The 55360-nt window shown below is 59.1% G+C and carries 64 protein-coding genes (1 of these 64 cut by a window edge); 52 read left to right on the top strand and 12 right to left on the bottom strand.

All coding sequences use genetic code 11. The annotated features are described in order from the left end of the window. From HZA03_10205 to HZA03_10215, 3 genes are all read left to right on the top strand, one after another. A partial coding sequence (locus tag HZA03_10205; protein MBI5638328.1) for a PDZ domain-containing protein occupies positions 1-768 on the top strand: 768 nt, incomplete at its 5' end. Next, complete coding sequence (locus tag HZA03_10210) at positions 765-1766, top strand: 2-hydroxyacyl-CoA dehydratase (protein MBI5638329.1); 1002 nt, start codon at positions 765-767, stop codon at positions 1764-1766. The genes HZA03_10205 and HZA03_10210, both read left to right, overlap by 4 nt. After that, entirely contained in the window at positions 1763-2533 is a 771-nt protein-coding gene (locus tag HZA03_10215) for a 2-hydroxyglutaryl-CoA dehydratase (protein MBI5638330.1), read from the top strand. Before HZA03_10210 ends, HZA03_10215 begins: the two co-directional genes overlap by 4 nt. Here HZA03_10215 and tpx read toward each other — a convergent pair whose 3' ends face one another. Next, positions 2534-3028, bottom strand: a complete 495-nt coding sequence (tpx, locus tag HZA03_10220; GenBank protein ID MBI5638331.1) for a thiol peroxidase — start codon at positions 3026-3028, stop codon at positions 2534-2536. Between the two features lie 183 nt (positions 3029-3211). Between tpx and HZA03_10225 the strand changes: the two genes are divergently transcribed. The 6 genes from HZA03_10225 (at position 3212) to HZA03_10250 (ending at position 7585) form a co-directional block, all read left to right on the top strand. Further along, positions 3212-3628, top strand: a complete 417-nt coding sequence (locus tag HZA03_10225) for an Hsp20/alpha crystallin family protein (GenBank protein ID MBI5638332.1) — start codon at positions 3212-3214, stop codon at positions 3626-3628. Between the two features lie 32 nt (positions 3629-3660). Beyond that, positions 3661-4620 (top strand): biotin synthase BioB, encoded by a 960-nt coding sequence (gene bioB / locus HZA03_10230; GenBank protein MBI5638333.1) that lies wholly within the window; start codon positions 3661-3663, stop codon positions 4618-4620. Further along, positions 4613-5791, top strand: coding sequence for an 8-amino-7-oxononanoate synthase (gene bioF / locus HZA03_10235; protein ID MBI5638334.1), 1179 nt, complete (start codon positions 4613-4615; stop codon positions 5789-5791). Before bioB ends, bioF begins: the two co-directional genes overlap by 8 nt. A 59-nt stretch (positions 5792-5850) precedes the next feature. Further along, positions 5851-6783: a hypothetical protein gene (locus HZA03_10240; protein ID MBI5638335.1), complete on the top strand. Its 933-nt coding sequence runs from the start codon at positions 5851-5853 to the stop codon at positions 6781-6783. A 92-nt stretch (positions 6784-6875) separates the two neighbouring features. Then, on the top strand, positions 6876-7268 hold the full coding sequence (locus HZA03_10245; GenBank protein MBI5638336.1) for a HEPN domain-containing protein: 393 nt from the start codon (positions 6876-6878) through the stop codon (positions 7266-7268). Then, the gene (locus HZA03_10250) at positions 7247-7585 is read left to right on the top strand and encodes a nucleotidyltransferase domain-containing protein (protein MBI5638337.1); all 339 of its coding nucleotides are present in this window, start codon (positions 7247-7249) and stop codon (positions 7583-7585) included. The genes HZA03_10245 and HZA03_10250 overlap by 22 nt, the downstream gene beginning before the upstream one ends. A gap of 18 nt (positions 7586-7603) precedes the next feature. Here HZA03_10250 and HZA03_10255 read toward each other — a convergent pair whose 3' ends face one another. After that, entirely contained in the window at positions 7604-8881 is a 1278-nt protein-coding gene (locus HZA03_10255) for a hypothetical protein (protein MBI5638338.1), read from the bottom strand. 11 nt (positions 8882-8892) lie between these two features. After that, positions 8893-11760, bottom strand: coding sequence for a hypothetical protein (locus HZA03_10260; protein MBI5638339.1), 2868 nt, complete (start codon positions 11758-11760; stop codon positions 8893-8895). Positions 11761-12014: 254 nt separating this feature from the next. Here HZA03_10260 and HZA03_10265 point away from each other — a divergent pair, with 254 nt between their 5' ends. Next, positions 12015-12314, top strand: coding sequence for a hypothetical protein (locus tag HZA03_10265; protein MBI5638340.1), 300 nt, complete (start codon positions 12015-12017; stop codon positions 12312-12314). Continuing rightward, positions 12307-12801, top strand: a complete 495-nt coding sequence (locus tag HZA03_10270) for a MogA/MoaB family molybdenum cofactor biosynthesis protein (GenBank protein ID MBI5638341.1) — start codon at positions 12307-12309, stop codon at positions 12799-12801. Before HZA03_10265 ends, HZA03_10270 begins: the two co-directional genes overlap by 8 nt. Before the next feature lie 24 nt (positions 12802-12825). Here HZA03_10270 and HZA03_10275 read toward each other — a convergent pair whose 3' ends face one another. After that, positions 12826-13389, bottom strand: coding sequence for a hypothetical protein (locus HZA03_10275; protein MBI5638342.1), 564 nt, complete (start codon positions 13387-13389; stop codon positions 12826-12828). 179 nt (positions 13390-13568) lie between these two features. Here HZA03_10275 and aroF point away from each other — a divergent pair, with 179 nt between their 5' ends. The 7 genes from aroF to HZA03_10310 all read left to right on the top strand — a co-directional run bounded on the left by aroF (position 13569) and on the right by HZA03_10310 (position 22242). Further along, positions 13569-14585, top strand: a complete 1017-nt coding sequence (aroF, locus tag HZA03_10280) for a 3-deoxy-7-phosphoheptulonate synthase (GenBank protein MBI5638343.1) — start codon at positions 13569-13571, stop codon at positions 14583-14585. Between the two features lie 20 nt (positions 14586-14605). Next, positions 14606-16504: an ATP-dependent DNA helicase gene (locus tag HZA03_10285; GenBank protein ID MBI5638344.1), complete on the top strand. Its 1899-nt coding sequence runs from the start codon at positions 14606-14608 to the stop codon at positions 16502-16504. A 68-nt stretch (positions 16505-16572) separates the two neighbouring features. Beyond that, positions 16573-17421 (top strand): HDOD domain-containing protein, encoded by an 849-nt coding sequence (locus tag HZA03_10290; protein MBI5638345.1) that lies wholly within the window; start codon positions 16573-16575, stop codon positions 17419-17421. A 6-nt stretch (positions 17422-17427) separates the two neighbouring features. After that, on the top strand, positions 17428-18309 hold the full coding sequence (locus tag HZA03_10295) for an MBL fold metallo-hydrolase (protein MBI5638346.1): 882 nt from the start codon (positions 17428-17430) through the stop codon (positions 18307-18309). Positions 18310-18388: 79 nt separating this feature from the next. Then, positions 18389-19048 carry a DUF502 domain-containing protein gene (locus HZA03_10300; GenBank protein MBI5638347.1) on the top strand — a complete coding sequence of 220 codons (660 nt, stop codon included), beginning with the start codon at positions 18389-18391 and terminating at the stop codon, positions 19046-19048. Further along, positions 19048-19413: a hypothetical protein gene (locus tag HZA03_10305; protein MBI5638348.1), complete on the top strand. Its 366-nt coding sequence runs from the start codon at positions 19048-19050 to the stop codon at positions 19411-19413. Before HZA03_10300 ends, HZA03_10305 begins: the two co-directional genes overlap by 1 nt. A 105-nt stretch (positions 19414-19518) precedes the next feature. Then, positions 19519-22242, top strand: coding sequence for a HAMP domain-containing protein (locus HZA03_10310; protein ID MBI5638349.1), 2724 nt, complete (start codon positions 19519-19521; stop codon positions 22240-22242). A gap of 19 nt (positions 22243-22261) precedes the next feature. On the opposite strand, the gene HZA03_10315 is transcribed toward HZA03_10310, so the two are convergent. From HZA03_10315 to HZA03_10345, 7 genes are read right to left on the bottom strand one after another with little or no spacing between them, the layout of a single operon-like run. Continuing rightward, the gene (locus HZA03_10315; protein ID MBI5638350.1) at positions 22262-22990 is read right to left on the bottom strand and encodes a redoxin family protein; all 729 of its coding nucleotides are present in this window, start codon (positions 22988-22990) and stop codon (positions 22262-22264) included. 28 nt (positions 22991-23018) lie between these two features. Beyond that, complete coding sequence (bcp, locus tag HZA03_10320) at positions 23019-23489, bottom strand: thioredoxin-dependent thiol peroxidase (protein ID MBI5638351.1); 471 nt, start codon at positions 23487-23489, stop codon at positions 23019-23021. 16 nt (positions 23490-23505) lie between these two features. Beyond that, on the bottom strand, positions 23506-23961 hold the full coding sequence (locus HZA03_10325; GenBank protein MBI5638352.1) for a peroxiredoxin: 456 nt from the start codon (positions 23959-23961) through the stop codon (positions 23506-23508). A 2-nt stretch (positions 23962-23963) separates the two neighbouring features. Then, the gene (locus HZA03_10330; protein MBI5638353.1) at positions 23964-25829 is read right to left on the bottom strand and encodes a GNAT family N-acetyltransferase; all 1866 of its coding nucleotides are present in this window, start codon (positions 25827-25829) and stop codon (positions 23964-23966) included. 9 nt (positions 25830-25838) lie between these two features. After that, positions 25839-27944: an acetate--CoA ligase family protein gene (locus HZA03_10335; protein ID MBI5638354.1), complete on the bottom strand. Its 2106-nt coding sequence runs from the start codon at positions 27942-27944 to the stop codon at positions 25839-25841. A gap of 5 nt (positions 27945-27949) precedes the next feature. Then, positions 27950-28243 carry a hypothetical protein gene (locus HZA03_10340; protein ID MBI5638355.1) on the bottom strand — a complete coding sequence of 98 codons (294 nt, stop codon included), beginning with the start codon at positions 28241-28243 and terminating at the stop codon, positions 27950-27952. 4 nt (positions 28244-28247) lie between these two features. After that, on the bottom strand, positions 28248-29891 hold the full coding sequence (locus HZA03_10345) for an AMP-binding protein (GenBank protein ID MBI5638356.1): 1644 nt from the start codon (positions 29889-29891) through the stop codon (positions 28248-28250). 271 nt (positions 29892-30162) lie between these two features. Between HZA03_10345 and HZA03_10350 the strand changes: the two genes are divergently transcribed. The 10 genes from HZA03_10350 to HZA03_10395 all read left to right on the top strand — a co-directional run bounded on the left by HZA03_10350 (position 30163) and on the right by HZA03_10395 (position 40690). Continuing rightward, a complete protein-coding gene (locus tag HZA03_10350) occupies positions 30163-31353 on the top strand; it encodes a cation:proton antiporter (GenBank protein MBI5638357.1) in 1191 nt (396 codons plus the stop codon). Positions 31354-31419: 66 nt separating this feature from the next. Next, positions 31420-33105, top strand: a complete 1686-nt coding sequence (locus HZA03_10355; GenBank protein MBI5638358.1) for an ArsB/NhaD family transporter — start codon at positions 31420-31422, stop codon at positions 33103-33105. Positions 33106-33329: 224 nt separating this feature from the next. Then, positions 33330-33758: an ATP synthase F0 subunit B gene (locus tag HZA03_10360; protein MBI5638359.1), complete on the top strand. Its 429-nt coding sequence runs from the start codon at positions 33330-33332 to the stop codon at positions 33756-33758. Continuing rightward, positions 33758-34321, top strand: coding sequence for a F0F1 ATP synthase subunit B (gene atpF / locus HZA03_10365; protein ID MBI5638360.1), 564 nt, complete (start codon positions 33758-33760; stop codon positions 34319-34321). The genes HZA03_10360 and atpF overlap by 1 nt, the downstream gene beginning before the upstream one ends. After that, positions 34318-34863 (top strand): ATP synthase F1 subunit delta, encoded by a 546-nt coding sequence (gene atpH, locus HZA03_10370; GenBank protein MBI5638361.1) that lies wholly within the window; start codon positions 34318-34320, stop codon positions 34861-34863. Before atpF ends, atpH begins: the two co-directional genes overlap by 4 nt. 5 nt (positions 34864-34868) lie before the next feature. Beyond that, entirely contained in the window at positions 34869-36371 is a 1503-nt protein-coding gene (locus tag HZA03_10375) for a F0F1 ATP synthase subunit alpha (protein ID MBI5638362.1), read from the top strand. Between the two features lie 2 nt (positions 36372-36373). Continuing rightward, positions 36374-37237 (top strand): ATP synthase F1 subunit gamma, encoded by an 864-nt coding sequence (gene atpG / locus HZA03_10380; protein ID MBI5638363.1) that lies wholly within the window; start codon positions 36374-36376, stop codon positions 37235-37237. An 18-nt stretch (positions 37238-37255) separates the two neighbouring features. Continuing rightward, complete coding sequence (gene atpD, locus HZA03_10385; GenBank protein MBI5638364.1) at positions 37256-38659, top strand: F0F1 ATP synthase subunit beta; 1404 nt, start codon at positions 37256-37258, stop codon at positions 38657-38659. Continuing rightward, a complete protein-coding gene (locus HZA03_10390) occupies positions 38659-39078 on the top strand; it encodes a F0F1 ATP synthase subunit epsilon (protein MBI5638365.1) in 420 nt (139 codons plus the stop codon). The genes atpD and HZA03_10390 overlap by 1 nt, the downstream gene beginning before the upstream one ends. Before the next feature lie 85 nt (positions 39079-39163). Next, positions 39164-40690, top strand: coding sequence for a BamA/TamA family outer membrane protein (locus tag HZA03_10395; protein ID MBI5638366.1), 1527 nt, complete (start codon positions 39164-39166; stop codon positions 40688-40690). Positions 40691-40703: 13 nt separating this feature from the next. Here the strand turns inward: HZA03_10395 and HZA03_10400 are convergent, their stop codons facing one another. After that, entirely contained in the window at positions 40704-43349 is a 2646-nt protein-coding gene (locus HZA03_10400; GenBank protein ID MBI5638367.1) for a CBS domain-containing protein, read from the bottom strand. 254 nt (positions 43350-43603) lie between these two features. Here HZA03_10400 and rplV point away from each other — a divergent pair, with 254 nt between their 5' ends. The 24 genes in view from rplV to rplQ are tightly spaced (at most 26 nt apart) and all read left to right on the top strand, a layout consistent with a single transcriptional unit that may run on beyond the window. Beyond that, a complete protein-coding gene (rplV, locus tag HZA03_10405) occupies positions 43604-44104 on the top strand; it encodes a 50S ribosomal protein L22 (GenBank protein ID MBI5638368.1) in 501 nt (166 codons plus the stop codon). Between the two features lie 2 nt (positions 44105-44106). Then, entirely contained in the window at positions 44107-44802 is a 696-nt protein-coding gene (gene rpsC, locus HZA03_10410; GenBank protein ID MBI5638369.1) for a 30S ribosomal protein S3, read from the top strand. Between the two features lie 12 nt (positions 44803-44814). Beyond that, a complete protein-coding gene (rplP, locus tag HZA03_10415; GenBank protein ID MBI5638370.1) occupies positions 44815-45240 on the top strand; it encodes a 50S ribosomal protein L16 in 426 nt (141 codons plus the stop codon). Further along, positions 45237-45428: a 50S ribosomal protein L29 gene (rpmC, locus tag HZA03_10420; protein MBI5638371.1), complete on the top strand. Its 192-nt coding sequence runs from the start codon at positions 45237-45239 to the stop codon at positions 45426-45428. Before rplP ends, rpmC begins: the two co-directional genes overlap by 4 nt. Before the next feature lie 3 nt (positions 45429-45431). Further along, positions 45432-45698, top strand: coding sequence for a 30S ribosomal protein S17 (rpsQ, locus tag HZA03_10425; GenBank protein ID MBI5638372.1), 267 nt, complete (start codon positions 45432-45434; stop codon positions 45696-45698). Continuing rightward, positions 45695-46063, top strand: coding sequence for a 50S ribosomal protein L14 (gene rplN, locus HZA03_10430; protein ID MBI5638373.1), 369 nt, complete (start codon positions 45695-45697; stop codon positions 46061-46063). Before rpsQ ends, rplN begins: the two co-directional genes overlap by 4 nt. Continuing rightward, complete coding sequence (locus tag HZA03_10435; protein MBI5638374.1) at positions 46060-46410, top strand: 50S ribosomal protein L24; 351 nt, start codon at positions 46060-46062, stop codon at positions 46408-46410. The genes rplN and HZA03_10435 overlap by 4 nt, the downstream gene beginning before the upstream one ends. A 21-nt stretch (positions 46411-46431) precedes the next feature. Beyond that, positions 46432-46974: a 50S ribosomal protein L5 gene (gene rplE / locus HZA03_10440; GenBank protein ID MBI5638375.1), complete on the top strand. Its 543-nt coding sequence runs from the start codon at positions 46432-46434 to the stop codon at positions 46972-46974. 12 nt (positions 46975-46986) lie between these two features. Beyond that, complete coding sequence (locus tag HZA03_10445; GenBank protein MBI5638376.1) at positions 46987-47172, top strand: type Z 30S ribosomal protein S14; 186 nt, start codon at positions 46987-46989, stop codon at positions 47170-47172. 6 nt (positions 47173-47178) lie between these two features. Next, entirely contained in the window at positions 47179-47577 is a 399-nt protein-coding gene (rpsH, locus tag HZA03_10450) for a 30S ribosomal protein S8 (protein ID MBI5638377.1), read from the top strand. Between the two features lie 4 nt (positions 47578-47581). Continuing rightward, on the top strand, positions 47582-48130 hold the full coding sequence (gene rplF, locus HZA03_10455) for a 50S ribosomal protein L6 (protein MBI5638378.1): 549 nt from the start codon (positions 47582-47584) through the stop codon (positions 48128-48130). Between the two features lie 8 nt (positions 48131-48138). Beyond that, positions 48139-48501 (top strand): 50S ribosomal protein L18, encoded by a 363-nt coding sequence (gene rplR / locus HZA03_10460; protein ID MBI5638379.1) that lies wholly within the window; start codon positions 48139-48141, stop codon positions 48499-48501. Beyond that, complete coding sequence (rpsE, locus tag HZA03_10465; protein MBI5638380.1) at positions 48485-49024, top strand: 30S ribosomal protein S5; 540 nt, start codon at positions 48485-48487, stop codon at positions 49022-49024. Before rplR ends, rpsE begins: the two co-directional genes overlap by 17 nt. Further along, positions 49024-49464: a 50S ribosomal protein L15 gene (gene rplO / locus HZA03_10470; GenBank protein ID MBI5638381.1), complete on the top strand. Its 441-nt coding sequence runs from the start codon at positions 49024-49026 to the stop codon at positions 49462-49464. Before rpsE ends, rplO begins: the two co-directional genes overlap by 1 nt. Before the next feature lie 4 nt (positions 49465-49468). Then, positions 49469-50782: a preprotein translocase subunit SecY gene (secY, locus tag HZA03_10475; GenBank protein MBI5638382.1), complete on the top strand. Its 1314-nt coding sequence runs from the start codon at positions 49469-49471 to the stop codon at positions 50780-50782. 19 nt (positions 50783-50801) lie between these two features. Then, on the top strand, positions 50802-51446 hold the full coding sequence (locus tag HZA03_10480) for an adenylate kinase (protein MBI5638383.1): 645 nt from the start codon (positions 50802-50804) through the stop codon (positions 51444-51446). Then, a complete protein-coding gene (map, locus tag HZA03_10485) occupies positions 51443-52198 on the top strand; it encodes a type I methionyl aminopeptidase (protein ID MBI5638384.1) in 756 nt (251 codons plus the stop codon). Before HZA03_10480 ends, map begins: the two co-directional genes overlap by 4 nt. Position 52199: 1 nt before the next feature. After that, positions 52200-52418 (top strand): translation initiation factor IF-1, encoded by a 219-nt coding sequence (infA, locus tag HZA03_10490; GenBank protein ID MBI5638385.1) that lies wholly within the window; start codon positions 52200-52202, stop codon positions 52416-52418. A 16-nt stretch (positions 52419-52434) separates the two neighbouring features. After that, positions 52435-52548, top strand: coding sequence for a 50S ribosomal protein L36 (gene rpmJ, locus HZA03_10495; GenBank protein ID MBI5638386.1), 114 nt, complete (start codon positions 52435-52437; stop codon positions 52546-52548). A gap of 22 nt (positions 52549-52570) precedes the next feature. After that, the gene (gene rpsM, locus HZA03_10500; GenBank protein MBI5638387.1) at positions 52571-52954 is read left to right on the top strand and encodes a 30S ribosomal protein S13; all 384 of its coding nucleotides are present in this window, start codon (positions 52571-52573) and stop codon (positions 52952-52954) included. Between the two features lie 26 nt (positions 52955-52980). Further along, positions 52981-53379: a 30S ribosomal protein S11 gene (rpsK, locus tag HZA03_10505; GenBank protein MBI5638388.1), complete on the top strand. Its 399-nt coding sequence runs from the start codon at positions 52981-52983 to the stop codon at positions 53377-53379. A 14-nt stretch (positions 53380-53393) separates the two neighbouring features. Next, positions 53394-54020 (top strand): 30S ribosomal protein S4, encoded by a 627-nt coding sequence (rpsD, locus tag HZA03_10510; protein MBI5638389.1) that lies wholly within the window; start codon positions 53394-53396, stop codon positions 54018-54020. A gap of 11 nt (positions 54021-54031) precedes the next feature. Then, the gene (locus HZA03_10515; GenBank protein MBI5638390.1) at positions 54032-55024 is read left to right on the top strand and encodes a DNA-directed RNA polymerase subunit alpha; all 993 of its coding nucleotides are present in this window, start codon (positions 54032-54034) and stop codon (positions 55022-55024) included. 9 nt (positions 55025-55033) lie between these two features. Then, positions 55034-55360, top strand: the 5' portion of a protein-coding gene (gene rplQ, locus HZA03_10520; GenBank protein ID MBI5638391.1) for a 50S ribosomal protein L17. 93 nt of this gene lie beyond the right edge of the window; 327 of the gene's 420 nt are visible here — the first part of the coding sequence; the start codon lies at positions 55034-55036; its stop codon lies off the right edge, out of view.

The raw sequence follows: 55360 nt of genomic DNA on the forward strand, positions 1-55360 counted from the left end.
ATCGGCATTAACGGCGCGATACTCCCCGGCAACCAAGGGGGCAACATCGGTATCGGCTTCGCCATACCCATCAACATGGCAAAACAGATACTGGCGGACCTCAAGGGAAAGAAGGGCGTCAGCCGCGGCTGGCTGGGCGTCATCATCCAGAGCATCACCCCCGAACTGCAAAAGGCGCTTAAGCTGAAGGGCGCCGTCGGCGCGCTGGTGGGGGGCGTGGCGCCGGGCGGGCCGGCCGAAACGGCGGGCATCAAGCGCGGCGACGTTATCACGAAATTCAGCGGTAAAGAGGTGAAAGATTCGCGCGACCTTCCCCGCTATGTCGCCGAGCAAAAGCCCGGCACCGCGGTGGAACTGGAACTGGAGCGCAACGGCAAAAAAATGACCTTGAAAATGGCCTTGGGCGATCTGCGGGAAGGGGAAAAAGCCTATCAGGCGGCCGCCAAAGGCGAAGAGACCTACGACGACCTGGGCATCGTGGTGAGCGACATCACCCCCGAGATTGAAAAAGGCTTGAACCTCCCCAAGGGGCTTAAAGGGGTGGCCGTCAGCGGCATCGACCCGCGCGGCGTGGCGGCTCAGGCCGGCATCCAGCGCGGCGACGTGATCGAAGAGGTGAACCGCCAGCCGGCGGCGAACGTGGGGCAATTCAGCGACCTGCTGGCGAAAATACCGGCGGATGAAGCGGTGCTCTTTACCGTGCGGCGCGGCAGCAGTTCCACCTTCATCGTGATAGAGCCGATACCGGAACCGCAAAGCAAGCAATGAGACGGGTCGGCATCACCACCACCATCCCCGCCGAGTTCATCTTCGCGGCGGGGGGGGTGCCGGTCGACCTGAATAACATTTTCATCGCCGATGCCGCCCCGATGGGAATGCTGGAGCGGGCCGAGCGCGGCGGCCTGCCGCGCGCGGTTTGCGGCTGGATCAAGGGAATGTACGGCGCGGCGCTTGCCGCCAACGTCGAGAGCGTCATCGCCGTGAGCGACGGCGACTGCTCGCACACCCGCTCGCTGGCCGAGATACTCGGGACGGAAGGGGTGAAATCGATTCCCTTCGCCTATCCGTACGACCGCGATTACGGCCTGCTGAAACGGCAGATGGATAAGCTGGCCGCCTTTTTCGGGATCACGTTCGCCGATGCCGAAGCGATGATGCGCCGGATGGACCGCATCCGCAAAAAACTGCACCGCATAGACGAAATGACGTGGCGCGAAAACACCGTAACCGGATTTGAAAACCACCTCTTCCTCGTCAGCGCCAGCGACATGGACGGCGACATGGAGCGCTTCGAGCAAAAGGTGGATGCCTTCATGGCGGAGGCCGCCGCGCGTGAACCGCTTCCGCAAACGATCCGCCTCGCCTACATCGGCGTGCCGCCGATCTTCACCGACATCTACCAGTTCCTCGAAACACGCGGGGCGCGCGTGATCTTCAATGAGGTGCAGCGGCAGTTCACCTTCCCGTTCGAAACCGGCGACCTGGTGGAGCGCTACCGGCGTTACACCTACCCCTACGATGTTTTCAGCCGCGTACGCGACATCGAGGCGGAAATTTCCCGGCGTGGCGTCCACGGGGTGGTTCACTATGTGCAGTCGTTCTGCCATCACCAGATGGAAGATGTGGTTTTCCGCAAGCACCTCGCCGGGCTGCCGCTGCTGACGGTGGAAGGGGACGCCCCCGGCCCGCTGGACGCGCGCACCCGCCTCCGCATCGAGGGCTTTTGCGAGATGCTGGGGAGCAAGCGGCGGAAGGCGGCGTCGTGAAAACGCTCGGCGTCGATGTCGGCAGCCGCTACGTCAAGCTGGCCGCGTTCGATGGCGAAGAGCTGCTCTTCGCCGAGAAACTGGATACGATCAAGTTCTACACCCTGTGCCGCCACGCGGGAAAAGTGGATATCTCCCGCCTGCCGGTTTTTTTGGAAAAGGGTTTTGCCTATGAGCGGGTGGTGAGCACCGGTTATGGCCGCTACAACGTCCGGATAGAAGGCTCCGCCGTCATCAGCGAGATCAAGGCGCACACCCTCGGCGCGGCGTACCAGAGCGGACTTTCCGATTTCACCCTCCTCGACCTCGGCGGGCAGGACACCAAGGTGGTCCGGGTGCGCGGCGGCGAGGTGGATGATTTCGTGATGAACGATAAATGCGCCGCCGGTAGCGGCCGGTATCTGGAAAACATCGCCACGATTTTGGGCATCACGCCGGAGGAATTGGCCGGACACACGGACAAGCCGGTACCGCTCTCCGCCACCTGCGCCATCTTCGGCGAATCCGAAGTGGTCGGCGCGCTGGCGGAAGGGGCCGATATCGGGCATATCTGCGCCGGGGCCAACCTCTCGGTGGCGCAACGGCTGGCGCCGCTGGCGCGGCGGTACGGATCGGATAAATATGTCATTACCGGCGGCGTCGCCTGCAACGGCGGCGTGCTGGAATTTTTGGGCGAAAAACTTGGCGCGGAACTCATTGTCCCGCGCCACCCCCTCTTCAATGGCGCCATCGGCTGCGCCCTCGAAGCCGCGGCCGTCAACGCCTGATCAGAGCGCTTTCAGGGCCGCTTCGTAGTTCGGCTCCTGGGTGATTTCCGGCACCTGCTCGACGTATTTCACCTTGTCATGTTCGTCCAGCACTATCACCGCGCGGGAGCAAACCCCCGCCAGCGGGCCGTCCACGATTTTCACTTTGTAGTCATCCGCGAAGCCGCTCCGGAAGGTGGAGAGGTTCTCCACATTGTTGATTCCCTCGGCGGCGCAAAAGCGTTTGTGGGCAAACGGCAGGTCGGCGGAAATATTCAGCACCACCGTATTCGGCATCTTGGCGGCATCCTGATTGAAGCGGCGCACCGACGTGGCGCAGACCGGCGTATCAAGGCTTGGGAAAATGTTGAGCACCTTCTTTTTCCCCGCGTAGCTGGCAAGCGTGACTTCGGAGAGGTCAGTTTTCACCAGCTTGAAGCCGGGCGCGGCGGCCCCGATGGACGGCAGGTTCCCGGCGGTGTTTATCGGATTTCCCTTGAGAGTGATTTTAGCCATCGCTGTCTCCTTGTAACGTGGTTGCGTGTGATTACTTAGCCAAACCCAATGTGAACTTCTCCCGGTCATTATACGCGACAACAACGGATGTCGAAGGGGAGATACGGGGCGATTGCCGGAGTTCCCTTTTTCACGGCCTCCATCTTTGGTATACTTTCATCCTTAACATAAGGAGTACCCCCAATGGCCCACCGCCGTCATGAACCGGCCGCCCCGAAGGATACGATGGAGCGCTTTTTTGAAAATGGCGGGCGTTCCGTTTCCGCCAGCGCGCAGGCGTGGGTGCCGCCGGTGGATATGTATGAGACCGCCGACGATGTGGTGATCCGCGCCGAGCTTCCCGGCGTTGAGGAAAAAGACGTCCGCATCGAGATGAGCGAGAACTACATCACCATCCAGGGGAAACGCCCCTTGAAGACCGGCCACGGACGGTACGTCTGCCTGGAGCGGAACTACGGCTCGTTCCAGCGCACCTTCCGCCTGCCGGTCATCGTGGAAAAAGACGAGGTTCACGCCGAATACCGTTTCGGCGTGCTGATGATTGTGGTAAAAAAACAGAAGGGGCAAAGCCCCGAATACGTCCGCGTGGAAATAGAATAATGAACCAGCCATACGCCCTGATAAACAACTGCATGGAAAAGGCGCTCCGCAACGAGCCGCTGGCGCGCGGCGAAGCGCTGGAGATCGTCAATCTCCACGCCGATTATGTGATGCCGCTTATGGCCGCGGCCGACCGTGTGCGGCGCTTTTACAAGGGAAACCGGGTCTCGCTCTGCTCCGTCATCAATGCCCGGTCGGGGCGCTGTCCCGAAGATTGCGCCTTCTGTCCGCAATCAGTTCACGCGTCCAGCGAAGTTCCGGCCTATGAGCTGGTGGATGGCGGAACCATAACGCGGGCCGCCGCGACGGCGCTTGCAAGCGGCGCGCACAAGTTCGGCATCGTCACCAGCGGCAAGGGAGCCGTCACCCGCGCGGGGGAGTTCGACGAACTGCTGGGCCGGATCAGGGAGATGAAGGAGACCGTCGGCATCCACCGCTGCGCGTCGCTTGGCGTTATCGACGAGGATGAGGCCCGCGCGCTGAAGGAGGCCGGCTTGCAGGAATTCCACCACAACCTGGAGACGGCCCGCGGCTTCTACCCCAATATCTGCTCCACCCGCTCGTACGATGAGAACGTGGATTCCATCCGCGCAGCGAAGGCGGCGGGATTGCGCGTCTGCTGCGGCGGCATTCTCGGCATGGGAGAGACCCCCGAACAGCGCGTGGAATTCGCCGAAGAACTGCGCCAGCTCGGCGTCGACTCCATACCGCTCAATTTCCTCAATCCGATAAAGGGAACCGCGCTGGAAAACCAGCCGCCGCTCAGGCCGCTGGAGATACTCAAGATCATCGCCTTTTTCCGGCTCTACCTGCCGGACAGGGACATCAAGGTGGCCGGCGGCCGCGAGGTGAATCTGCGCGGCCTGCAATCGTTCATGTTTTTTGCCGGCGCCAACAGCGCGATGGTGGGTAATTACCTCACCACCAAAGGCCGCGCCGCCGCGGACGACCTGGAAATGATCGCCGACCTGGAGCTGGAGGTCGTTGACTGACGATATTTTCTCCGCCGGGCTGGAAGACCTGGCCGCCCGCGGGCTGCTGCGCGCCGCCACGGCGTTCGATGGCGGCTCCGCGCGCACCGTCACGATAGACGGGCGCACACTTCTTCTCTTTTGCTCCAACGACTACTTCGGCCTTTCGCACGACCCGCGCATTGTGGCGGCGGTGAAGGACGGGCTGGACCGGTACGGCTTCGGCTCCGGCGGTTCGCGCCTCATCTCCGGTACGCGGACTCCCCACGCGGAGCTTGAAAAAAACATCGCCTCGTTTCTTGGCATGGAGGCGGCGTTGCTCTTCGGCAGCGGCTTTTCGGCCAACAGCGGCGTGATCCCGGCCATCGCGGGCAAAGGGGATTTCATCATCGCCGACAAGCTCAACCACGCCTCGCTGGTGGATGGCTGCCGCCTCTCCCGCGCCGATTTCGCGCGCTACCCGCATCGCGACATGGCGGCCCTCGAAAAGCTTTTAAAGAAAGGACAATCCGCCCGCGCCCGCTGGATCATTACCGACGGCCTTTTCAGCATGGACGGCGACATGGCCCCGCTCGATGCCATCTGCGCGTTGGCGAAAAAATACGGGGCATACGTTTATGTGGACGATGCCCACGCATTCGGCGTGTTGGGAAAAAACGGGCGCGGCACACCGGAACTGTTTGGCGTGGAGCATGACATCGACATTCTCATGGGAACGCTGGGCAAGGCGGCCGGCGGCATGGGGGCGTTCGCGGCGGGAAAAAAAAGCACCGTTGATTGGCTGCTGAACAGGGCACGCAGCTTCATATTTTCCACCGCCATGCCGGCCGCGGTGGCGGCGGGAAGCCTGAAAGCGGTGGAGATACTGGGAAATTTTGAAACGGAACGTAACGCATTTTTTCGCGCCACCGAAGGCTGCCACCAGCGGCTAAAAACCGCTGGTTTTGCTATTCCGTCTAAAAGCTATATAATACCGCTCGTTATCGGGGAAGCGGGCGATGCCTTGGCAGCCGCGAAACGGCTGTGGGACGATGGGATATTTCTTCAGGCTGTACGGCCTCCCGCCGTCCAAGAAGGGACTTCCCGGCTCCGTTTAACGCTTTCCCTGGCGCATACGGAGCAAGACAGGGACGCAATGATCCGGGGATTGATAACGCACATTGGCGGCGGACATAAGGGGACAGCGCAATAGAAACGAAAAAGATCATCCTGTTTGAAAAAGACGTCAAAGCGCGTCACATCATCGACATCATGATCCGCAAGATCGGATGCCCGAATGTGCTTGATGTGGAATCGCAGGAGGACTTCGACCAGGCAATCGCCTCGTCGATTGATCCCTATTCCGGCATGGCGGGTCTTCTGGGAAAGGCGGCCCTGCCAAAAATCCTTATCGACCTCATCATCGTCGATTGGGATACCCCCGCGGGCGGCGCCATAAAACTTATTAAGACGATGAAGGCCAAATTTTCGGGACACTATCGCTTCCTGCTGGTGGCCGACAAGCGTCACTTTAACGAAATGAGCACGGCGCTCAAGGCGGGCGCCACCGATTTCATTCTGAAACCGTTCACCATGTCCGACTTCAACGAGAAAATGGAGAACGTCCTTTCCGACAAACCGCTCACCGTGCAATCGTTCAGCATGGGGGCGGCATCCGAAAAATCAAAAAAAGTGGGGTACGGCGTGAACCCTTTCGCGGTGGATAAAAGCGCTCCCGCCGCGCCCAAGGTGGAAACGCCGCCCGTGGCGGCAAAGCCGGAAGCGCCCCCCGCGGCGCCACGCATCGCCCCCCGGGTAAAACCGAAATTCGCGCCTCCCGCCGCCGGCACGGGCGGAGGCGGCACCTCCTTCTACACCTCCTCGACGGGGAAAAAGCGCCCCGAAAACGCCGAGCCGACCGCCACCCTCATCGACGGCAAAATCGACGGTCATTACCACGAGAAGGTGGACGTTATCGGCGGCGGCGAGAATTGCTACTGGGCCCAAGAGACGGAGACCGGCAAAGTGCGCCTGGAATATCTGAGCGCCAAAGGAACACCCACCGGCATGCAAGCGAAAATAATCGACCGCGACGACTTCATGTTCAGTTTCTACCTCTGCGAAGAATACGGCTGCAACCTGTTGCGCCGCCTTGGTCAGTGGCCCCCGCCCGGTTACGAAGAAAAAGCGGACAACATCACCTGATTTCCCCGCCGCGCCGCCCGCCGCGCGCGTTCCCCCCATAACCGCCGCGTGAATTGCGCCCCAAGTCGCGGAAACGGGGTAGAATACCGTACATGGGGGAACGGATGAAGAAGAAGCCGCTGGAATGGCTGCGGCAGGCGGATTTCGATATGGATACCGCCGACCTCGTTCTGGGGGTGGGACGCTTCTTCTACGCCGTTTTCATGTGCCACCTCGCGTTGGAGAAGGCGTTGAAGGGCGTTTACACGGCCAAGCTGCGGCGCGTTCCCCCAAAAACCCACAGTCTGGTCTATTTGGTGGAACGGATGAAGCTGCATGTGCCGGATCCGATATTCGACTACCTCTACACGCTCAACCGCGTGAGCGCGCAGATACGCTATCCGGATGACCTGCACAAGATGCTCGATACGTTCAGCGAGGGAATGACCCGTGATCTCCTCATGGAGGGGAGGAAAGCGTTGGAATGGATAAAGGGAAGGTTATAACCGCTATCGGCCGCCTGAAGGACATCCTTCTCGCGGAAGGGCTGCATCTCGACCGGATCATCCTCTTCGGCAGCCGCATACGCGGCGACGAACAGGAGGAGAGCGACATCGACCTGCTGGTTATCTCGGAGGATTTTGCGGGGAAGAGCATCTTCGAGCGCGCGGCGCTGACGAAGAACGCCGAGATCACCGCCATGAAGCAGTTTCAGGTGCCGTTCGATATTATCACCCTCACCGAAGAGGAGTTTGAAAGCGGCGGTTCGCTCTTTGCGCAGTTCGCCGAAGACGGGGAAACGGTTTACCGCAAGCCGGAATGATACCTTCCGGGCGGATGCCTAGAACCGGTAGTCGAGGTTCAGGAATACCGAGGTGGTTTTGTAGCTGGAGGGGTACTTCACGGCGTTGAGCGTGGGGATATTCTGGTCGCTGTACTCCAGCATGCCGTAAAAGAAGAGCTGCCTGGTGACGCTGTAGTTCACCGATGCGCCGTAAATCATCTGGGTCAGATCGCCGTCGGCGTTGTCCTGTTTGCTGGACATGTAGGTGGCGCTCACTTCGCCGCCGATATCTTCGCGCGGGTTCGCCCCCACCGCGAAAAAGCCCTGCCATCCCTTGTTGGTGTAATAGTTCACCGCCCGGTAGGCGAGGTTGCAATACATCGTGCCCGGCATCTCGTTTTGCCGGTAACCGACGCCCATGATGTTGCCGTCTTTGCCGTCATTGCCGCGGGTGGCATAGGACAGGTCGGTGTATATCTTGCCGCCGCTGGTGATGCTGTAATCGGCATAAACGCCGTAGTTCCGGTTGATATTGTGGTCGATGCCGTATTTCATGGTGTCTTGCAGCCAGATGGCGCGGTATTGGTTATAGGTTAAATTCAGCCGTGCCGTCCAGCCCCACCGGTAGTTCATGTTCACGAACAGGGTGGTGATGTCGGGGCCGTCTTTGTTGCCGCTGGCGTCGCCGGAAACCTTGTTGTCCACCCGCAACGAGCTGTATAGGCTCATGGCGTCGTCCGGCGACCAGGCGAGCGAACCGTAGAGGTACATTTCGTCCTCATTGCCCTTGTGCTGGCTGGCGGCCAAACCGATCGAAGTGGAAAATCCCTTTGTGCGCAGGTAGGTGTAGAGTCCGTAGGTGGTGTAGTCGCTGGTGAAGTAGTCTTGCAACGGGTCGGCCTTGGTTCCCCCAAAAAGCCCCGCCCCGGCCGTCTCGCCCAAGGCGAAATCCGCGTTGAGGCCGTCCACCTTCGCGCCGGGCATCGGGTCGATGTACTGCCGGCCGAGGGTCAGCCTGGTTCCGGTGCCGGCCACATGTTGCATATCGACATTCACCTGGTCGATGCGGGTGTTGTCGATATGGCTGTTGTAGTCCTTGCCGCCCACGGTGCGGTATTGCCCGTCGAAGTGGAAGTCGGTTTTATCGGCCAGACCGAGCGCATTGAGGTAGAGGCGGGTGCGGGTGAAATTGTAGGTCTGGTTGGCCGCGTCGTCGTTTTGCATAAAGAGCGATTCTGAAACGCGTCCCTTGATTTCCACGGCGGAAGCCGGGGAGGGGAGCGCGGCCGCCATCAGCCCCGCCAGCAACCCGGCGGTAAATATTCCCTTCTTCATGTCCGTCACCATCAATTGCAGGCCGGTCCGTTATAGGCCGGGTTCTTAAAGGTCGATGTCGTGTGGCAGAGGGCGCAGTCCGTCGGGCACGGATTCGCGCCGGTATGCTTGCCCTGATAGGTCAGGCTTGGCGCCATGGCGGGCGTCGCGCCGGAGGTGTGGCACTTGAAGCAGCCTGATTCCACCGATGTGGCGGGGATCGAGAGTGTGCCGCCGCTGGCGGCGTGGCACTTGGCGCAGTCGTTCTTCACCGCGATGTGCGCCCCGGTAAAGGTCATGCTCTTGTGGCTGAATGTGGCTCCCGTCCAGGTGAATGCGCCGCTCTTGTGGCATACCACGCAGTTGGTGTTGCCGCTGGAGTGGAAAGCCGCGGCGGCCGGCTTGGTGAAGTCGGCCACATGGCAGAGGTAGCAGGTTTGCGGGGTGTTGCGGTAGTTGCGCGCCTGATGGCACTGCTCGCACGTGGCGGCGCGGTGTCCCCCTTCAAGCCGGAAGCCGGTCTCGGTATGCCGGAATTTTTCCGGGAACCAGTTTTTGGCGGTGTGGCACTGGCCGCAGGCCGCGGGGCCGAACTGGTTGTAGTGCGGATCGGTGTGGCACTTCACGCAGTCGGATCCAAGTCCGGTGAAGATGCCCTTGGTTTTGTGGCACTCGTTGCAGGCGATCTGCGTGTGGGCGCCTTGCAGGGTGAAGCCGGTCACTTCGTGGAAGAAGCTCTTAGGCTCCCAGTTCACGGCGGTGTGGCACTGTTCGCACTTCGGTCCCATCTTGCCCTGGTGCGCTTTGTCGTCCTGTTTCCGGTGGCAGTCGAGGCACTCGGATTTGAGCGGCTTCCAGACCTTGCCTTCGTGGCACTTTTCGCAGGTGACGCCGGTGTGTTTGCCTTCCAGCGGGAAGCGCGCCTGGGTGCCGTGGTTGAAGGTCAGCTGTTTCCAGTCTTTCGGGGTGTGGCACTGCTCGCATGCCTTGTCGCGGAACTGGCCGGCATGCGGGTCTTTGTGGCAATACGCGCCGGCGCAGCTCTTCGCGTCGATGCCGCGGAATGTCGGGATGCCGCCGCCGTTTGTTTTGTGGCACTTGTCGCATTTCGTTTCGGCGTGCTTGCCTTCCAGTTTATAGCCTTTGTATGCGGCGGCGTTGTGGTCGAACAGGCTCGGCTTCCACTCTTTCGGGGTGTGGCACTGCTCGCATTTTGCATCCTTGAATTGCGGGCCGTGGATGTTGCCCCGCTCCTTGATGTCGTGGCACCCGGCGTTATCGCAGCGGTCGGCGGCTATCGGCTTGAAGAGCGCCACCTGGGTGAGCGGGTCGGGCCGGTGGCATTTGTCGCACTTCATGGCGGCGTGTTTGCCTTCCAGCTTATAGCCTTTGTATGCGGCGGCGTTGTGGTCGAACAGGCTCGGCTTCCAGTTTTCCTCGTTATGGCAGCCGGCGCACAGCTGGCCCTTGAACTGCGGGCCGTGGATGTTGCCGCGGCTCTTGATGTCGTGGCATCCGGCGCCGTCGCAGCGGTCGCTGGCTATCGGCTTGAAGAGCGCCACTTTGGTGACCACGTCGGGGGCGTGGCACTTGTCGCATTTCAGGGCGGTATGCCTGCCCTTCAGCTTGTAGCCTTTGTACGCGGCGGCCGCGTGGTCGAACAGGCTCGGCTTCCAGTTCTCCTCGTTGTGGCATCCGGCGCACATCTGGCCCTTGAACTGCGGGCCGTGGATGTTGCCCCGCTCCTTGATGTCGTGGCATCCCGCGTTGTCGCAGCGGTCGCTGGGTATCGGCTTGAAGAGCGCCACTTTGGTGACCGCGTCGGGGCGGTGGCACTTTTCGCATTCCAGCTTGGCGTGTTTGCCTTTCAGCTTGTAGCCCGGATAGGCCGGGTCTTCATGTTTGAAGGTGGCCGGCTTGAAGCCCTGCACGGCATGGCACTCTTCGCATTTTTTCCCGGCGAACTGCTTGTCATGCACGTTGCCGAACTTTCCTTTGTCGTGGCAGCCGGGGGCGTCGCAGGCGTCGTACTTCGCAATCTTGAAGACCCCCTTGGCCCTTTCCACATGGCATTTCTCGCACGGCGTTTGCGCGTGCTTTCCCAGCAGCGGGTATTTGGTTGTCTTGTGGTCGAACTGTATCTGTTTCCAGTTGGCCGGCACGTGGCAGCTTTCGCATTTCGGCCCCAGGCCCCCTTTGTGCTTGTCGTCTTTCTTGTGGCAGGTGATGCACTGTTCCTTGTTCTCCACCTGGAACAATCCCTTCACGGTGTGGCACTTGGCGCATTCCACTTTGGCGTGTTTGCCTTCCAGCTTGTAGGGCTTGTCGTGGTCGAAGGTGACGTTTTTGCCTTTCCAGCCGTTTGTGTTGTGGCAGTTTTCGCACTTCTCCTTGAGCGTGCCTTTGTGGATATCGTCTTTTTTGTGGCAACTGAAACAGGCGGTTTCAAGGCCGGCGTAGCTGACGATCCCTTTTTTGGTTTTGGCGGTGTGGCACTTGATGCATTCGACGGGTGAATGCTTGCCCACCAGCTTGTAGCCGGTGGTGGCGTGGTCGAATTTCTTGATGTCCCCTTCGGTGCCGCGGTAACCGCGTCCTTTATGGTCCTTGTGGCACTTCACGCATTGCTGGTCCGCCACGCCGCCGTGCAACCCCTTTTTAATGGCTTGGGCCGCCGCCACGCCGGCGTGACAGCCCACCGACGTGCAGTTGGCGTTCGGAAGCCCTTCGCCCTTGGTGTGGCACTTGGTGCAGTTTGAAAGCCCTTCGAGATCGGCGTGGAACGATCCGAGTTCGCCGGGGCTGATCAGGCTGCCAAAATCGGCCGCATAAGAAGAGTGGGGGTGGCCGAATAGAATCAGGGCGAATAGAGAGAGTGCTAGCAAAAGACGTTTGTTCAAAGGCACCCTGGTTTTCCCCTAAAAATGCAAATTATGTATGCTTCTTGAAAGGTATCAGTCCGGCATTATCCCGTCAAGGGACAAAGTTCCTCGGGACTTCATAGAGCAATCCACATGCCATCGTTATACGGCTGTTTTTCCGGCCTTTTATACAGGAGCCGTCCGCTATACGGACAGCCGTGGAGGGCAAAACCGGACAAACTGTCCCGCTTTCCGAGGTTGTCCGCTCCCGCGGCGCGGAGTACAATCGGCGCATGGGATTGCTACGCTTCGCGCTCTGGGTGCTCGTGTTCCTCTTGGTGATACGGCTCATCGGCCGGATATTCCGCGCAAGCTTCCATATTGAGGTCATCACGCCGCACGGCCGCGGCAATCAGCGGCAGCCGCCGGGTGGCGGGGCGCCGGGAACCGGTGCCGCCGATATGGCGCAGGATCCGTCGTGCGGCGCGTGGATAGCCACCGATCAGGCGGTCAAGGTAAACACCGGGGCCACCACGCAGTATTTCTGCTCGCAGCAGTGTCTGGATGACTATCGGAAAAAACTCAATGGTTAGGGTGGGGATAGTGGTTGCGTCCGATTCGCGTTCCGCGGGGGGCGGCAAAGAGGATAAATGCATCCCGGCGTTGCGTGGATTTTTGGAGAAGAACGGCTATACGGTGGTGCATGCCGCCATCGTGCCGGACGAGGTGGAGCCATTGCGGGCGGAGATCATGCGGATGGCCAAGAGCGGCGCGGTTGATCTGGTGTTGACCAGCGGCGGCACCGGCGTCTCCCCGCGCGACGTTACGCCCGAAGCCACAAAGCCGCTGCTGGAACGGGAGCTTCCCGGCATCCCGGAGGCGATGCGCGCCACTTCGCTGGAAAAAACGGTAAACGCCGTCGTTTCGCGGGGACTGGCGGGGATGATCGGGGCTGTGTTGGTGATCAACCTTCCAGGCGCCCCCAAAGCGGCGGTGGAAAACCTTGAGGCGGTTCACCGCGCCATCCCGCATATTGTGAAGAAGGCCAAGGGGGATACCGCCGAGTGCGCCCAACCATAGAACGTTGCCAAGGAAGCAACGGGATCAGCCGGCGAGTTTTTCCTTGATCTTGTCCACCACTTCGGGGTTCACGATGCTGTGGAACTTCAAATAGTCGTCGAATGTATTGATGCTCTGCGCCTTCACCGCGTGGTCGAGCTGTTTTTGGGTTATTTTCTTTTTTTCCAGAACCAGCCACTCCCCCAGCCGGAGGGTGGAGGCCCGGTTGTTAAAAATGCGGATGTAATTTTCGCGCGTCATGATGTTCAGGTCGTTGATGACCGTAATCACGTCGCTTCCGGTTTCCTTCACTTTTTGCAGCACGAGAGCCCCTTGTTCGGGGGTCAGGTACCCTTCATCCGCCATTTTGCTGAGGAACGTGGTATGCGCCTCCTGGTTTTCCTTTACATACGCGTCGATGTCGGCCTGCGTGATGTAGCCGAGGTCGATCAGCACTCCGCCGATGAATTTTTTTCCGGCGGCGTGGCGGTTGACGCGGTAAGCGAGGAAGCGGTTCATATCCTCTTCCTTCAGCAGGTTGTGCTTGAGCAGCACCTGTGCCAGCGCGGCTTCTTCCTGCTCCAGAACGCTTAAATCACCCAATGCCATAATATCCGGATCATAGCAGAGAACGCGCCGCCGGGCCAATCACGTTTGGCGGGGAAGGCGCAAAAAGGGGCAGTGGATCAGTTTAAATTCCCCAATAAAGGCCGCGCCGCGGTTTGGGATTTGACCGCAAGGACGGTATCATATATTGTTTACCGGATTAACAAAGGGAGCAGACACAGATGATTATCGTGATGAAAGCGGGCGCTCCGCAAGAGGCCATAGAAGAAGTTGAGCGGCTGATCCGCGAGACCGGATACACCCCCCACAAGCTGGCGGGGGAAATGAAAACCGTCATCGCCGCCGTCGGCGACGGCCGCGACAAATCGCGCCTCGAATCGATGGAATCGCTGGCCTACGTCGAAAGCGTGGTGCCGATCCTGAAGCCGTTCAAGCTCTGTTCGCGCGAAGTGAAGAAAGAAGACACCATCATCGACGTGGATGGGGTGAAGATCGGCGGCAAACACATTGTGGTGATGGCCGGCCCCTGCTCGGTGGAAGGGGAAGACCAGATCATCGGCATAGCCAAAGATGTGAAGGCCGCCGGCGCGCAGATACTCCGCGGCGGGGCGTTCAAGCCGCGTACCTCCCCCTACTCGTTCCAGGGGATGGAGGAAGAGGGGCTGAAGCTGCTGCAGAAAGCGAAAAATGAAACCGGTCTCCCCATCGTCACCGAGGTGATGAACCCGCGCGACCTCGACCTGATCTATAAGTACACCGACATCCTCCAGATCGGCGCGCGCAACATGCAGAATTTCTCGCTGCTCAAGCTGATCGGGCAGACCCGCAAGCCGGTGCTGCTCAAACGCGGCCTCGCCAACACCATCCAGGAATGGCTGATGAGCGCCGAATACATCCTCGCCGAAGGGAACCGCGACGTGATCATGTGCGAACGCGGCATCCGCACCTTCGAAACGGCCACCCGCAACACGCTCGACCTCTCGGCGGTGCCGGTGCTGAAAGAGCTTACCCATCTGCCGGTCATCGTCGATCCGTCGCACGGCACCGGCTACTGGCAGTATGTCGCCTCCATGTCGAAGGCGTCGGTTGCCTGCGGCACCGACGGCCTGATGATCGAGGTGCATAACCGTCCCGAAGCCGCCTACTCGGACGGCGCGCAGTCGCTCAAGCCGAAAAAGTTCAGCCGGTTGATGGAAGAGCTCCGCCCGGTCGCTTTGGCGGTCGGCCGCACCATCTAAGGGGGGGGGGCGGGAAGCCGGTGCCCGCCATCGACGAAGTCTTTTCCCCAAATGGGGGATTGCTGGCGCGGCACTTGGCCGATTACGAACACCGCCCCGAACAGCTCGCCATGGCGCACGCCGTGGCGAAAACCCTCGCCCACGGCGGCCAACTGGTGGTGGAGGCCGGCACCGGCACCGGCAAAACGCTGGCCTACCTCGTCCCCGCCATCCTCTCCGGCCTGCAGGTGGTGGTCAGCACCGGCGTCAAAAACCTGCAAGAGCAGATATTTTTTAAGGACATCCCCTTCCTGCGCCAATACATAGGGCGCGAGTTCACCGCCGTGATGATGAAAGGCCGCGGCAACTACCTCTGTCCGCTCCGGCTCAAGCGGTTTTCCCAGATGCCGTTGCTGGAGCGCAAGGGGGAGGCCAAGCTGTTTGATGCCATTCTCGGATGGGCTCAAACCACCAAGACCGGCGATAAGGCGGAACTGTCCGCCGTGCCCGAAGAGCACCCGCTTTGGGCGCAGGTTTGCGGCAACACCGATTTCTGCATCGCCCAAAAATGCCCACGCGGCACCGACTGCTTCGTCGGGGCGTTGCGCAAGGAGGCGGAAGCCGCGCAGGTGGTGGTGGTGAACCACCATCTTTTTTTCGCCGACTTGGCGTTGCGCGGCAAAGGGGCGGGGAATGTGCTGCCCGATTATCAGGCGGTGGTTTTCGACGAGGCGCATGAAGTGGAGGAGATCGCGGCGCAGTATTTCGGCTTTGCCGTCAGCAACCACCGGCTGGAAGAACTGGTGCGCGATACCCTGCGCGAACTGGACGAGGCCAAGCCCCCCAACCGGCCGGAGTTGATACGCGACCTCGACAACCTCGACACCCGTGCCAAAAATTTCTTTTCCCGTTTTCAGCGCCACGGGAAGGAAGAGAGACGCTTCAGCCTGAAAGAGACGCCCCCGGATGCGGAGGCGGCGGAGGCGCTGTTGACGTCGTTGGCGTATTTGGAGGAAAAGATAGGGAAAATAGACCCGCTTCCCGATTCCACCCGCGCCATGGCGCACCGCCATTTCGCCATCGCCGCGGATCTGCGGGCGATACTCAAGGCCGAGAGCGACGAGTACATTTTCTGGGGCGAGACGCGCGGCGGCGGGGTCTACCTTAACGCCTCCAGCATCGACGTGGCGCCATTGCTGCGCGCCAACCTCTACGCCGGCCACACCACCATCTTTACCTCCGCCACGCTCGCCGCCGCGGGGGATTTCTCCTACTTCCGCAAAAGCCTCGGGCTGGACGCCGCCGAAACGATGGCGCTGCCCAGCCCGTTCGATTTCGCCACACAGGCGCAGATATACCTCCCCCGCCTGCCGGATCCCGCGTCGCCGCAATTCACCGACGCGCTGGCCGAAGAGGCGGTCAAGCTCATTACGCTGGTGAAGGGGCGGACGCTCTTTCTTTTCACCTCGTTCCGGGGCATGTATGAAATCCGCAAGCGGCTGACCGGCCGCCTGCCGTACACCCTGCTGATGCAGGGAGAAGCGTCCCGCACCGCGCTGCTTGAGCGGTTCCGTTCGGAGGTGGAGAGCGTGCTGCTGGCCACCAGCAGTTTTTGGCAGGGAGTCGACGTGAAAGGGGAATCGCTCTCCTGCGTCATCATAGACAAGCTGCCGTTCTCTTCCCCCGGCGACCCCGTGCTGGCGGCCCGTATCGACCGGATAAAAAAGAACGGCGGCCAACCGTTCACCGAGTACCAGCTTCCCGAAGCGGTGCTGGCCCTGCGGCAGGGAATCGGGCGCCTTATCCGCCACCGCACCGACCGCGGCATCATGATGATCGCCGACAGCCGCATCCGGAGCAAAGGGTACGGCAAGACGTTTTTGAAATCGCTTCCCCCCGCGCCGGTGGCGGATCGATTCGACGCGCTCCGCTGGGAGTAAGATAAAAACTGTTTTGACGCAAGGTGTGAAACCGTTATGATAATGGGTGAAACAGATAAATTATCAATATGGTAAAAGAGGAAATAACAAAACACATCGACCGTCTTCCCGGTTTTTCCATGACTGTGGCGAAGGTGATGCACCTGTCAAATGACCTGCGTGCTTCGCCCAAAGATCTCATTCACGCAATCAGCCTCGACCCGGTGCTTACCGCGGAAGTGTTACGCCTTATCAACAGCGCCTACTTCGGCATGAAACAGGAGGTGGTTTCGCTCAACCGCGCGGTGATCCTGCTGGGGGTGAACACGATCAAAAACGTGGCCCTCGGCAGCGCGGTGATCGGCAGCATGAAAATGCGCAACAACTTCAGGTTTTTTACGAGCGATCAATTCTGGGAACATTCGCTGGGCGTGGCGGTGGGGAGCAAAACCGTGGCGGCGCGCCTCGGTGTGCCGGCGCAGGAGCGCGACGAATATTTCATCGCCGGGCTGCTGCACGATATCGGCAAGGTTATTTTTGTGCAGCATCTGCCGGACGAATATGCCCGTCTCTCCGATCCCGCATACCGGCCCGGCGTGGCGAAATCCGAGGTGGAGGAGAAATTCATGGGGGTGAGCCATACGGAATTGGGCATGCTTATCGCGAAAAAGTGGGAACTGCCGGAGCAACTGCGCGAAACCATCGCCGAGCATCACTCCCCGAAGTTCGGCCGCCCAAACGACCAAGTGAAGGCGGCCGTTCACCTGACCGACTGGTATTGCAACCGGGCTGAAATCGGGATCAAGGGGCGCGCCGGAATGGAAATGCTTTCACCCGAAGTTTGGGATATACTTAAAATCTCTGAAAATGGGGTAGACGATGTTTTTAAAGACTTGGGGAAATCAGTTGAAGACGCGAAAGTTTTTCTTAAGAATTAGCAAAATATGAATTTGAGCTTTTGGGGGGTGCGGGGTTCAATACCGGCGCCGGGGCCGGATACCGCCCATTTCGGCGGCAATACCTCCTGCCTGCAACTGATGGATAGCGGCAGCCCGGTGATTGTGCTCGACGCCGGCACCGGCATCCGCAAGCTCGGCATCGATTTGGCCCGCAACCACAAAGACAAAAAAGAGATACACCTCTTCTTCTCCCACACGCATTGGGATCACATACAGGGACTGCCGTTCTTCGCCCCGTTGCTGATTCCCGGTTACACCGTGCATATCTACGGCCCGGTGCATTACGAAAAATCGCTGGAGGAAATTCTCGACCGGCAGATGGAATACACCTACTTCCCGGTGCGCGTGGCCGAGCTTCAGGCGAAAATCCACTACCATGAACTGAAAGAGGAAAATATCAACATCGGCGGCTACAACATCCGCACGAAGTACCTCAATCACCCGGTACTTTGCCTCGGCTACCGGTTTGAAAAAGAAGGTAAGGCGGTGGTTTACTGCACCGACCATGAGCCATACTACAATTTCCTCGGGGAAGAGGAGAGCGAAGAAGAGATGAACCAGATCATTGCCGAGCAAAACGGGCGGCTGGTGGACTTCATACGCGGGGCCGATCTGCTGGTGATGGATACCCAATACACCGAGGCGGAATATCCCTCGCATGTGGGATGGGGACACAGTTCCACCGCCCACAATTTCGGATTGGTCGCCAAGTCGGGCATAAAACGCTATGCCCTGTTTCACCACGACCCCGACCGTAAAGACGACGACGAGAAAAAGATCGTGGAGGATATGCGAAACCGTATCGCCGCCGCGGGTCTCACCATCGACGTTTTCGGCGCGCGGGAAGGCATGACGGTGGACTTCTGACGCGCCGGCAACCAGCGCTGGCCGGCGTTTTTTTGAAGATAATGGAAAAAATAGGGCCGGTTACCGCGCGGGACTGCCAATGCTGAAAAAAGCCAAGCACGCGCTGCGCAACACGTTCCTCACCGGCCTCTTTATCACGTTGCCGCTCGCCGTCACCATAGTCGTCATCCGGTTCGTCTTCACCGGCGTGGATGGGATATTCAGTCCGCTCATCACCCAGCTTCTCATCCTTTTCGGGGCGCATCTTGATCCCGAATACCGCATCCCCGGCATCGGGGTGGTTGTCACCATTTCGCTGATTTTCGCGGTCGGCCTCATCACGAAACACTACGTGGGACGCAAGTTCATCGCGATGGGCGAATCGTTAATCGTGAAGATACCCGGCCTCAAAGGGATATACTCCGCCTCCAAACAGATGATCGAAACCTTTTCCAGCGGCGGCATGGCGTTCAAGAAGGTGGCCATGATCGAATACCCGCGCAAGGGGATATACACCATCGTCTTCATCACCAATACCGGCCAGAGCGAAATAAGCGCCCGCGCCGGAAGGGATGTGGTAAACGTCTTTATCCCCACCACTCCGAACCCCACCTCCGGTTTCTTTCTCGCGCTGCCGAAGGAAGATGTGACCGAACTCGATATGTCGGTGGAGGATGGTTTCAAGCTCATCATTTCCGGCGGGATGTTCGTGCCGCCCCACGGCGCGGGCGGGCAGCCGGACCAAGCAGAGGGCATTTGATGGGCGGCGGCCCATTCAAGAACATCGTTCTCGATGGGCCGGTTTCGCCCGCGCTGTTGGGTGAACTGGCCGCCGGTCATCGCGGCACCGTAAAGGTTGTGGCGGATATCAAAAATGGGGCGATGGCCGCCGGCGGCGAATGGCATTCCGACTGTTTGACGTTGCTCAAGGCGCGGGGATCAAATCCCGCCGACTGCTGGGGGGCCAAGCTGAATGTTGAAACCGGCGCTATCGTTTATAAATCGCAGATCAACCAGAACCGCCCGGATAACCGGTTGGACGAAATCGCCGATGAAAATACCCGTGTGGCGGTGAAAGGGCTGATAGACCGGTATTTCATGGACGCGTTGAACGGCTTGCCCTGAGCGCGCCTAATGCCGTGGCGCACCGGTCCGGCCGCCGCAAAAGGGTTATAGGGTTCATCGGGGGGCATGGTACAATTTTTCCTTGATGGAACGAGCGGGGGAATCATGCGGGGAAAAATAAGGGAACAGTTCGCCGGGCTGCGGCTGCGCGTTAAAATAGTTCTCGTGCTGCTGATGTTCGGCTTGGGAGGGATACTCTTTTCCGGTATCGTCACCTACCGCGCCGGCGCGGAGGCGGTAAAGTTGACCGCCGAGCGGCTGCTGGTTGCCGTGCGCGACAACAAGCGGGCGGAGGTTGAGGCTTGGTACGCCGGCATTTTGTCGAGCGTGCGGAGTTTTGCCGCCGGCCACCGGGTGGCTGAGGGGTTTGCCGATGTTGCCGCGGCGCCGCGCGGCGGCTCCGCGCGCGCCATGGGCGAAATGCAGCAGCAGTACGCGGAGTTCCTCCGCGAGTACGGATTCGGCGATCTTTATTTCATCAGCGTTGCCGGCGAGGTGATTTATTCCGCTCAGCGGAAGGAAGAGCTTGGCGCGAATCTGCTTGCCGCCGGCCCGGGCCGCGGGGGTTTGCAGGATGTTTGCCGCAAGGCGTCCGGGGCCGAGCGCGGCGCGGTATTCATTTCCGAGTTTGCCCCCTACACGCCGGATATGGGGATGCCCGCCGCTTTCGCCGCCGCCCCCATTTTTGCCAAAAACGGCTCACGGCTTGGCGTAATGGCGGTGAAGATTCCCAAAGACCGCCTCAATGCCATCATGCGTGCCGAAGCGGGGTTGGGCAGAACCGGCGAATCGTATCTGGTGGGGGAGAACGGGGCAATTTTGACCGAGAGCCGTTTCGCCGCCACGTCCGCCGTCCTGGAAAAAAATGTTGATAGTTCCGCCATGCGTGACGCATTGCAGGGGAAAAGCGGCGTAAAGGAGACGCGCGGCCTACGGGGGCGCACGGCGCTCAGCGCCTACGGCCCGCTTACGGCGGGGGATGCGGCCAACGCCATCATAGTGGATATCGACTTGGCGGAAGCGATGGAACCGCTGGCCGCCGTTACATGGAGCATCACCGGCTTTATGCTGCTGGCGGTGGTGGTCATCGTGGTGGCATCCTATTGGTTTGCCGCGATGCTGGCGCGTCCCATCATGCTGTTGGTGGCGGCCAATCGCAAGATGGCGGAAGGCGACCTTACCCCGCGGATCGAGATAATGTCCGATAAGGACGAGGTGGGGCTGCTGATGCGCACCACCAACTCGATGGCGGAGCGGCTTGAAGACGTAATGATCAACATCCGCGTCCACGCGCTGAAGGTGGCGGGCGACAGCGGCTCAATCGCCGCGAAGATGCGCCAGCTAAAAGCGAATTCCGAGGCACAGGGCCGGGCGGTGGACGAGACGTCTTCCTCCATCGAGGAGATAGGGGTTTCCATCCGCGAAGTGACCCGGAACAGCGAGAACCTTTCCCGCTCGGCGGTCGGTATTTCCGCCGCAACCGAACAGGTGAGCCGTTCCATCAAGGAAGTCGAAACCCGGTCGGCGGGCGTGGCGCAATCGGTCGACGCCGCTTCGTCGGCCGTCGAGCAGATTGTGGTTTCCATCCGCGAGGTAACCAAAAATATCAATTCAATCCTTGGGGCGGTTTCGGCGTCGCACGGTTCGGTGGGACATGTGAACAGCATGATCGGATCGGTGGCGGGGAACGCCGACACCATCGGCCGCGCCGTGGAGGAGATGGGCGGCGCCATCGAGGAACTGGCGGCCAACATGAAGGAAGTGGGCGCCAGGGCCGAAAACGCGGCCGCCATCGCCGATGATAACGGGCGGAACGCCGCCAAGGGGCGCAAAGCGCTGGACGAGGCGATAAGCGCCATGCGGAACATCCAGGATATCGTGACGGAGAGCGCCGGCGTGGTGGAGGGGCTTTCGCGCGGCGCGGAAGACATCGGCGCCATTGTGGATGTGATCGATGACATCGCCGAGCAGACCAATCTGTTGGCGCTCAACGCGGCCATCGAGGCGGCCCGCGCCGGCGAGCACGGCAAAGGGTTCGCCGTGGTGGCGGAAGAGGTGCGCAAGCTGGCCGAACGGAGCCAGGCCGCAACCAAAACGATTTCAGAGCTGATAGGCGGTATTCAGCGCAAAAGCGCGGATGCCGTGGCGTCGATGGAAAAAGGGACGTTGCGCGTGACCGAGGGGGTGGAGCTTGCCCGCAATTCCGGCGTGGCGCTGGAAACGATTGTCCACGGGGTGGAAACGAACCTTGTGGTCATCAACGGTATCGCCGCCGCCAGCGCCGAGCAGTACAAAGTATCGGGAGACGTCGTCAAGGCGGTGGCCCGCGTGTCGGATGAGGTGGACTCAATCCGCCGCGCCATCGGCACGCTGGCAAAAGCGGGGGAGGACATCGCCTCGAAAAACTCCGAAATTCTCGGCATGGCGCGCCACATCAACGCCAGCGCCGCTGAGGAGGAAAAGGCCACAACGCAAATTTTCGGCATGGTTGGCGCCATTCAGGAAGGGGCGCACCGGATGAGCATGTCGCTCAAGGAACAGGCCGCGGCGGTGCGCGGCGTGGCGGACGAAGTGAACCGCATCACGAAGGAAATACAGATGGTCAACCGCGCGCTCGAGGAGCAGGAAACGGGAATCACGCGGATGGTCACGGCGGTGGAAACGGTGAGCCGGATGGCCGTGGACAACAACCGGCAGGTGGATGCCACCGGCTTGGAGACCGAGCGGATCGATGGCTCTGCACGCCGCTTGGGCGAAATGATGGCGCAGTTCAACGTCTCGGAGGAAAAAGCCGCCCGCTTACTGGGGGGCGGCGCGCCGCGCGCCTAACCCGCGCCGCCCGGGGCGGCTATCGTGTTTCCACCAATTGCCGCAGCCATGCGGCCATCCGCGGTTCGTCCCATTCAATGCCTCCCACTTGGCAGAAGAGCACGCGCCCGTCGCGATTCAGTATGTAGGTGGTGGGGATGCTCGACGCGCCGAAACGTGTCGATGATTGTTTTGCTCCCGCCAGCGCCACGGGAAAGCGGTATTGCTGTTGCCCCCAAAAAGCTTTTACCTTGTCAGCCGCTTCTTCGGAAACCGCCAGCATGGAGAAATCCCTTTTGCCGCCCAGTTCGGCGAAGAGCCGTTGCATCGACGGCATTTCATTACGGCAGGGGCCGCACCATGTGGCCCAGAAGTTAAGCAAGACGATTTTTCCCCTCAAGCTCCGCACGCTGTGGCGTACGCCATCAAGGCCGGTGAAATCGGCATCGGGAAGTATCTCGCCATCAGCTATGAGGTTGGGATACTTTGGCCCCTTGGTGGACTGGTAAGGGGGCGGGATTGAACCGTTTTTTCCTCCCGCGGAGAGCGGGGGATCGGCTTGGGTTTCCCTTTCGGTACCGGCATTGGAAGATTGAGCGGCGGGAGGGCTATCTTTGGTGGTGATGGTTTTGGTCTTTTTCCTTTTTTCCGCGGGGATGCGGCCGGGATCGTCCGTGTAGTGGGTTTGACCCGCATCGTCAACCCACTTGTAAAGGTCGGCGGCCGCGATAGTTGCCGTTAGCAGAACCGCCAGCGGGAAAAGCGGCAAAAATGAAAATTTCCCGCCGGAATGCGGTTCACCCTTTAAGTTTTCTGAGCGCCGCCAGTACATCATCCACATGTCCTTTCACCTTCACTTTGGGCCAGACTTTTGCCAGTTTGCCGTCCGGCGCTATCAGGCAGGTGGTTCGAACGATTCCCATATATTCCCGCCCGGCCATTTTCTTTTTCCGCCAAACGCCGTAGGCTTGAAGCATTTTCCTGTCCGTGTCGCTTAAAAGGCGCAGATCGAGCTTCTGTTTTTCAATAAAAGCGCGGTGGCTTTTTGGACTGTCGGCGCTGACCCCCAGAATTGCCGCCCCCAGCTTTTCAAAATCTTTCAACCGCGCGGTGAATTCCACCGCTTCGGTGGTACAGCCGGGGGTGTTGTCTTTCGGGTAAAAATAGAGGACTACCCATTTTCCCGCAAAATCCTTCAGGGCCGTTTCTTTTTCGTTGTGGTCGAGCAGACAAAACGACGGTGCTTTTGCGCCTGTTTCAAGTTCCATGAAATCCTCCAGGATATTACGTGATCTTCCTGAGCGCCGCCAGGGCTTCTTCGGCGTGCTTGGTTCCACGCAGCATGGCGCTGTACACATGACGGATCACGCCGTCCTTGCCGATAACAAATGTCACCCGCTCCGGCATGAATCCGAGTATCGTTTTGACGCCGTAGAGCGCGAGGACATCTTTTTTTTCGTCGCTCAGGATGCGATAGGGCAGCGCGTGTTTGCTGGAGAAAAGATTGTGGCTTTCCATGCCATCCATGCTTATCCCCAGCACTTCGGCCCCGGCGGCGGCAAACCCGGCATGTGCATCACGAAAGGCGCAGACCTCGCGCGTACAGATGGGGGAGTCGTCTTTCGGGTAAAAGAAGAGCACCACCGGCTTTTGACCAAGTAGGGTGGAGAGGCGCACCGACGCGCCGTGTTGGTCGCGCAGTTCAAAGTCGGGAGCCTTGTCGCCCACACGCAACGTCATGGTCACTCCTTCAGCGGCTTGTCGAAGGTGAAGGTCACGCGGTACTCGCCGTCGAGGTCTTCTATTTTCACTTCGTAGCCGGATTTCAAAAAGACTTTCACCATCGCCTTGTTTTGCAGCAGCACGGAGGCGAAGAACCCTTTCACGCCATGTTCGCGGGCGATCTGTATCAGGTATTTCAGCAAAAAGCTGGCGATGTGCCGGTTGTGGTATTCGTCCGCCACCATGAAGGCGACCTCGGCCATGCCGCTGCGGGGGCTGAGCATATAGTGTCCGGCGGCGATGATTTCCTCCGCGCCTTCGCGTTCGACGATGGCGACGATGGCCATATCGCCCTCGTAATCCACCGCCGTCAGCTCCTGCGCTTTGCGGTGCGGGAACCGGCTCATCCGCTCGAAAAAGCGAAGGAAGCGCGATTCCGCCGACATGCCATAGATGAGCCGTTGCAGCCCTTTTTCGTCGGTCGCCTTCACCGGGCGGAAAAAGACCATGAGGCCGCCCCCCATCTCCTGCCGCAGTTCATATTGCGCCGGGTAAACCGCGTCGCTTTTCAGCGCCTGATCTTGATATACAAGCTGCCGTTTCTTCGCCTCCTGCATCAGCCAGTCGCGGAATTTCGGATGGGCGACCTGTATGAGGCTCAAGGTTCGTTCCCGGATCGACTTGCCGTGCAGGAAGGCGGTGCCGTATTCGGTCACCACATAGTGCACATCGCCGCGGGTTGTAACGACCCCCGTTCCTTCCTCAATGAATGGGACGATGGTGCTTTTTTCCCCGTCTTCGGAGGTGGAGGGGAGGGCGATGATTGGCTTACCGTCCCGGCTGAGCGCCGCCCCGCGCGAGAAATCCACCTGTCCCCCCATGCCGCCGTATATTTCATAGCCGATGCTGTAGTTGCTCACCTGCCCGGTGAGGTCAATAAGCAGCGCGCTGTTGATGGAGACCATTTTGTCGTTGGCGGCAATCACCCGCCGGTTGTTGGTGTAATCGATGGGGTGGAACTCGAACATCGGGTTGTCGTTGACGAAGGCGTAGAGCTCCGGGCTTCCCATGCAAAACGCGGCGATGACTTTTCCCTTGTGCATCGATTTGCGCGCATTGGTGATGACGCCGCTTTTAACCAGTTCCATCAGCGCGTCGGAAAAGGTTTCCGTGTGGACGCCCAGGTCGCGGTGGTTCCCCAGTTGCAACAGCACGCTTTCGGCGATGGCCCCCATCCCTATTTGCAGGGTGGAGCCGTCCTCTATCAGGCGGCTGATGTTCTGGCCGATGGCCCGGCATGCCGGGCCGCAATGCCCCACGGCGTATGAAATAAGCTCCTCCTCCTGTTCCACCAGCGCGTGAAAGCTTTTCAGCGGCACAAAGGTATCGCCGTGGGTGCGCGGCATGTTGCGGTTAACCTGCGCGATCACGTAATCGGCGCTTTCGATGGCCGCCATCGCGACATCGACGCCGATGCCGAGCGAGCAGTGGCCGTTCTTGTCGGGCGGCGATACCTGTACCAGCGCCGCGTCGAGGCGCATTCTGCCGCCGCGGAAGAGGGCGGGTACTTCTGAAAGGAGTATCGGCGTGTAATCCGCCAGACCCTTCCAGACCGATTCGCGCAGCGTTTGGGTAATATAGAAGGCATTGAGACGGAAACTGTCGGCGTATTTTTCATCGGTGTAGGGGGGCTTGCCCGCCGTGAGCATGGTGACGATCTCGCAATCGGGAAGCTTCGCGGCGCGGGCGGTGAGGGCGCTCACCAGGGCGCGCGGCTCGGCGCAACCGCCGGAGATGAAGATGCGCGATGCCGGTTTTATGGCCGCGACGGCGTCATCGGCGGATTTGAGCCGCTGGCGGTAGAGTTCTTCCCAGCCAGGTTGCATGGCGGGGGGCTACGGTTTCGGTTCCAGCGATATGCGGGCGTCGAGCGCCACGCATCCATCGCCCGCCCCGAATACCATCACCGGGTTGAGGTCAAGTTCCCGTATCATCGGGAAGTCGGTCATCAGGGCCGATACCCGCAGCATCACATGGACGATGGAGTCGATATCGCTCGGCAGCTCGCCGCGCATCCCTTTCAGCAGCGCCACCGATTTGACCTCGGCGATCATGCTTTTCGCATCGAACAGGCTCAGCGGCGCGAGGCGGAACGAGACGTCTTTAATCGCTTCCACATAGATACCGCCGAGGCCGAACATCACCATCGGGCCGAACTGCGGGTCGGTGGTGGCTCCCACGATGACTTCGCGTCCCCCCTTCACCATTGGCTGCACGGCGATGCCGTCAAGTACCGCGTCGGGGTACTTCGCTTTCACGCTTGCCATGATGTTGTCGTACGCCTGAAACACCTCGCCCGCGTTGTGCAACCCCACCTTCACGCCGCCCGCGTCGCTTTTATGCGTCACGTCGCGGCTGACGATCTTCATCACCACCGGATAGCCCAGGTTGTCGGCGATCATCACGGCATCGCGCGCTTTTTGGGCCATGATGCTTTTGAAAAAGTAAATGCCATAGGCCGAAAGGATGCCGCGCGCCTCCTGCTCCGGCAGCTCCATCGTGCCGCGCGCCAGCGCTTCGTCGATGAGGCGCTTGGCTTTTGCTTTATTCGGCAGGTTGGGGCGCGACTCGGTGCGGTCTTCCGCCAGCCAGAGCCGTTTGCGGTTGAGGCTGTCCAGCGCCGCCACGCCCCGTTCGGGGGTCGGGATGACGCAGATGCGGTGGGCGGCGGCGATCTCCATCGCCCTTTCCACCGATTTGCCGCCGAGGAATACGCCCAGTACCGGCTTGTTGTGCATGTTCATGAAATCGATCATGTACTGCGCCAGCTTTTCGGGGTTCAGCGGATCGGTGGGGCTCATCATCACGATGAAGGCGTCCATGTTCGGCTCGTCTTTCAGCACGGCGAATGCGTCGCGGTACCGCTCGGCCGTGGCGTCGCCGATGATGTCCACCGGGTTTTTGTAGTTGGCGGTGTCGGGAAGGAACGCCTTGAGCTTTTGCTGCATCGGTTCGCTCACGGTGGACATCTTGAGGGTGCTGCGTTCAATGCTGTCGGTGGCCACCACGGAGGGGCCGCCGGAATTGGTGATGATGCCGATGCGGTTGTCCGTCATCTGCCGCCCGGAGGAGAATGCGAGCGCGAAATCGAAGAGCTGCTCCATGATGTTCGCCCGCAGCACGCCGGATTGCTTGCAGGCGGCGTCGAACGCGGCGTCGGAGCCGGCCAATGCGCCGGTGTGGCTGCTGGCGGCCTTTTGCCCCGCGGCGGTGGTGCCGGATTTGAAGAGGACGATGGGTTTTTTCACGGAAGCTTTTTTGGCTATATCGAAAAAACGGCGTCCGTCCTTCACGCTTTCAAGGTAGCCGACGATCACGTCGGTCTCCGGGTCGTCCGCCAAAAACTCGATGAGGCTTGCCTCGTCCATGTCCATCTTGTTGCCGATGGAGATGAACTTGGAGAACCCGACGCCGTTCTTCAGCGACCAGTCGATGATGGCGATGCAGACGGCCCCCGATTGCGAGAGGAAGGCGATCCGCCCCGGGGCGGGAACCTTTTCGGTGAAGGTGGCGTTAAGGCGATTCACCGCGTCTATGATGCCGACGCAGTTGGGGCCGACCACGCTGATGCCGTACTGTTTGCAGGCCAGGGCCAACTCGCTTTCAAGGGTTTTTCCTTCAAGCCCGACTTCGCTGAAACCGGCGGTGATGATGAGGGCGTTTTTAATGCCCTTTTTTCCGATGGCGTGGATTTCGGGATTCACCGCCTTCGGCGGCACGGTGAACACGGCCAGTTCCACCCCGTCGGGAAGCTCCGCCACGCTGTGATAGACCTTTTTCCCCAGAATCTCGTCCGCTTTCGGATTGACCGGGTAGACGTTTCCCGCATACCCGCCGCGGATAATGTTGCTCAGCACCACATAGCCGATTTTTCCCGGCGTACCGGACGCGCCGATGACGGCGATGGCCTTTGGCGTAAAGAATCGCTGCATGTCGCCCATAGGATTTATTCTCCCGCGTTCCCGGCGTCGGGCCGTTTTGCCATCTCGTCGATAATGACCAAGTTGTCTATCGGCAGGGCGGGGGCCACATTGGCCACTTCCAGGCCCTCGAAGTGATTGAGATACTTGTAGAGGCTGGTGGCGTCTTTGCTGTCGTAAATGCCGGTGAAACGCCTGTCCCCCGGCGTCATCAGCTCGATGATGATTTTCACCTCCGCCTTTTTCTTGCGGTTTTTTATCTGCCCCTTGGCGGCGTTCCACGATTCCCTGGTAAAGCTGCCGGTCACCACGAAGAGCATCGCCTCATTCCTCCGGTAAATTCTGTTCTTTGGCTTTCAGGTTTCGCCGCAGCACCTTGCCGGTGCGGGTTTTGGGGAGTTCGTCCATGAACTCGATTTCATCCGGCACGGCGTAGGCTCCCATGTTGTCGCGCACGTGGTCTTTCATCGATTCCATGATCTCCGGCCCCGCCTCGAATCCGGCGGCGAGCACGGCGAAAACCTTCATCCGTTCCCGCCCGTCTTTGACGAACTGGATGGCGGCCACTTCCCCGACGGCGGGGTGGGTGAGGAGCACATCTTCCAGTTCGAAAGGGCTGATCCGCTCCGAGCCGCGCTTGATGAATTCCTCGCCGCGCCCCAGCACCCAGAAGTAGCCGTCGTCGTCGCGGTATGCGTAATCGGTGGTGACGAAGTGTTTCGAGGAAAAGGCGTCGTCGATGCCGCGGCCGTCGCCATAAATGCCGTACATCATGGAAGGCCAGTTCCGCTCGAAAGCGAGGATGCCCAGCGTGTTCGGCGGCAGTTCCACATCGTTTTCATTGATGACCATTGCCCGCAGGCCGGGGACGGCCATTCCCACCGATTCGCCTTTCAGCGGTGCGAAGGGGAAGTTGGAGATCATGATCATGCCGGTTTCGGTCATGCAAAAAGTGCCCAGGATATCGATGCCGGTACGTTCCTTCACCTGTGCCGCGAGGGTGGGGCTGAGGCGTTCGCCAGTGGCGGCCAGCACCTCGATGCTGGAAAAATCGGTTGCCGCCGCGCCGCCGGCCACGGCTTGCGCGATGACGGAAGGGATGGTGTAAACGGCGGTCGGCTTCAAGTCGCCCAGCAGGTGCGTCTCGATTTTTCCCGAGTGCAGAATCGACGTGGCTCCGCAAAAGAGCGCGCCGAATATGCCGTAGACCGACGCCGGAAGCCAGCCGGGATGGCCGGTGACCCAGATGCGCTTGCCGGGGCGCAGGTTGAAGGTCCATTCTGCCGTGCGGAACGCCCCCGCCGCGCCGCCGTGTGAATGCACTATCCCCTTCGGCGTCCCGTAGGTGCCGGACGTGTAATGTACGATGTACGGCGTGCCCGGTTCAACCATCAGCGGCTCGGCGGGCGCGCTTTTGAGAAGTTCGCTGAATCCGCCCTCCACCATAACCACGGTTTTTACGAACTCGGATGCTTCCAGCCCTATCGCTTCCAGCATCCCCTTGGCGGTGATAAGGATGCGCGGCTTGAGGTTGCCCAAGCGGTTTCGGACCGGCTCGGCCTTGTAAGTGTCTATTATTGGGGCCGCCACCGCGCCGACGTACGCCAGCGCCAGTATCGAAAGCGCCATCTCGCGCCCGGTCGGCAGAAAGATGGCCACCGCCTCCCCCTGCTTGACACCGTGCCGCTCCTTAAGCCCTCCCGCCAGGCGGCGCACCGAATCTTCGAGTTCAAGCCGCGAAATGGTTGAAACGCCCGAGGGGGAGGAAACGATGAAGGCTTGGTGCGTGGTGGAAATGCCATCCGCCAGCCCCTTGAGCGCGAGCGCGGCGATGTTCATCTTGCCGTTGGCATCGAGCAGATGGCGGAGTTCCGCGTCCCACGATACGCCTTGGCATAGGCGGTTGTATTGTTCCAGGCCTGCTTCGCTGGATGAGACTTCTATAAGGTCCAGAACAGATTTTTTCATTGTCCCACCGTCCTTTGCATACGCGGTTTTTCCACCCCGGTTGCCACGTCTTCTCCGCTACCTAATATTATCCCGTTTCCGGTCTCTTTGCTAATGCCGAATCTGTAACGTTATTTTCCTCCTTCATCTCCCAAGTGATAGTGTGGAAATTGGCAAGAAGAAGAAAAAACAAGGCGGCCGTGTATCGTGCAACTTTGTTTTTATGTAAAATGGCTCTCTGTATGGCCGGGTCTTTTAGCTGCGGGTTTCGCCAATCCAAATAAGGGATGACATGGACATAGTTCATTTTTTTATCAGCCTTGTTATCATTCTGCTATCGGCCAAACTGATGGGGGAGCTGTTTGCGTGGATGAAACTTCCCTCCGTGCTGGGCGAGGTCGCCGCCGGTGTTGTTGTGGGGCCGAGCCTTTTGGGATGGGTGCATATTGATAGTGTGTTGCTGGTGCTGGCGGAGATCGGGATTTTACTGTTGCTGTTCGAGGTGGGGCTGGAGACCGACGTTGCCCAGTTGATAAAGGTGGGACCACGGAGTGTTCTTGTGGCGGTTACCGGGATTGTTGCCCCCGCGCTGCTTGCCTACGGCGTCAGCGTTTGGATCCTCGGGTTGCCGCTTATCGTGACGATGTTTATCTGCGGCACACTGGTGGCCACCAGTATTGGCATTTCATTGCGGGTACTGCGGGAGATTGGTCAGCATGATACCCCCCTTGCCCGAACCGTCCTCGGCGCGGCGGTGTTGGATGACATCGCGGGGGTTCTCATTCTTGCCGTCCTCTTCGATTTCGCCGTGAATCATGAGGTGAATGTCGGGCATACGGCGGCGGTTTTTGGCTACATTATCGCGTTCCTCCTCATCGCCCCGGTGATGGCAAAGCTATTGGTTCCCGCGATGACCCGCCTAAACAATATCAGCCGGACCGAAGGGATGATTCCCACGCTGGCGGTCGCCCTTATGCTTGCGTTTGCGGTAATCGCCCATAAGCTTGATGCGCCCGCCATCTTGGGGGCGTTTGCGGCCGGCATCGCCCTTTCCCGCCATTTCTTTCTCCCGGTTGGCCCGATGCGGAATAAACACGAGTCATTTGCCGAAAAAGTGGAACACCAACTCAAGCCGATCAGCGGGTTGTTTGTGCCGGTATTCTTTTTTGTTGTCGGCGCGTCCATAAACCTTCGGGTGATTGATTTCAGCTCGGCAGGCTTTTGGTGGATGGCGGGCTTGTTAACAGCGGCGGCGGTGCTGGGAAAAGTGGCGAGCGGCATGTGGGCCGAAGGAGCCTTTCAGGAAAAACTGTTTTGCGGCATGGCGATGGTGCCTCGGGGTGAGGTGGGGCTGATCTTCGCCGAAGTGGGAAAAAGGAATAATGTGTTGGACGAAACCGATTACGCGGTCGCCGTTTTTGTGGTGGTGCTTACCACCTTCATCGCGCCGATCATGTTGCGGCGGATGGCGAAGGCAAGCTGAATACCGTTTCAACGCACCATAGTCCGGTTTGCGTCCCCGCCGCTTCGTGGCGTATTCTGTGGCGCAATGAGACGCGGCGGCTTTTTTGTTTTTTGGGCCTTTCTTGTTTTATTTTTCCCTATTACCGCTTTTGCTGGCGGCGCGCTTTTTGGCGTGGTGCAGGATGAACACGGCCAGCCGGTGGACAAGGCGAAAATCACCCTTCGCGTGGGGGATAAGGAATATGTTGGCGTCGGGCGGGCGGGGGCCGCTTACAGCACTTCGGAAAACGGTTCCTTCTATATAGAAATGCCGGCCGATGCGCCTGCGGGTGGCGCCATCATGATATTGGCCGCCAAAAGCGGCTTTAAACCGCAGTCGGTGAAAGTGAATGCGGCTTCCCCTTCGGACGGCGCACCGCTGTTCGCGGGCAAGCTGGCGCTCAAGCGCGCGGCGGGTCCCGCTTTTTACATCGCAACGGCGATATTGATGTTTGTCTATGCGCTGATTATTTTTGAATGGGTGCATCGCACGCTGGCCGCGCTGTTGGGGGCGGTCGCGATGCTGCTGGTCAGCTACACGGCGGGGACGTTCAATCCCGATTACTTTATTTTATCGTTTGAGGACGCCATCCACGCCGTCGATTTCAACGTCGTCTTTCTGCTGCTCGGCATGATGATCATCGTCGGCATTATGCGGGAGACCGGCGTTTTCGAGTGGCTGGCCTACCAGAGTTTCCGGATTTCCAAAGGGAGCGTCTTCAGGCTTGCCGCCATTTTAATCGTGGTGACGGCGGTTGCTTCGGCATTTCTGGACAACGTCACCACCATGCTGTTGATGACGCCGGTCACCATCGATATCGCGCTGGTGCTTGGCATCAGCCCGGTGGCGTTGCTGATGCCCGAAATTCTGGCCAGCAACATCGGCGGCACCGCCACGCTCATCGGCGATCCGCCCAACATAATGATAGGCTCCTACGCGGGGTTGACCTTCAACGATTTTCTGATTGACCTCACCCCGCCCATCGTGGTGATGACCGCGCTTCTTATATTCATGATGCAGCGCGCCTACCGCCACGAATACCTCGCCGCGAAGGTGGCCGATTTCACCGCGCTGGAGCAGCGGCTGAAAAAGGAGTGCGCCATCCGCGATTCGCGCCTTTTGGTGATGTCGCTGCTGGTGTTGGCGGTGGTGATTTTTCTCTTCTTTATGCACGGCAAGCTTCACATGGAACCTTCCATCGCGGCGCTGGGGGGGGCGGCCTTCCTGCTTCTGGCCGCGAAAGAGAACGTGGTGAAGTATCTGGAAAAAGACGTGGAGTGGAGTACCCTTGTTTTTTTCATCATGCTCTTCATCATTATCGGCGGCTGCGAACGGGCCGGGCTGATACAGCTTGTCGCCGATTGGGTGCTGGGGATTGCCGCGGGGAACGCGCTTGCCGCAATCATGCTGGTGCTGGTGGTTTCCGCCGTCACCAGCGCGGTCATCGACAACATTCCCTACACCGCCACCATGCTGCCGGTGGTTGCTTACCTGACGGGGAACCTGCCGGAACTGCACGGCTCGCCCATTCTTTGGTGGGCGCTGGCCTTGGGGGCCTGCCTCGGCGGAAACGCCACCATCGTGGGGGCTTCGGCGAACGTTGTCACGACCGGCCTTTCCGAAAAGGCGGGCTACCCCATAAGCTTTATGTATTTCCTCAAAATCGGCCTTCCCGTGACGGTCATGTCCATCGCGGTGTCCGCCGTTTGGCTGCTGATATTGCGGGGATAATAGCTGGAAAACCGGGCGGCCCCCGCCGCCGAAAAAAACTTTCATTTTCCGAAAAAATCTTTGTTTAAAGATTGCGGTTTTCTTGGTAGTATTACGGCCTTGAAACGGTCGGGGGGACTGTTAAGAGATTCCCCTTAGTCCAAACAGTTTACGGGGAGAGCCATACCGTTGTTTACCGCGGCCCGTGTGTGCCGCGCGCAAAAGCATAAGGTGTCAGTAAGCCAATGATAGAACTGAATGAATCATTCCTGATCCAACTGATCAATTTTTTTGCCATGATTTTGTTTCTCAACTATTTCCTTTTTAAGCCGGTCATGGAGATAGTGGAACGGCGGAACAAGGCGCTCAAGGGCCTTCACACCGACGCCGCCAAGGCCGCCAATGACGCCGACAAGGCGGTGAAAGAGTACGATGACCGGTCGGCCGAAGCCAAACGCGCCACGTCCGCCACCCTGATCGCCGCGCGCCAGTCCGCCGCCGCGGAGCAGGAAAAGATATTGAAAGACGCCCGCCAGCGCTACGCCGAAACGGTTGACGCCGCCCTGGTTAAAATCAAGGCCGACATCAAGGGGGCCGAGGCCAACCTCAAAGGTGAGGCCGAAAAGCTCTCGCGCGATATGGCCACCCGTCTCCTCGGCCGGGAGGCGCGCTGATGAAAAAGGCATTTGCCCTGTTCTGTTGGGCCATGCTGGCCGCCACCCCGGCGTTCGCCGGAGGACTTGCGCACGCCGACCACTTTGAAATGCGCCGCGACGGCGCGTGGATCGTTAATTTCACCCTGCTCTTGGCGGGGCTGCTTTGGATCATCTTCCGCTTTGTCGTTCCCGCCCTCAAGCAGCGCTCCGAACTGCTCCAGAAGGAGATGGACGACAGCGAGCGCGCCCGCAAGGAATCGCTTGGCCGCCTCGCCGAACTGGAGGGCAAGCTCAAGGCGTTCGAGTCTGAAGCCGCCCGTATCCGCCAGGACGCGGTGGACGAAGGGGAAAAACTGAAAAAACAAATCATTGCCGAAGCTGAAGCCGCATCCCGCCGTTTGCTGGACAAAGCGCAGGCGGAAGTGACAAGCGAAACCATCAAGGCCCGCGGCCGCCTCAAGAAGGAAGCGGTGGAAATGGCCGTGGCGATGGCCGCCGATATGCTGAAAAAGAATGTGAATGAAAAAGATCACCAGGCCGCGGTGAAACAGTACGCTCAAAGCGTGGGAGGCCGCCAGTGAGGGACAAAAAGATCGCCGTTCCGTACGCCGACGCCATTCTTGGCGCCGTGAAGGATGCCAAGCAGATGGAAACCGTGGGGGCCGACCTCCGGCAGTTTGCCCAAACGTATGCCGAAAGCGGCGACCTGCGGAAAATGCTCAATCACCCCGGACTTCCCAATGAAAACAAACAGCGGATACTCAAGGGGGTAATGGACAAGATGGGGCTTTCCGCCCCCGCCCGCCGCTCGCTTGAGGTTGTGCAGCGGCGCGGCCGTATCGGCTTCACCGCGGACATCGCCGATGTCTACGACGCGATGCTGGATGAAAAACTTGGCCGTCAAAGCGTACGTGTGCAAAGCGCCTTTCCGCTCTCCGCCGATGAAGTGAACGGTCTTGAAACCGTATTTTCCAAGCTGACTGGTAAAAAAGCAAAGGTCGAAGCGGTTGTTGACAAAGCCCTTATCGGAGGCTTGGTCGCGCGCGTCGGCAGCAAGGTTTATGACGGGAGCATGAGCAACCAACTGAAGGCACTGAAAGTAAAATTGGAACAGGAGGCTTGAAAAAAGTGGCTATCCGGGCTGAAGAGATAAGCGCGTTAATTAAGAAGGAAATCGAAGGGTTCGAGAAAGGCGTCGAACTCAAGGAAGTGGGGACGATTGTTTCCGTCGGTGACGGTATCGCCCGTATCTACGGCCTTGAAAATGCCATGGCTGGCGAGTTGCTGGAATTTCCCGGCGGCATCATCGGTATGGCGCTGAACCTTGAAAAGGACAACGTCGGCGCCGTTCTGTTCGGCGAAGACACCCTCATTAAAGAGGGGGACGAGGTAAAGCGGACCGGGCGCATCGCGCAGGTGCCGGTCGGCGAAGCGCTTATCGGGCGCGTGGTAGACGGTCTTGGCCAGCCGATTGACGGCAAGGGTCCAATCAAGACCACCCATTTCGGCCTCATCGAACGCATCGCCCCCGGCGTTATTCAGCGCAAGTCGGTGCATGAACCGTTGCAGACCGGCATCAAGGCGATTGACTCCATGATTCCGATCGGCCGCGGCCAGTGCGAACTGATCATCGGTGACCGCCAGACCGGCAAGACCGCCGTCGCCATCGACGCCATCATCAACCAGAAGGGGCTGGGGGTGAAGTGCATTTACGTGGCTATCGGCCAGAAGCGCTCCACTGTGGCCCAGGTGTACAAAAAGCTGGAAGAAGCCGGCGCGATGGAATTCACCACCATCGTCGCCGCCACCGCCAGCGAACCGGCGCCGATGCTCTACCTCGCGCCCTATGCCGGGTGCGCCATCGGCGAATATTTCCGCGATAACGGCGGCCACTCGTTGGTGGTTTACGACGACCTTACGAAACACGCGGCGGCTTACCGCCAGCTTTCGTTGTTGCTCCGCCGTCCGCCGGGCCGCGAAGCGTACCCCGGCGACGTGTTCTATCTCCACAGCCGCTTACTGGAGCGCTCCGCGAAAGTAAGTGACGATCTGGGCGCCGGTTCGCTGACCGCGCTGCCGATCATTGAAACGCAGGCGGGCGACGTATCGGCCTACATCCCGACCAACGTGATTTCGATAACCGACGGCCAGATATTCCTTGAAAGCGACCTCTTTTACGCCGGCGTCCGCCCGGCCATCAACGTCGGCATCTCCGTTTCCCGCGTCGGCGGCGCGGCGCAGATCAAGGCGATGAAGCAGGTCGCCGGCACCCTGCGCCTCAACTTGGCGCAGTACCGTGAATTGGCTGCCTTCGCCATGTTCGGTTCCGACCTCGATGCGGCCACTATGGCGCAGCTTAACCGCGGCGCGCGGCTTGTTGAACTGCTCAAACAGGCGCAGTACCGGCCATTGCCGGTTGAAAAGCAGGTTGCGGGCATCTATCTCGCCACCAGCGGCTTCATGGACAGCATTGCCGTCGAGCGCATCGCCGAATTTGAGACCGGTTATTTGCAATACCTTGAAAGCAAGCACCCCCAGGTGCTGGCTTCCATCCGCGACAAGAAGGCTCTCGATGACGATATCAAGAAGGGCCTCAACCAGGCCTGCGAAGAATTCAAGGCCCGGTTCTAATTATGGCGGGCTTAAGGGATATCAAGCGCCGGATCGTCTCGGTAAAGAGCACCCGGCAGATCACCAAGGCGATGAAGATGGTCGCCGCGGCGAAGCTGCGCAAGGCGCAGGAAGCCGTTGCCGCGTCCCGTCCGTACGCCTCCAAAATGGCGGAAGTCATCGGCGCGTTGGGGGCGGTCTCGCAGGAAGCGGCGCATCCGCTGCTGGCGAAGCGGGAGGAGAAAAACGTCCTGATTCTCGTGTTCTCCTCCGATAAGGGATTGTGCGGCGCGTTCAACGCGAACGTCTTCAAGGCGGTGCATAATCTCATCCGCGAGAACGAGGGGAAGGGCATCTACGTTGCCGCCGTGGGGAAGAAAGGGCGTGATTTCTGGAAGCGCCGCAATGTGATGATGGAAAAAGCGTACGTGGATTATACGCGCGACATCAATTACCAGTTTGCGCAGAAGGTTGCCAAAGACGTCATCGAATACTTCATTCACGAGAAGGTGGACAAGATATACATGGTCTACAACAAGTTCCGCAGCGCGGCAGTTCAGGATCCGACGGCGGTTCAATTGCTGCCGATGGAGTCCGCGGGCGGCAGGAAGGAAGACGCTGCGGGCGGCGACATCCTGTTTGAGCCGTCGGCGCAGGCGGTGCTTTCGGCCATTGTTGAAAAATACGTCGAAGTGCAGATCTTCCAGGCGCTGATTGAATCGTGGGCCAGTGAAAACGGCTCAAAACTGGTCGCGATGGATAATGCCACCCGCAATGCGGGCGACATGATCAATGCCCTCACATTGCAGTACAATCGCGCTCGCCAGGCGGCGATAACGAAGGAATTAATAGAAATCGTCTCGGGAGCGGACGCTCTCAAAAGCTGATTCTTGACGGAGGAACAAATGAGTAAGGGAAAAGTTACCCAAATAGTCGGACCGGTTCTCGATCTGGAGTTTCCCGCGGGACAGCTCCCGGCGATCCTGAACGCATTGGACATTGACCTCGGCGGCGGCAATGGCCGCGTGGTGGCCGAAGTTGCCAGCCATCTGGGCGAAAATTCGGTGCGCGCCATTGCCATGCACACGACCGACGGCATGGTTCGCGGCATGGTGGGCACGGACACGGGCCGCCCCATCTCGGCGCCGGTCGGCCGCGGCGCGCTCGGCCGTATTCTCAATGTCGTCGGCGAGCCGGTGGACGGCCTCGGCCCGGTGAAATACGACCGCCTCGACCCGATTCACCGCTCCGCCCCGAGCTTTGAAGACCAGGACACCAGCGCTGAAATACTGGAAACCGGCATTAAGGTTATCGACCTCCTCGAACCGTACCTGAAAGGCGGCAAGACCGGCCTTTTCGGCGGCGCGGGCGTGGGCAAGACCGTGCTCATCCAGGAGCTTATCCATAATATCGCCAAAGAACATGGCGGCTTCTCCGTGTTTGCCGGCGTTGGCGAGCGTACCCGCGAAGGGAACGACCTCTATCATGAAATGAAGGAATCCGGCGTTATCGACAAGGCCGCCCTGATTTACGGCCAGATGACCGAACCGCCCGGCGCCCGCGCCCGCGTGGCCCTCACCGGCCTCACCATCGCGGAATACTTCCGCGATGTGGAAGGCCAGGACGTGCTGTTGTTCATGGACAACATTTTCCGCTTTACGCAGGCTGGCTCCGAAGTGTCGGCGTTGCTGGGGCGCATGCCCTCGGCCGTCGGTTACCAGCCGACGCTTGCCACCGAAATGGGTACCCTGCAGGAGCGGATCACCTCCACCAAGAAAGGATCGATCACCTCGGTTCAGGCGGTCTACGTCCCCGCGGACGACTTGACCGACCCCGCGCCGGCCACCACATTCGCACACCTTGATGCCACCACCGTGTTGAACCGCAAACTGACGGAAATCGGCATTTACCCGGCCGTGGATCCGCTTGACTCCACTTCGCGCATACTTGATCCGCTGATCGTGGGCGTGGAACACTATACCGTCGCCCGTAAGGTGCAGTCGATACTGCAACGCTACAAGGAATTGCAGGACATCATCGCGATCCTCGGCATGGAAGAACTTTCCGAGGACGACAAGATGACCGTCGCCCGCGCCCGCAAGGTGCAGCGATTCCTGTCGCAGCCGTTCCATGTGGCCGAAGGCTTCACCGGATCGCCCGGCCGCTATGTGCCGCTCAAGGAAACCCTCGCCGGCTTCAAGGCGCTGGTGGAAGGCGAAGTCGACGACCTGCCCGAACAGGCGTTCTACATGGTGGGCAACCTTGACGAAGCCATCAAAAAGGCCGAGCAGCTCAAGAAGGGGAACTGATGGAAAAGCAGACCCTGCAACTCGACATCCTTACCCCTGAAAAGCGGGTGGTGTCGGCGGCGGTTAAGTTCGTCGCCGCCCCTGGCGCCGAAGGCGAGTTCGGTGTCCTGCCGGGGCATACTGATTTCTTCGCGCTTCTCAAGAGCGGCGAAGTGGTTTTTGAAGATGCCGGGGGGAGCCATCATGTGGCCGTCAGCTGGGGGTACGCCCATGTGCGGGCCGAAGCCGTATCCATCTTGGTGGAAAATGCCGAAAAGGCCGAGGAGATAGACCTTGATCGCGCCAAGAAAGATATGGAGCACTGGGAACAGGCGTTTGCCGGCGTAACTTCGGAAGACCCGAATTTTGAAACTTTCAGGGCTAAAATTGAACGCGCCAAGGCACGCATTGAGACCGCCCAGCGCGTGGCTCGGCGCTGAACCGGCGCCCTTTTTGTCCGGCACTATAGGCCGCGCGGCAGTCTGCGCGGCCTTTTTTTTGTTCACGGCCTTCGTTTCGGGAGCCGTGGCGGAGCAAGAACCGTCCGTGCCATTGCAACCCTCTGTTCCCGGGAATGCCTTCGCGCCGGTACGCACCGGCGTCATACGCAGCATTACAATTGACGCACAGAATGTTTTTAATCCCGAAAATCCTGAAGAAAGCGGCGTCATCGGAACGTGGGGCAACAATATTCACGTTGTCACCCGTGAGCAGATACTGCGCCGGGAACTGCTTTTCAAGGAAGGGGATCCGTACGATCGGGGCGTTATCGAGGAATCGGAACGTAACCTCCGCAAACGGTCATACCTGTCGGAAGTCCTCATCGAAAGCCACTTTAACGACGCGGATGACGGGGTGGACGTCGTAGTGCATACCCGCGATCAGTGGTCGATGATCGTGGGACTCACTTTCGGCGGCACCAACGAAAACAGCAGTGCCGGCCTTGATTTCGGCGACAAAAACCTCATGGGGCTGGGTCAGTCGCTCAACTACAGTTTCCGCACCGGCGGCAATGGTTACTCCCATAACTACGGTTACCGAAACGCCAATCTGTTCGGCTCGCGGTATGACCTCTGGCTGGAGCAGAAATTAAAGCCAAGTGAATATGTCTACAATGGTCATCTGGAGCGTCCCTTTTATTCGCTCTCCACGCCGGAAGCGCACGGGGTGGAATATTCCCGGACGGTGCATGCCGAGCCGGGATTGGACTGGACCTCATGGCGTTTAAGCGCTTATTACGGCGAAGCGGTCGCTTTGGACGACTCCATTCTCCGCGCCTATCTCCGTTTATCGTTTGGCGAGGAAATATCGCGCGCGGGGGGGGAGTCCAACAATGTATTGCGCGACAATAAGGTGCTGATTTCCGCCGATATCCTGACCCACCCCCATGATTTCGCGGAGGAACGGTATATCGATAAGTTTCGCCGGGTGGAGGACATTCCGTTGGGTCCCACCTATACGCTTTCAATAGGGCCGCGGCTCATGGCCTTCGGATCCACCAGCACCGAGCTTTCCACTTCGTTAGGTGTGGCCAAATGGCATCAGTTTTTCGAGCGCGACTATTTATATGCCACGATAGCGTTGGCGAAGAACGACGATAATTTCAACGACAACTACGCCGACCTCATGCTCCGTTATTATTTCCGCCGGTTAGAATACCAAACTTTTGTGGCCCGCTTTCAGGTCAGCTACTCCGAAAGCGTTACCAACCGCTTCAGCCTGGGGGGAACCAACGGCCTCCGGGGCTACAAGGTGGACGAGTTCACCGGGCGGAACCAGATACTTATCAATGTCGAGGACCGCATTTTCACCTATAAGACTTTTCTATCCGGCATTTTCGAACCCGGATTCGTGATCTTTGCCGATTTTGGCAACACCTGGTACAACAGCCCAGGAGACGAGTTGAAGCAATTGTATGGCGGTTTCGGAGCGGGGCTGCGCCTGGCGCTGGTGAAAGCGCCTGGTATCAGCTTGATCAGGGTGGATTACGGCGTTCCCATAGAACTGAATCGCCCGCCGGTGATTACCATCGGGATGGAAGGATTTTTCTAGATCCGCACCGCTTTCAGCGCGCGGGACCGCGTCCCCGCTTTTCATACCACGCCTTGGCAAAGCGGAGTTCGTCCTCCTTGGCCGGGAGCAGGCCTTTAATATTCTCCCGCACGATGATCCCCATGACTTTGCCCAGCAGCGGCCCCGGTTCGATCCCCGCCGCGATCAGGTCGCGCCCGCTTACTTTCGCCGTGATGTGGCGCAGCCGGGTCATATACTCCACCACGGCCCGTTTTTTATCGTGCTCTTTCACCCGCGCCATCACGCAGAGCAGTTCATCTTCGTCCAGCCCGTCGAACATCTCGTAGATATCCACGGGACTCCAGCCGCCGCCCCGCTCCAGCCGCGCCACCACTCCCGCCACGCGGCCGCGGGAAGCGATGAAACGTTCTATCGGGTTTTTCATCAGGCCCAGACGGCGGAGCAGTTCTTCCGTCTGCTCGTCGGCAAGCCCTTCGGCGAGGCAGTTCAGAAAGACGAACCAATAATGGATATTCCGTCCTTCGCCTCCCAGCCGGTGCCAGGAGATGGCGTCTTCCGCCTGCTTGCATAGAGCCGCCACCCTGTCGTTAAAATCAATGGCTGGATGGATATAGCGCCAGAGTCCGTATTCGGCCATGCGCGCCAACGGGCGGGCGGGCTGCTCCTCCCGGAATATGAGATTGAGCTCGCCGAAAATGCGGGCGCCGGAAAGCCGGGCGGGCATCCCGTCATGCACCGCCAGTTTCATAAGTTTTTCCGTTTGTCCCCCCAGATTCATTTTGAACCGCTGCTCAAAACGGATGGCGCGGAAAATGCGGGTGGGATCTTCCACGAAACTCAGGTTATGCAATACGCGGATGACCCCGTCCTTGAGATCCTGCTGTCCGCCGAAGAAGTCAATGAGGTGGTTGGCATTTTTCCCGTTGAGCTTGAGGGCGAGCGCGTTCATGGTGAAATCGCGCCGGTAGAGGTCGTTTTTGATCGAGCTCAGTTCCACGATCGGCAAGGCGGCCGGCTCGGTGTAATATTCGGTGCGGGCGGTTGCCACATCGATTTTGCGGTGGCCCCCCAGCACGATGATGGCGGTCTGGAACTTGTGGTGCGCCCGCACTTTTCCGCCGTGGCGTTCGGTGAAGCGGCGGGCGAAGTCGATGCCATCCCCTTCGATGACCACGTCGACATCGAGGTTCTTCCGCCGCATCAGCAGGTCGCGTACGAACCCTCCCACCGCATACGCGGTGAAGCCGCTTTCATCGGCGGCGGCGGCGATTTCCCCCAGCAGCGTGAGGATTTCCCCTGGCAGCCGTTCACGCATCATCCGTGTGAGGTCGCGCGCCACGGGGCGCGCGATATGGCGTTCAAGCCCGCCGGGGGTTCGGCTTTTAAGCATGTCGTTGTAAATGGCGTGCAACACGTCGGTGCGGCCGATTATGCCGATCAACAACCCCTGACGGTCCACCACCGGCACCACTTTCTGTTTTTGCCGGACGATGATCTCTTTAACCGTGTCGTAGGGGGTATCGGCCATCACTTGGGCCGTTTCGGCGCTCATGTAATCCGACACCTTCTCCCGGCCCATTCCGTGGTAGATCGCTTTTTCCACCGTTTGGCGGGTGATGATTCCCAGTACGCGCCCTTCGTGCAGCACCGGCAGCGCGTTGAAGTTATAGCGGGTCAGCATCCCCTCCACCATCGCCAGGGTTTCGTCTTTCCCCACGCTGATCACCGGCGAAGCCATAAGGTCGCCCGCGGTGGGGGCGGGGAGGATGGATTTCTCCAGGGTTTCCAGCAGCATCCGCCGCATATCCTCAATCAGCCGGTTTTTGATGACGGCGGATGCCGCCGTGGGGTGGCCGCCGCCGCCGAACGAGGCGGCGATGGCGCCGGCGTCAACGGCCGCGGTTCGGCTGCGCGCGATGAGGTGCAACCGTCCGTCCATTTCCACCACCACGAAAAGCGCCGTGAGGTTTTCCATATCCTTGAGCGACGCCACCACCACCGAAAGGTCGCTAACATATTCCTTTGACCGGGCGAACGCCAGCGCCACTTCCACGCCGTTGATGAAATGGAGTTCAAGCCGCTCCAGCAGTTCGTGCAGGATCTCCACCTGCTGCGTATTCAGGGTGCGCCGCATGAAGCTCCCCACCACGTTGAGATTCGCTCCCTGCGTCAGGAGCCATGCGGCGGCCTGATAGTCCGCGGGTTGGGTGTTGAGGAAGGTGAGCGAGCCGGTATCTTCGTAGATGCCGAGCATGAAAAGGGTCGCCTCTTCGGCGGAAACGGCTATATCCTTTTCGCGCAGCAACTCCACCATCATGGTGGCGCAGGCGCCCCGTTCGCGGATGTGGGCTTCGGCCCCGCCCAGCCCGGTGCCGGGAAGCGGGTGGTGATCGTAAAAAATATTCTTCACCCCCGGCTTGCCGATAAGGGAGGCGAACGGCCCGAGCCGCTCACTGCTGGTGGTATCCACCGCCACGAGGGTGGTTACGGCGTCGAGGTCAAAATTTTTCAGGCGGCTGAATTCCATCGGGAATCCCGTGTTGGCCAAAAAATCCCGCACATTTTTTTCCTGTGAGCCGGAAAAGATGACTTCGGCTTCGGGGTACAGCTTTTTCGCCGCCGCCATGGAGGCCAGGCAGTCGAAGTCGGCATTGATATGGGTGGTTATGGCAATCATGCGATTTGCTAAATCTACCACGGATCGCGGTTCTTACCCATAAGCGGGGGAAAATCTTGTTCCCCCGGATACGGGTTGTGCCGCCATCCCCGCTTTTTTGGAGACGTTTGAGGGGGCGAAAAAAAGAGCGGCTTCACCGCACGGGATGAAAAAAAATATTGACAATAAAGTTCCATCTCATTAGAATCACGTTTTCCTTTAAAAACGGCACGGGAACCCGCAAGTAAACGCATTGTAAATGTAAGGGATGATTAATGGAATCGAAAGCGGTTTTGAGATACGTACGGATGTCGGCCCAGAAGGCCCGTCTGGTGGCGGATCTCGTGCGCGGCAGGAAAGTGGGCGATGCGCTCAATATCCTCCGCTTTACAAAAAAGAAAATGGCGCGTGTGATCGAAAAAGTTATAGCCAGCGCAAAGGCCAACGCCGAGAATAACCACAACGTCGCCGACGGCAATGACATGAAAGTGGCCCGGATTTTTGTGGACGCGGGTCCGCAGATGAGACGGCAACTTTCCCGCGCGCGCGGCCGGGTAGATCAGCTTCGGAAGCCGATGTCACATGTGACGGTGGTTCTGGAAGATACGGTCGAAGGCCGCCGGAAAGCGGCGCCTGGCAAGGCCGCCGCCACGAAGGTTGCCGCGCCGGCGAAAGCCGCCGCCGTGGCCAAAAAGCCGAAAAAAGAAACCGCGGTCAAGAAAACCGCGGCCAAGAAGACCGCAGTTAAAAAGACGAAGAAAGATAAGGAGTCGTAACCTTGGGACAGAAGACTCATCCTACAGGATTCCGCCTCGGCGTCATCAAGCCGTGGCTCTCCAATTGGTATGCGGACAAGAGAAAATACCAGTCCCAGCTTCACGAGGACTTGGGTCTCCGCAAATTTATAAAGAAGGAGTTGTACCACGCGGGCATCTCCAAGGTTGAGATCGAGCGCCGCGCCAAGCAGATCCGCGTGAACATCCACGCGGCGCGTCCCGGCATCATTATCGGCAAGCGGGGCGCCGAAATCGACCAGATCAAGGCCCGCTTGGCGAAGCTGATCGGGGACAAGATTGAGCTTTCCCTTAACATAATGGAAGTGCGCCGTCCGGAACTGGATTCCGTGCTGATAGCCGAAAACATCGCCACCCAGCTGGAAAAGCGCATCGCGTTCCGCCGCGCCATGAAGAAGGCGGTCCAGAGCGCGTTGCGGTTTGGAGCCAAGGGTATCCGGGTTAACTGTTCGGGCCGCCTCGCCGGTTCCGAAATCGCCCGCATGGAATGGTACCGCGAAGGGCGCGTTCCGTTGCATACCCTCCGGGCTGATATTGACTATGGCACCGCGGAAGCGCTTACCACCTTCGGCATCATCGGTGTCAAGGTGTGGGTGTTCCACGGTGAAATCATCCGGCGCCGCGGCGCGGCGGCCGAACCGGCCGCGGTTGCGGCTCCGGCGGCGAAGAAATCGAAGTGAGGCCCTGAAATCATGTTAGCCCCCAAAAAAGTAAAGTACCGAAATAAGCACAAAGGCCGCATGGAAGGGATCGCCTGGCGCGGTTCGAAGATCAGCTTCGGCACATTCGCCTTGCAGGCGCTGGCTCCCGGCCTTATCACCGACCGCCAGATCGAAGCGAGCCGCATTGCCATCGCCCGCCACATCAAGCGCGGCGGCAAAATATGGATACGCATTTTCCCGGACAAGCCGGTGACTAAAAAGCCGCTGGAAGTCCGCATGGGTAAAGGTAAGGGCGGCATGGAAGGCTGGGTCGCCCGCGTGAAGCAGGGGCGCATCCTGTTTGAAATGGATGGCGTGACGCCTGAAGTGGCGAAGGAAGCCCTCATGCTGGCGCAGCAGAAGCTGGGGATACCGACCCGGATATTGGACAAGAACGAGCGGGGGGCGTTGGCATGAAAGCCGCGGAGATAAAGCAGATGACCGGCGCGGAGATGAAGGCGAAGCTGGACGAGTTGCAAAAGGATTTTCTGAACCTCCGGTTCGGGCTCGCCACGCAGCAGCTTGAAAGTCCGGCGAAGATAAAGCTGGCGCGCCGCGATATCGCCCGCATCAAAACCATTATGAATCAAGGGAAGAGGGCTTAAGTCATGGCCGGCACACTGAACAGGAAGCTGAGAGTCGGCGAAGTGGTGTCCAACAAGATGGACAAGACTGTCGTCGTGAAGGTGGAGCGCAAAATGCTCCATCCCGTATTCAAAAAATTCGTGAAACGCACCAAAAAATTCGTCGCGCACGACGAAGGCGACAAGTGCCAGATCGGCGATACGGTGGAAATCATGGAGACCAAGCCGCTTAGCAAAACCAAGAGGTGGAAAGTCGTTTCCGTCCTCTCTTCCGCCGGGAGCAAGGAATGATACAGCTTCGGACTATTCTTGAGGTCGCCGATAATTCCGGCGCCAAGACGGTTCAGTGCATCAAGGTGCTGGGTGGTTCCACCCGCCGCTATGCCACTGTGGGAGACCTGATCAAGGTGGCGGTCAAGAGCGCCGTGCCGCACTCAAACGTGAAAAAAGGCGAGGTGAAAACCGCCGTGGTCGTCCGCACCCGCAAGGAGCTTGGCCGCGAAAACGGAACCTATATCAAGTTCGACACCAACGCCGCCGTGCTGGTGAACCCCGAAGGCGAGCCGGTCGGCACCCGCATATTCGGACCGGTTGCCCGCGAGCTGCGCGCCAAGAAATACATGAAAATAGTTTCGCTTGCGCCGGAGATTTTATGAGCAGGGTAAATCTGGAAGCTGAAAAAGCGGTTAAACCGAAAGTTAAAAAAGACGATGTCGTTGAAGTGCGCGCCGGCAAGGACAAGGGCCGCCGCGGCAAGATTCTCCGTGTGATGCCGGGAGCCGGCCATGTACTGGTTGAAAAAGTGAACATGGTGAAAAAGCACCAGCGCCCCAACATGAAGAACCGCCAGGGCGGTATCGTCGAGCGCGAAAACAAGATCGCCATCTCGAACGTGATGGTGGTTTGCGCCAAGTGCGACAAGCCGGTGCGTGTGGCCAAAAAGAAACTTGAAGACGGAAAAAACGTCCGTGTCTGCCGCAAGTGCGGCGAGCTCCTGGACTGATAACCTTAAATACGGTGGTATATGGCTTCGCAGTTACAAGAAAAGTATAAAAAAGATATAGTTCCGCTGCTTATAAAAGAGCTGGGGTTAAAAAACCAGCATCAGGTGCCGAAACTCGACAAAATCGTCCTCAACATGGGCCTTGGCGAGGCGGTGACCGATGCCAAAATCCTTGAAGGCGGCATCTATACGCTGCAGCGGATTACCGGCCAGAAGCCGGTGGTGCGCAACGCGAAAAAGGCGATTTCGAACTTCAAGCTGAAGGAAAACGCGCCGGTCGGCGTGACGGTGACGTTGCGGCGCGACCGGATGTACGATTTCTTGCAACGCCTCATTCATGCGGTGCTTCCCCGCGTACGTGACTTCCGCGGCGTGTCGGGAAAGGCGTTCGATGGACGCGGCAACTACACATTGGGGTTGAAGGAACAGCTCATTTTCCCGGAAGTTGAATATGAGAAAATTTACAAGCCCAAGGGCATGAACGTGTGCATAGTAACCACGGCCAACACGGACGCCACCGCCAAAGCGCTGCTGAAAGCGCTGGGCATGCCGTTCCGGAACTAGAAGGAGCAGGAAATGGCAAAAACGTCGAGCATGGTAAAGGCCAGGCGCAAGCCGAAGTTCAGCGTGCAGCAACACAACCGTTGCCCGCTTTGCGGCCGTTCACGGGCTTATCTCAGGAAGTTCAATATGTGCAGAATCTGCTTTAGAAAATTAGCGCTTCAGGGGATGATCCCGGGCGTGACCAAGTCTAGCTGGTAAGGGGGAATAATGGTAACCGATCCGATTTCCGATATGCTGACGCGGATACGCAATGCGATCCTCGCCGGGCAGGACAAGGTGAACCTCCCCGCCTCCAAGATGCTGACCCGTATCGCGGAAATACTCCGCGACACCGGCTACATCAATGATTTCCGGCTCGTGAAGGACAGCAAGCAGGGCATGCTGAAGCTTTACCTGAAGACCTTCGGGCCGCGCCAGAGCGCCATCGTCGGCCTGCGCCGCGTGAGCAAGCCGGGTCGCCGCGTTTATGTCGGCACCACGGAGATCCCGCGTGTTCTCCGGGGGATGGGGATCGCCATCATCTCGACGAACCGCGGAATATTAACCGATGCGGACGCCCGCAAGCAGAAGTGCGGCGGCGAGCTGCTCTGCTACATCTGGTGATGCCATGTCAAGAGTAGGAAGAAAACCGATCGAGATTCCGAGTGGCGTTACCGTGTCGGTAAATGCCAATAAGGTGGACGTGAAGGGGCCGAAAGGCGCCCTCTCCCTGGTGGTGCGCGAGCCGATCACCGTGAAGGTGGCGGGAAGCGTGATACAGGTGGAGCGTCCGAACGACGAACGGATGAATCGCGCGTTGCACGGTCTTACCCGCGCGCTGATTGCGAGCCAGGTGGCGGGGGTTTCCCGCGGCTTTGAAAAGAAGCTGCTGATCACCGGCGTCGGCTATCGCGCGTCGCTGGAGGGGAAGAAGCTTTCCATGGCGCTGGGATTTTCCCATCCGGTGCATATTGAACCGCCGGCCGGCATCACCTTTGAGGTGAGCAAGACCCAGACCGAAATAATCGTGAAGGGGATCGACAAGGCGGTGGTGGGGCAGGTGGCCGCGAACATCCGCGATCTTAAACGGACGGAGCCGTACAAGGGCAAGGGCATTCGTTACGAGAACGAAGTGGTCCGCCGCAAAGCCGGCAAATCCGTCTCCGGTGGTAAATAAGGTTTGATATGAATACCCAAGAAAAAAGCAGGCTTAGAGAACGCAGAAAATTCCGGATCCGCAAAAACGTGTTGGGGACGGCTGAACGGCCGCGCCTGAGCGTCACCCGCAGCAACAAGCATTTCTCGCTGCAGGTCATTGATGACGCCATCGGCCAAACGCTGGTGTCGGCTTTCACCGTGGAAAAGGAACTGAAGGCCAAGTTCAAGAACAATAACGTGGAAGCGGCCAAGCAGTTAGCCGCCATCTTGGCCGAACGGGCCAAGGCTAAAGGGATCACCAAGATGGTGTTTGACCGCAACGGTTACCGCTATCATGGCAGGGTAAAACAAATAGCTGAGAGTCTGAGGGAACATGGTATTCAAATCTAAATCGGACAAGCCCAATTTCAATCGGCAGGAGGCGGATGTCTCCGAACTTCTGGAAAAGGTGATCTTCATCAACCGCGTCGCGAAGGTTGTGAAGGGCGGCCGCCGGTTCTCTTTCAGCGCGCTCGTCGTTGTCGGCAACCGTGCCGGCACGGTCGGTATCGGCTACGGCAAGGCCAAGGAAGTTCCGGAAGCGATAAAAAAAGCGGTTGCCGCGGCAAAAAAGGAAATGCGCGACATTCTGCTGATGGACGGCACCATCCCGCACGAAGTGACCGGCCATGCCGGCGCGGGCCGTGTGTTCATGAAGCCCGCATCCAAGGGCACCGGCGTGATCGCGGGTGGCCCGGTGCGCGCTATCATGGAAGCGGCCGGTATACACGACATTCTGACAAAGTCGCTCGGCAGCGGCAACCCGTTCAACGTGGTGCATGCCACGATGGACGCGCTTGGCAGTCTGCGTAGCCCGGCAATGATCAGGAAAATCCGCGAAACTAAATTCGAAGTGGTGGAGGTTGAAGGATAATGAGACTGCACACACTCAAGCCGGCCGCCGGTTCCACCAAAAAACGCAAAATTATCGGGCGTGGCGCCGGGTCGGGCCATGGCGGCACATCCACCCGCGGTAACAAAGGCCAGCGCGCGCGCACCGGCGGCACCCGCGGCCTCGTCCATTACGAGGGCGGGCAGCAGCCGCTTTACCGCCGTCTCCCGAAACGCGGTTTCACCAATATCCACCGTGAAGATTACACACCGGTCAACGTCAGAAAGCTGGATCAGCTTGCCGGCGTGACCGAGTTTACCCCCGCCGTTTACGCCAAGCTGGGACTTGCCGGAAAACGGGACAAAATCAAGATTTTGGGTACCGGTGAAATCACCCGCGCCGTCACCGTGACGGCCCACTGCTTCAGCGCCACCGCCGTGAAGAAGATCGAAACGGCCGGCGGCAAAGTCGTGAGGATATAAGTCCTTGGCCGTTGAAAGTTTCGGTAATATTTTCCGGCAACCGGAGCTTAAAAAGCGATTGGTGTTCACCATCGCGATTTTAGCCGTTTACCGGATTGGGGCGCATATCCCCGTGCCGGGGATAGACGCCAGCTCGCTTGCGGACTTTTTCGCGCAGATGCGCGGGTCGGTTTTGCAGTTTTTCGACATGTTTTCGGGCGGTGCGTTGAGCCGCCTCACCATCTTCGCGCTTGGCATCATGCCCTACGTCAGTTCCTCCATTATCATTCAGTTGCTCACCGTTGCGGTGCCACACCTTGAACGGTTGAAAAAGGAAGGGGAGGCCGGTCAGCGCAAAATCAACCAGTACACCCGCTATGGCACCATCCTGCTCGCTTCGGTGCAGGGACTGGGTATAGCGTTTGGCCTCGAAGCAATGCGGTCGCCTTCCGGCGCGCCGGTCGTGCCTGATCCGGGTTGGGACTTCCGCCTCCTGACGGTACTTACGCTCGCCGCCGGAACCGCGTTCATCATGTGGCTTGGCGAGCAGATCACCGAGCGTGGCGTGGGGAACGGCATTTCGCTCATCATTTTCTCCGGTATCGTCGCGGAAATCCCGTCGGCGATCATCAATTCATTCCGCCTTATGCAGACCGGGGAACTTTCCCCCATCGCCGCGTTGGTCACCCTCGTCCTCATGGTGGCGGTCATTGGGGTCATCGTTTTCATGGAAAGCGGGCAGCGCCGCATCCCGGTGCAGTACGCACGCCGCATGGTGGGGCGAAAAATGTACCAGGGGCAGAGCAGCCACTTGCCGCTCAAAATAAACATGTCGGGGGTTATACCGCCGATTTTCGCGTCGGCTCTCATCATGTTTCCGGCCACTATCGCCGGCTTTATCCAGCATCCCATGATGCAGAAGGCGGCCGGCATGCTGGCGCCCGGCACAGTGGTGCATATCAGCCTGTACATGGCGATGATAATTTTCTTCTGCTATTTCTACACCGCCGTCGTTTTCAATCCCGACGAAGTGGCGGACAACATGAAGAAGAACGGCGGCTTTGTCCCGGGTATCCGCCCCGGCAAACCGACCGGCGAGTATATTGACCGGATACTCACCCGCATCACGGCCGGGGGCGCGATCTATCTGGCGCTCATCTGCGTATTGCCTGATTTTATGATCAAGTTATTCAACGTGCCGTTTTACTTTGGCGGCACGGGGCTTCTCATAGTGGTTGGCGTGGCGATGGATACCGTGGCCCAGATCGAATCGCACCTCGTCATGCGCCAGTACGGCAGCTTCATAAAAGGAACCCGCATGAAAGGCCGGCAGGGTTGATACGGAATAAGGCGTTCGCATGAACCTGATTTTTCTCGGACCGCCGGGGGCCGGCAAGGGAACCCAGGCAAAGAAGGTCACCGAGAAATACGGCTACCCGCAGATTTCCACCGGCGATATTCTCCGTCAGGCGGTGAAAGACAGAACTCCCATGGGGGCAAAGGCCAAGGAGTTCATGGATGCCGGGAAACTGGTGCCGGACGAGGTGGTCATAGGGATCATCAACGACCGGCTGCACGAACCGGATTGCAAAAAGGGATTCATTCTCGACGGTTTCCCGCGGACCGTGCCGCAGGCCGAAGCGCTGAATAAATTGTTGGAAAAGATGGGATCCCGCATTGACGCGGTGGTCGATTTGGCGGTGGAAGAGCGTATCCTGGTGGAACGGCTTACCGGAAGAAGAACTTGCAAAAATTGTGGAATGGGGTATCATATTACCTTTTCACCGGCCCGCAAAGCCGGGGTGTGCGACAAATGTGGCGGCGAACTTTACCAGCGTGACGATGATAACGAAGCGACGGTAAAAAAACGCTTTAAGGTGTACAAGGAGCAATCGGAACTGCTGGGGGCGCATTACAGCGCCGCCGGCCGATACCGGAAGATTGATGGCACGGCGCCGATGGAACAGGTCTATAAGAGGATCGAGGAAATCATCGGTGCATGATTATCATTAAGACACCGGAAGAAATTGAAAAAATGCGTGTCGCCAACCAGATCGTGGCGAAGGCACTGTTGAAATTGAAAGAGATGGTAAAGCCCGGCGTAACGACGGCGGAACTGGATCGCGTGGCGGAAGAATCCATCCGCGGCGCGGGCGCGCGGCCGTCGTTTAAAGGGTATAAGGGTTTCCCGGCGGCGTTGTGCGCGTCCGTCAACGAGGTGGTGGTGCATGGCATACCGGGAAAACGGAAACTCCAGGAAGGGGACATTATCGGACTCGACTTGGGGGCTGAATACGAAGGTTATTACGGTGATGCGGCCATAACGCTGCCGGTGGGAAAAATTTCGCCGGAGGCGGAGCGGCTGCTGCGGGTAACGCGCGAGGCTCTGTATAAGGGCATTGGATGGATGACGGAGGGCAACCGCCTTTCGGACATCTCGCACGCGGTGCAGACTCACGCGGAAGCGGCGGGGTTTTCGGTGGTGACCGACTTTGTCGGGCACGGCATTGGAACCGCGCCCCACGAAGACCCACAGGTGCCCAATTACGGGCCGGCGGGCCAGGGGCCGATACTGAAACGGGGCATGGTGCTGGCGATTGAACCGATGATAAATGCAGGCACCCGGCCGGTGCAGGTGTTGGATGACGAGTGGACGGTGGTAACCCGCGACAGGAAACTGTCGGCCCATTTTGAGCACAGTATTGCGATAACGGAAGACGGGCCGGACATCCTTAGCGAATTCGCGTGGAGTTGAGTTGGCCAAAGAAAACGTAATTGAGATGGAAGGCACGGTGCTTGAGGCCCTGCCGAACGCGATGTTTCGCGTGAACCTGGAAAACAAGCATGTGGTATTGGCGCATGTGTCCGGCAAGATGCGGATGCATTACATACGAATATTGGCGGGTGACAAGGTGAAAGTGGAGCTTTCGCCGTATGATCTCACCCGTGGAAGAATTACATACAGGTACAAATGATGTGGAGTAACGGCAAATGAAAGTACGGGCATCGGTGAAACCGATTTGTGAAAAATGCAAGGTTATCCGCCGTAACCGCGTGGTGCGGGTTATTTGCGTAAACCCGAAGCATAAACAGCGGCAGGGTTGAGCAAGGGAGGAAAGAGGAAAATATGGCACGCATAGCAGGCATTGATATTCCGCGCGATAAGCGGGTGGTGGTGGCGCTCACCTATATTTACGGCATCGGCCGCGCCACGAGCGAAAAGATACTCAAACAGGCGAATGTCGACATCACGAAGCGCGTGAAGACCCTCACCGACCAGGAGGTCAACGTGCTGCGCAATATCATCGAAAAACAATACACCGTCGAAGGCGATCTGCGCCGCAATACGCAGATGGACATCAAGCGTCTCATGGAAATCGGCTGCTACCGCGGCATTCGTCACCGCCGCGGCCTGCCGGCCCGCGGTCAACGCACTCGCACCAACGCGCGCACCCGCAAGGGTCCGCGTAAAACTGTGGCCTCGTCGAAAAAAGTCGCGAACGTAAAATAACGGGAGCTTAAATGGCTGAAGAAAAGATGATGAAGAAGAAGGACGCCAAACCGGCGGCCAAAAAGAAGAACGTCAAGGTTCCGGCGAACGGTATCGCGCATGTCTTGGCGTCGTTTAACAACACCGTGGTCACGATTGCCGACCAGATTGGCAACGTGATCGCGTGGTCCACCGCGGGTCACATGGGCTTCAAGGGAAGCCGCAAAAGCACCCCTTTCGCCGCCCAGATGACCGCGGAAAACGCCGCCAAAAAGGCGCGCGATGCGGGCATGATGCGCGTCGAGGTACGGGTGAAGGGGCCGGGTTCGGGCCGCGAAGCCGCCATCCGCGCGCTGCAGGCCGCCGGTCTTGAGGTTGAAATTATTCGGGACGTTACCCCGGTGCCGCATAACGGCTGTCGGCCCCCGAAACGCAGAAGAGTTTGAGGAGGCGGGCATAGATGTCACGGTATAGAGAAGGACTCTGCAGGCTGTGCAGACGGGAAGGCACCAAACTGTTCCTTAAGGGCGACCGCTGCCTCACCGCGAAGTGCGCCATCGAGCGCCGCGCATATCCGCCGGGCCAGCACGGCCAGCGCCGCACCAAACTGACGGAGTACGCCATCCAGTTGCGCGAAAAGCAAAAGGCGCGCCGCGTGTACGGTATCGTCGAGCGCCAGTTCCGCAAGACGTTCCACAACGCCGAACGGAAAACGGGGATCACCGGCGAGATATTTCTCCAGTTGCTTGAACGGCGCCTTGACAGCGCGCTCTACCGCCTTGGTTTCGCGGTGAACCGCCGCCAAGCCCGCCAGATCGCGGGACACGGGCATATCTTCGTTAATGGCAAAAAGGTGACCATCCCCAGCTTCGTCGTGAAGAAGGGGGACGTGATCGAAGCGGGCCCGAAGAGTAAAAAACTGAAACATTTCGCCGATGTGCTGGAACGCCGCGCGCAGCTCAAGCTGCCCAGCTGGCTCTCCATCTCCGAAGGCGAACTCAAGGGAACTGTTCTCGACGATCCGAAACCGGAAGATATCGGTATCCCGGTTCGCGAATCGATGATCGTCGAGTTTTACTCGAAATAAGGAGGGACTGAATGAATACGGTTTTAAGGGATTTCGTAAAACCCAAAAAATTGGAGCAGGTGGATGTTGCCGCCGACCAGTCCTACGCCAAATTTGTGGCCGAGCCGCTTGAGCGCGGCTTCGGAGTTACCGTCGGCAATTCGCTTCGCCGGTATCTTCTGTCGTCCATTTCCGGCGCATCAATCGTCGCGGTGAAAATCGCGGGGATTCACCACGAATTTTCCACCGTGCCGAACGTGTACGAAGACGTTTCCGATATCATCCTCAACCTCAAAGAGGTGATCATCGACGTGCCGAGCGACGAGCCGGTGAAACTGACCATTGACGAAACCGGCAAAAAAGAAGTCACCGGCGCGGACATCAAGTGCCCCCCCGGCGTGATTATCATCAATCCGGGCGTTCACATCTGCTCGCTGATGGACAAAAAAGCCGTATTCAAGGCGGAGCTTTTCGTCCGCCTCGGCCGCGGCTATGTCACCTCGGAAGACATCACGGTGGACGATGCCGACATCTCGGTGATCCCGATTGACGCGAACTTCTCGCCCGTCCGCAAGGTGAATTTCACCGTTGAAAAAACCCGCGTGGGCGGGAGCGCCGATTTCGACAAGCTGGTTCTTGAAGTCTGGACCAACGGCACCATCGACGCCGAGACCGCCGTTTCCAACGCGGCCCGCATCCAGCGCGACCATATGAACCTTTTCATCGCCGCCGGCGAGGAAGAGGAACTGCCCAAGCAGGAAATAAAGGCTGAGCGCAAGAAGCCGACCATCAACCTCAACCGCAGCGTCGAGGAATTGGAGCTTTCCGTGCGTTCGTACAACTGTCTGCAGAAGGCTAACATCAAAACCATCCGCGAACTCGTCCAGAAGACGGATTCCGAGATGCTCAAGACCCGCAACTTCGGCCGGAAATCGCTTAACGAAATTAAGCAGATTCTCTCCGAAATGGGTTTGAGCCTCGGCATGTCCGACGACGAAATCCGCGCGATTGAGTCCGATCAGTAAGGAGCGGCCATGAGGCATTTAAAAGACGGCAGAAAGTTCGACATGAACACCGCGCAGCGCGTGGCGATGTTCCGCAACATGGTGACCTCGTTCCTCCAATACGAGAAAATCACCACCACCTTGCAGCGCGCCAAGGAGCTGCGCCGCGTGGCGGAAAAGACCATCACCCTCGGCAAGAACGGCACGGCCGGATCCCGCCGCAAGGCGCTCGGTTTTGTGCGCAGTGAAGACGTGGTGACCAAGGTTTTCGGGCCGCTGGCGGAACGCTACAAGGCCCGCAAGGGGGGCTACACCCGTATCTTCAAGGCGGGCTTTCGCAATGGCGATGGCGCGGCA

Source organism: Nitrospinota bacterium, from assembly GCA_016217735.1.
Taxonomy (GTDB): Bacteria; Nitrospinota_A; UBA7883; order JACRGQ01; family JACRGQ01; genus JACRGQ01.

Coding starts and splice junctions, on each gene's coding strand:
- map (MBI5638384.1), top strand. CDS start 51,443: ATGATTATCATTAAGACACCGGAAGAAATTGAAAAAATGCGTGTCGCC.
- HZA03_10390 (MBI5638365.1), top strand. CDS start 38,659: ATGGAAAAGCAGACCCTGCAACTCGACATCCTTACCCCTGAAAAGCGG.
- HZA03_10300 (MBI5638347.1), top strand. CDS start 18,389: ATGCTGAAAAAAGCCAAGCACGCGCTGCGCAACACGTTCCTCACCGGC.
- atpG (MBI5638363.1), top strand. CDS start 36,374: ATGGCGGGCTTAAGGGATATCAAGCGCCGGATCGTCTCGGTAAAGAGC.
- HZA03_10250 (MBI5638337.1), top strand. CDS start 7,247: ATGGATAAAGGGAAGGTTATAACCGCTATCGGCCGCCTGAAGGACATC.
- HZA03_10330 (MBI5638353.1), bottom strand. CDS start 25,829: ATGCAACCTGGCTGGGAAGAACTCTACCGCCAGCGGCTCAAATCCGCC.
- HZA03_10435 (MBI5638374.1), top strand. CDS start 46,060: ATGAGCAGGGTAAATCTGGAAGCTGAAAAAGCGGTTAAACCGAAAGTT.
- rplN (MBI5638373.1), top strand. CDS start 45,695: ATGATACAGCTTCGGACTATTCTTGAGGTCGCCGATAATTCCGGCGCC.
- HZA03_10295 (MBI5638346.1), top strand. CDS start 17,428: ATGAATTTGAGCTTTTGGGGGGTGCGGGGTTCAATACCGGCGCCGGGG.
- atpF (MBI5638360.1), top strand. CDS start 33,758: ATGAAAAAGGCATTTGCCCTGTTCTGTTGGGCCATGCTGGCCGCCACC.
- HZA03_10210 (MBI5638329.1), top strand. CDS start 765: ATGAGACGGGTCGGCATCACCACCACCATCCCCGCCGAGTTCATCTTC.
- HZA03_10305 (MBI5638348.1), top strand. CDS start 19,048: ATGGGCGGCGGCCCATTCAAGAACATCGTTCTCGATGGGCCGGTTTCG.
- rpmC (MBI5638371.1), top strand. CDS start 45,237: ATGAAAGCCGCGGAGATAAAGCAGATGACCGGCGCGGAGATGAAGGCG.
- rpsE (MBI5638380.1), top strand. CDS start 48,485: ATGGTATTCAAATCTAAATCGGACAAGCCCAATTTCAATCGGCAGGAG.
- HZA03_10290 (MBI5638345.1), top strand. CDS start 16,573: ATGGTAAAAGAGGAAATAACAAAACACATCGACCGTCTTCCCGGTTTT.
- rpmJ (MBI5638386.1), top strand. CDS start 52,435: ATGAAAGTACGGGCATCGGTGAAACCGATTTGTGAAAAATGCAAGGTT.
- aroF (MBI5638343.1), top strand. CDS start 13,569: ATGATTATCGTGATGAAAGCGGGCGCTCCGCAAGAGGCCATAGAAGAA.
- atpD (MBI5638364.1), top strand. CDS start 37,256: ATGAGTAAGGGAAAAGTTACCCAAATAGTCGGACCGGTTCTCGATCTG.
- HZA03_10515 (MBI5638390.1), top strand. CDS start 54,032: ATGAATACGGTTTTAAGGGATTTCGTAAAACCCAAAAAATTGGAGCAG.
- HZA03_10480 (MBI5638383.1), top strand. CDS start 50,802: ATGAACCTGATTTTTCTCGGACCGCCGGGGGCCGGCAAGGGAACCCAG.
- rplO (MBI5638381.1), top strand. CDS start 49,024: ATGAGACTGCACACACTCAAGCCGGCCGCCGGTTCCACCAAAAAACGC.
- HZA03_10340 (MBI5638355.1), bottom strand. CDS start 28,243: ATGCTCTTCGTGGTGACCGGCAGCTTTACCAGGGAATCGTGGAACGCC.
- bioB (MBI5638333.1), top strand. CDS start 3,661: ATGGAAAAGGCGCTCCGCAACGAGCCGCTGGCGCGCGGCGAAGCGCTG.
- HZA03_10360 (MBI5638359.1), top strand. CDS start 33,330: ATGATAGAACTGAATGAATCATTCCTGATCCAACTGATCAATTTTTTT.
- rplV (MBI5638368.1), top strand. CDS start 43,604: ATGGAATCGAAAGCGGTTTTGAGATACGTACGGATGTCGGCCCAGAAG.
- rpsD (MBI5638389.1), top strand. CDS start 53,394: ATGTCACGGTATAGAGAAGGACTCTGCAGGCTGTGCAGACGGGAAGGC.
- HZA03_10275 (MBI5638342.1), bottom strand. CDS start 13,389: ATGGCATTGGGTGATTTAAGCGTTCTGGAGCAGGAAGAAGCCGCGCTG.
- HZA03_10335 (MBI5638354.1), bottom strand. CDS start 27,944: ATGGGCGACATGCAGCGATTCTTTACGCCAAAGGCCATCGCCGTCATC.
- bcp (MBI5638351.1), bottom strand. CDS start 23,489: ATGGAACTTGAAACAGGCGCAAAAGCACCGTCGTTTTGTCTGCTCGAC.
- HZA03_10445 (MBI5638376.1), top strand. CDS start 46,987: ATGGCAAAAACGTCGAGCATGGTAAAGGCCAGGCGCAAGCCGAAGTTC.
- HZA03_10400 (MBI5638367.1), bottom strand. CDS start 43,349: ATGATTGCCATAACCACCCATATCAATGCCGACTTCGACTGCCTGGCC.
- HZA03_10245 (MBI5638336.1), top strand. CDS start 6,876: ATGGGGGAACGGATGAAGAAGAAGCCGCTGGAATGGCTGCGGCAGGCG.
- rplP (MBI5638370.1), top strand. CDS start 44,815: ATGTTAGCCCCCAAAAAAGTAAAGTACCGAAATAAGCACAAAGGCCGC.
- rpsK (MBI5638388.1), top strand. CDS start 52,981: ATGATGAAGAAGAAGGACGCCAAACCGGCGGCCAAAAAGAAGAACGTC.
- HZA03_10255 (MBI5638338.1), bottom strand. CDS start 8,881: ATGAAGAAGGGAATATTTACCGCCGGGTTGCTGGCGGGGCTGATGGCG.
- tpx (MBI5638331.1), bottom strand. CDS start 3,028: ATGGCTAAAATCACTCTCAAGGGAAATCCGATAAACACCGCCGGGAAC.
- HZA03_10325 (MBI5638352.1), bottom strand. CDS start 23,961: ATGACGTTGCGTGTGGGCGACAAGGCTCCCGACTTTGAACTGCGCGAC.
- HZA03_10345 (MBI5638356.1), bottom strand. CDS start 29,891: ATGAAAAAATCTGTTCTGGACCTTATAGAAGTCTCATCCAGCGAAGCA.
- HZA03_10240 (MBI5638335.1), top strand. CDS start 5,851: ATGATCCGCAAGATCGGATGCCCGAATGTGCTTGATGTGGAATCGCAG.
- HZA03_10270 (MBI5638341.1), top strand. CDS start 12,307: ATGGTTAGGGTGGGGATAGTGGTTGCGTCCGATTCGCGTTCCGCGGGG.
- rplE (MBI5638375.1), top strand. CDS start 46,432: ATGGCTTCGCAGTTACAAGAAAAGTATAAAAAAGATATAGTTCCGCTG.
- HZA03_10265 (MBI5638340.1), top strand. CDS start 12,015: ATGGGATTGCTACGCTTCGCGCTCTGGGTGCTCGTGTTCCTCTTGGTG.
- HZA03_10225 (MBI5638332.1), top strand. CDS start 3,212: ATGGCCCACCGCCGTCATGAACCGGCCGCCCCGAAGGATACGATGGAG.
- rpsM (MBI5638387.1), top strand. CDS start 52,571: ATGGCACGCATAGCAGGCATTGATATTCCGCGCGATAAGCGGGTGGTG.
- HZA03_10310 (MBI5638349.1), top strand. CDS start 19,519: ATGCGGGGAAAAATAAGGGAACAGTTCGCCGGGCTGCGGCTGCGCGTT.
- rplF (MBI5638378.1), top strand. CDS start 47,582: ATGTCAAGAGTAGGAAGAAAACCGATCGAGATTCCGAGTGGCGTTACC.
- rplR (MBI5638379.1), top strand. CDS start 48,139: ATGAATACCCAAGAAAAAAGCAGGCTTAGAGAACGCAGAAAATTCCGG.
- HZA03_10355 (MBI5638358.1), top strand. CDS start 31,420: ATGAGACGCGGCGGCTTTTTTGTTTTTTGGGCCTTTCTTGTTTTATTT.
- rpsQ (MBI5638372.1), top strand. CDS start 45,432: ATGGCCGGCACACTGAACAGGAAGCTGAGAGTCGGCGAAGTGGTGTCC.
- HZA03_10350 (MBI5638357.1), top strand. CDS start 30,163: ATGGACATAGTTCATTTTTTTATCAGCCTTGTTATCATTCTGCTATCG.